Genomic DNA, 55,350 nt, shown 5'->3' with positions numbered 1-55,350 from the left:
CAGCACCCGCTGCCGGGCCGGGGCATGCGCCGCGAGTAGCTCCTGGACCAGTCGGCTCTTACCGATCCCGGCCTCGCCCTCGACCAGCACGACCACCGGCGGGTCGGACAACGCTGCTCTCAGAGCGGCGAGTTCGCGCTCGCGTCCGACCAAGCCGGGTGATGCGATCGCCAGTAGGCTGCGTGTGTCGGAATCGCTGGTAGACATGCGCCCCACTGTGGGAGACAGACGACGGCGTGCCCGAACCGTCGTCTTCCGTGAACAATATGACCAGAGGTTACAAGGCGGGGCGGCAGGGGGGTAGGCCATGTTTACGGGCGTGGTGTAAAAGACGATCACTGTGGAGTGCTGCTCTCCATCCGAGCCCACTCCGTATTGGACAGCTCACCCCGCCCCGAAGCGGCCACCGATCTCGGCAAGGCGGACTTCGTGAACGGCACCAGCACCGTGCACATCGAGGGGACGCTGACGCTCAATACCGTGAAGGTGAGATGCGTCACCGACACCGAACTGTCGTCGCTCAGCGGCAACGGGCACCTGGTGGTGCTCGAAGAAGCGATCAACCGGTAACTGCCTGCGCCTCGCAGCGCACACCGTGATGTCCCCGCCGTTTCGACGGAGGTGGGTCCGGGACCGGCGGGACGAGCGCACACGCGCTCGTCCCGCCGATCATTCCGCTTCGTAGCAGTGGGCCGGGCCGTTGCGCCATTCGATCCAGGTCGGATCGTCGAGGAGGTGCTCGGCGTCGTAGACCCCGGCCTGCCGGAGGAAACCGATCAGGTCGCCGTCACTGTGTGCGAGGCCGGCGAGACCACCGTTGATGGTGACCGCCCGGCCGCCCGTGCCCGGTGCCGGGCGGTGCACGACGATCGGAGCACCCATGCCCTCAGGGTGCGCCCGCTCGGGCGCCGACGCGCGCGGTGCGTCAGGCGCTCTCGTAGCGATGCGCTGCGGCGCCCTGCCACTGGACCGCGGAGGGGTTGTCGAGGATCAGCTCCTGGTTCGCCGGCCCGGCGTCGGCGAGGAACACGACGAGGTCCTGATCGCTGTCTGCCATGCCGAGCTTCTCGTCGTGGCTGTTGATGTGCACGGTCACTGGCCGGCCGCCGGACGGCGTCGGTGCGTGGATGGTGATCGGTGGTGTCGCCATGACTCAAAGGTGGCCTGCGGCGACTGCTCGCGCGACCGTGGGAACACGGACCCGGACGCGTCGGGGGCGCGCGTACGACGTCGCACCGTGCACGCCGACGATCCCGCTCCGTGCGAGGGCCGCCGCACGGCGGCGCACCCCGGGAAGGAGACGATGACAGTGGTGAATTCCGAATCGGTTTCCGAAGCGGTTTCCATACCTGTTGACGGATCGGCGATCGTCGGCGACCTGGTGATTCCCGAGCAGGCCGCGGGGGTGGTGCTCTTCGCCCACGGCAGCGGCAGCTCGCGCCACAGCCCGCGCAACAGGGCCGTGGCCGCGTCCCTGCGGGCGGCGGGGCTGGGCACGCTGCTGCTGGACCTGCTGACCGAGCAGGAGGAGCGGTTGGACGCCGTGTCGGGGCAGTACCGCTTCGACATCGGCCTGCTCGGGCGCCGTCTGGTGTCCGCGGTCGACTGGCTCGGCGGCCGGCCGGTCACGGCGGAGCTGCCTCTGGGGCTCTTCGGCGCGAGCACCGGGGCCGCCGCAGCCCTGGTGGCGGCGGCCGAGCGGCCCGGCCGTGTCCAGTCCGTCGTGTCCCGTGGCGGCCGCCCCGACCTGGCGGCCGAGGCGCTGAGCCGGGTGCGATCCCCTGTGCTGCTGATCGTGGGCGGCGACGACGGGCACGTACTGATGCTGAACCAGGAGGCGGCCGAGCAACTGCGTGTGCCGCACCGGCTCCATGTGATTCCCGGGGCCACGCACCTGTTCGAGGAGCCCGGTGCCTTGGAGGACGTCGCGGCAGCGGCGTGTCAGTGGTTCCTGCGTCCGGGACTGGAGGAAGGGCGGCCCTGAGGTCCATCCCGCCGGGACCGGCGCGCTCAGCCCGTCCGCCGGGCCGGTGCGAGGCCGTGGTCGGTGAGCGGGCCGACGGTCAGCCCGGCCGTCCGCAGCCCCTTGATCAGTTCCGGCAGCGCCGCGAGTACCGGCCGCCACTGGTACGACGCCGACTGATCGGCATCGTGCAGGAGGACCGTCCCGCCGCCGCGCAGCCCGCCGCGTACGGTCGTCAGAACCCCCTCGGCCGTCGCGTCCCGCGCCCATTCCCGCCCCCAGGCCGACCACAGCACCGGCCGCAGCCCGCACGCCAGGGCGGCGGCCCACCGGCCGCCGGTCAGGATTCCGTACGGCGGCCGATACCACGACGGCTGGACTCCCGAGACCCTTCGCACCGCCTCGGCGGCACGGGAGACCTCGCGCAGGTCCCGGCCGGGGGCGGGAAGCCACGGGCGGCTGTGTGTCCATCCGTGCACGGCGAGTTCATGGCCGCGGCGGGCGATGTCGCGGCCGAGTTCCGGATGGCGCAGCAGACTCTCTCCGAGCACGAAGAAGGTGGCGCGCGCGGACAACCGGTCCAGCGCGTCGAGGAAGAGCGGAGTGGAGCGGGGGTCCGGGCCGTCGTCGAAGGTCAGGGCGACATGCCTGGGGTGGCCGAGACCGGCCAGGGAGGGAAAGCAGGTCCGGCGCAGCCCCGGCAGCCAGGTGCCGGCCGGGGCGACATGAGCGCTCAGCACGAGCGCCGACACGGTCAGTGGGGCACGGAGCGCGATGGGGATCCTGCTGTGCCGGGGGTTCAACGGGCTTCGTTCCCTTCGTTGTCAGCGGGCGTCGGCAGTCGGTCGGGCCGGCCGTGCCGCTCGGTCGTTCTCGTGACATCCCAGTGACCCGCGACCGCCGGGGAGAGCGACAGGCCGACCGTGCCGACAGCCACCAGGCACGCACCCAGCGTGGCCGGCAGCAGATGATCACCCAGCGCGATCCGCTCGCCGAACAGTGCCTTCCCCAGCACCACGCTCACCAGCGCGTCCCCGAGCGTGAGCGCCGGCTGGGAAGCGGCCAGGGTCCCGGCACGCAGAGCGCTCTGCAACAGCAGCAGACTCAGCAGACCGGCGCCGCCCAGCGCGTACACGTACCCCGTCGTGAAGACCACGGCCGCTCCCTCCGGGATCCGGCCGGTGACCTCCTTGATCAGCGCGGCCGTGCAGGCGAACGAGATGGCCGTGGCACAGCCCAGCACCGCGGCACCGACGGCGCCGGTGAGCGTACGGGCCACCAGGATCAGCGCGAGCACCGCCGTCGCGGCAAGGATTCCGACAGGCAGCCAGGTACCGGCCTTTCCGGTGTCCTCCCCGGCCGACGGGCCGACGGCGGCCAGGAAGAGCGCCAGACCTGCGGCGAGCATCAGGAACGACAGCCACGTTCCGTCGCCCGGACGGTGATGGAAGATCACGGTGCCGAGCAGCAGCGTGAAGAGGAGTTCGCTCGCCAGCAGTGGCTGGACCACCGACAGGCTGCCGACGGCCGGCGCCCCCGCCTGCAGGACGGCGGACAGCCCGAGCGCCGTCGCACCGGCCAGCCAGAACGGACGGCGCACCAGTCGCGCCAGGCCACGCACCCCCTGCCACACCGCCGGCCCGCCGCCCACCGCCTCGGACTCCGCCTGCTCCATGGCTGCCCGCCGCTGCAGCACGGACGCCGCACCATTGGCGAGGGCCGCCCACAGCGCCAGCACCACGGACAGGACGTTCATGTCGCCGATCAGCCGAAGCGGGCCGCGAGCCGGTGATAGAGCCCGGGGGCCACGGAGCGCACACACCCCGGCAGGCGCAGCCAGCCGGGGACGTACACCTCCGCACGGTCCGCCGTGAAGGCCTCCCAGACCGCGTCGGCGACGCGTTCCGGCGCCATCGGCCGGGGCCACGAACGGGCGTACGGCATCCCTCGTCGTTCGAAGAACGGCGTGTCCACCACACCGGGGACCATGTGTGTGATGCGCACACCGGTTCCCTTCAATTCGTAGCGCAGAGCGTCCGCGAAGGCGGCGAGGGCGGCCTTCGCCGCGGAATAGACCGCCTCACCGCGGACGCCCGTGGACCCCGCCACCGATCCGATCAGCATGATGTGTCCGCGCCGCGCCGCGAGCATGTGCGGCAGCAGCAGCCGTACGAGATGGACGACGGACACCAGATCCACGGTGAGGACCCGGTCGGCCGCGGCCGCCGGCATCGCGTGGAAGGAGCCCGCCCAGCCGACCCCTGCCGCCGCGACGAGCAGGTCCACCCGGCCGGCGGTGTCCAGGGCTTCTTCGACCAGTTGCTCCGTACTGTCGAGCGACATCAGGTCCGCGTACAGCGGCGTCGAGCACGTCGTCGCCGCGACACCGTCGAGCCGCTGCCGGTCGCGCCCGCTCACCAGAAGCCGCCAGCCGCCCTCGGCCGCGATCCGCTGGGAGACCGCGGCACCGATACCCGAGGAGGCCCCCGTCACCAGGGCCACCCCGGCGCGGACGTCATGACCGTCCGACGCGTCGCCACCCGGCACGCCGCGGTGAGCGATGCACGGAACACGTGGCATGGCCTCTCCCTGTCTCAGTACTGTGCGTGCGGCACGGTGGCCCGCCACTCGGAGACCGCGGACGCGGGCATCGCGGTGTCGGATCGGGTTAGGGGTAGCCCGAGTGGGCTCCCGTAAAACCGTTGAAGCCCATACCTCACTGCACCGAACGCACCGACAGGACGCAAGTACCGGGTTCCGCGCCCGTCCCGACGGATACTCCGAAGGCTGCCGACCTCGGAGGTGATCACGTGCCTGCCGCTCGTCCGACCGAGCCACCGGACCCGTGCGGACCCCTCCGCCGCCCGGAGTGCTCCCGTTGCCACCGGTGCAGATCCCGTCGAAACGGCCCCGCGCCGGACGGCGGGCCTGGAGTCCCGGGAGCGTACGGTCGATGAACGCGGTGCCGGCCCGCTTCCTGATCCTGAGCGCCGGCATGGGCTCCGGCCACCACGTGGTGGCCGCCGAACTGGCCCGCCGACTGGAGGTCGGCGGAGGACGGACGAAGACGGTCGATGTCCTCGACCTGCTGCCCCCGGGAATCGGCGGCGGACTGCGCTCCTTCTACCGGACGGCCATCTGCCGCACGCCCGTGGTCTATTCCGCGCTGTACGCGGCCTTCTTCCGGACCGGCGGCGGCCCCCGGCCCGGCAGTTCCCCGTTGGCGGCCCTCGCACAGCAACGGCTGCTCGACCTCGTCGCACACCAACGGCCGGACGTCGTCGTCCCCGTCTTCCACCTCGCCGCCCAGCTCACCGGCGGACTCCGCGCCCGTGACGCGCTCACGATCCCGAGTGCCGTCGTCATCACCGACTTCGCCGTTCACCGCCAATGGCTGCACCCGGGCAACGATCTCCATCTGTGCCTCACGTCCGATCTCGCACATCAGGTACGGCGAGCGGTACGGCGTCCGACGGTCGTGTCCGGCGCGATGGTGGGACCCCGGTTCCACGCCCCGGCGCCGACGGCGGCGGACTGGCGGCGACGACTCGGCTCGCCGGACCGGCCGCCCGTGCTGATCTCGACGGGGGCCTGGGGGGCCGGATCGCGTGTGGCCGGGACCGCGCGCCTGGTGGCCGCGGCGGGATACGTGCCGGTCGTGCTCTGCGGTACGAACACCCGGTTGCGCCGGGAACTGTCACGCCTCGCACACGTACGTGCGGCGGGCTGGGTCGACGACATGCCGGGCCTCATGAGCGCATCCCGCGCGCTCATCGACAACGCGGCAGGCCAAACGGCACTCGAAGCCATGGCCGCCGGAGTTCCGGTGGTCGGCTACCGGGCCATTCCGGGCCACGGCAAGGAGGGCGTTCGACGGATGGCGGAGCACGGTCTCACCGACTACGCGTTGGACCCCCGGGCGCTGGTGCGCGCCCTGGACCGGCTGACCGCACCGGGACCGGCGCGCGAGCGGCGCGTCAGCGCGGCCCGCGGCCTGTTCTCCGGCGCGGGAGTGCTCCCCCTGCAGGCCCTGGCGCGACCGGCCTGAACCGATCGGCCCGCGACCTCGACGGACGCAGCCGTCGACGCCGACGGCTGCGTGCGGGTCGCGCTCTGGGACGGCGCTGCGCTGCGCCGCTACACCCCGCGGGGCGATCTGGACCGCACCGTCCGGCTTCCGGTCCGCCGGCCCACCGCCTGCGCCTTCGGCGGCCCCGGCCTGCGCGATCTCCACGTCACCACGGCCCGCACCGGCCCGGACCGGACGCACCCGCTATCGGGATCGCTCCTGGTCCTCCCGGACGCGGGCCGGGGAATGCCGAGCCCGGCCTTCGCGGGCTGACGCGCCGCCGGCCGGTCACCGGCCGGCGGCGCGAGCGCGGTCGACGTCGAAGGTGAGGCCCCGCACACCGTGTCTTTCGACGGCCGCAGGGTGGGGAAGACGTAAGTGTTCTCAGGTAGTTGTTCCGCAGCCATCATGAAGGAGCGCATTCATGCCGATCTCACTCGGTCTCGGACTCCCGCAGATGAAGCAGTACGACATCGGCCGCGACGTGGCCTCCGTGGCCCGCGCGGCGGAGGAGACCGGATACGCGAGCCTGTGGGTCTTCGAGCGAGTCCTGTTTCCCGTGCCGGCCACCCAGGGGCTGTACGGCGTACCGGGGCTGCCGTGGCCCGATCAGTACCGCAGCGTCGCCGACCCGCTGGTCACGCTCGCGCTGGCCGCCGCGGCCACCGGCCGGGCGCGGCTGGGCACCAGCGTCCTGGTCGCGCCGTTGCACGTGCCGTTCCAGCTGGCCCGGTCGCTCGCCTCGCTGGACGTCGCGAGCGGGGGACGTGTGATCGCGGGCCTCGGCACGGGCTGGTCCCTGGACGAGTACGCGGCCGCTTCCGTCGCGCCATTCGAGAAGCGCGGCGCGGTTCTGGACGAGCTGCTGGACGTGTGCGCCGCCGTCTGGGGCCCGGACCCCGTCTCGTATCAGGGCGAGCTGACCACCATTGCCCCGTCCGAGGTCGGCCCGAAGCCGGTGCGTCCCATCCCGGTCTACCTGCCCGCGAACAGCACCCGTGCCACCCGCCGACTGGTGGACCGGGCGGACGGCTGGATGCCGGTGGCCGTGGGCGCGGCCCAGCTGACCGAGCAGTGGCAGCGGGTACGGGACGTGGCCGCCGAGCGTGGCCGGGAGCGTCCGATCCACGTCTGCGCCCGCGCCAACGCGCGGTACACCGCCAAGCCGTTCGAGGGTGCGGACCGGCAGCCCTTCCACGGGAGCGTGGCGCAGATCGTCGAGGACCTGGTGGCCCACGCCGCAACGGGCGTACCGGAGATCATGCTGGACCTCCAGGGCACGACGCGCGACGCCGCGGAGCTGATCGACGTGGCGACCGAGGTGTACGAGACGGCGCGGGCCGCGGGCGTCTGACGAGGGCGCGACGGCAGCCCGGCCCACGCGGCGCACCCCGGCCGGGCCCGACGCGCCGGGCGCCCGGTCAGTGCCGGGCACCGCCTTCCTTGCCCCGCAGGATCCAGTGGGCCCGGCGCTGGTAGCGGGCGACGGGCGGGGTGGCCGGGGGAGTGGGCGACGGCCCGGGCTCTTCGACGGGCGCGGGCCCGGCGGCCGGGGGCGGGACGGGAGTGTCGCTGGGCGGGTGGAGCCCCTGCGCCGAGTACCGCGTCGTCGCGATGCTCTCCACGAGCTGCTCCTCCGTGAAGCTCTCCGAGCCGGGCACATGAGGTACGAAGCCGATGAGCACCCCGTCGCCGACGATCTCCGCGTCGAGACCGCAGGCCCCGTCGACGTCCCACAGCGCCTCGATTCCCTCGTCGAGGACGACTCGGATCCCGAACTCGTAGACACCCGCCTCCACGAGGTGGGCCATCACATTGCGGTCACGGAGCGCCGACACCAACCGGCGGGCACGATCCGAATCCATACCGGGCGGACCTCCTTCGCCTACGGACACGCCTACGAACACACCTACGACCTCCCAGGGGCGTATGCCTGTCCCACCGGCCCGCCGGGTGCGGCCTTCCCGGAGGCGCCGGATGCAGCGGTTGTACGTGTGGAACTCGCTCCGGAACGAACCCGGAAGGAGCCGCCACCGTACAGCCGCCGCCTCTCTCAGCTTTCGGTGTCCTCCGCTCGGCGCTCACCCTCGGCCTGCGACGGCTGGGTCCGCATCGTGGCGGGGTGCCGCTCCTCGGCCGGATTCATGTCCTCGTCCAGCCGTTCGCCCTCTGCCTGTGACGGCGTCGGGTACTCGTCGTACTCGCTCATGGCCGCCTCCGTGGTCGGAACGCGTGCCTACAAAATCGAGCGTATCGCGTCGTCCGGCCGGTGGCCCGGCCATGAACCAGGGGTGATTGCGGGCGTAGTCTGGCCGTAACGCCTGTGCACCGCGAGTCAGCGACGGAGGCGGCCATGACCGACCCCCACGGCTTCCTCAGGACCCCCCGCCGGCCCGTCCCCGCGCGCCCGGTCCAGGAACGGCTGAGCGACTGGAACGAGGTCTATGCGGGGCAGGCCCGGCTTCCGCTCGTGTCCCGGCAGGCGGGGCGGTGCATGGACTGCGGCATACCGTTCTGCCACAGCGGCTGCCCGCTGGGAAACCTCATCCCCGAGTGGAACGCGTTCGCGCGGAAGGGCGACTGGTGGGCGGCGGCCGAGCGGCTGCACGCGACGAACAACTTCCCCGAGTTCACCGGGCGGTTGTGCCCGGCGCCGTGCGAGGACGCCTGCGTGCTCACCATCAACGCCGATCCGGTGACGATCAAGAATGTCGAGCAGACGATCGCCGACGAGGCCTGGGCGCGCGGGTACACCGAACCGCAGCCGCCCGAGCGGCTCACCGGCAGGACCGTCGCCGTCATCGGTTCGGGCCCGGCGGGACTGGCGGCAGCGCAACAACTCACCCGCGCCGGACACACCGTCGCCGTCTACGAGCGCGCCGACCGTGTCGGCGGACTGCTGCGTTACGGCATCCCTGCTTTCAAGCTGGAGAAGTGCCACCTCGACCGCCGTGTCGAGCAGATGCGGGTGGAGGGCACCAAGTTCCGTACGGGCGTGGACGTCGGCGGCGATCTCGACGCCGCCGAGCTCGCGGACCGGTACGACGCGCTCGTCGTCGCCGTCGGAGCCACCGGGCGACGGGAGCTGCCCGTCCCGGGCCGCGAGCTGTACGGCATCCACCAGGCCATGGAGTACCTGACGCTGGCCAACCGGGTCGTGGAGGGCGACCGCGTCGTGTCGCCCGTCACCGCCGAGGGCAGACACGTGGTGATCATCGGCGGCGGGGACACCGGATCGGACTGTCTGGGCACCGTCCTGCGCCAGGGAGCGGCCTCCGCCGTACAGCTCGACATCAACCCGGAGCCCGGTGCCGCCCGACGGGACACCGAGCCCTGGCCGGTGTACCCGAAGGTCTATCGGATATCCCACGCGCACGAGGAGGCCCGGGGGCGGGACGGCGCGGATCCGAGACTGTTCTCCTGCGCCACCCTGCGCTTCGAGGGCGACCGGACCGGCCATGTGCGCGCGCTGCGCCTGGCCGAAGTGGAGCCCGAGGGCAGAAGGCCGCTGCTGGAGACGGAGCAGGTGCTTCCGGCAGATCTCGTCCTGCTCGCCCTCGGCTTCTTCGGGCCCGAACGCGACACCGGCCTCATGCGGCAGCTCGGACTCACACTGGACGGCCGGGGAAACTTCGCCCGGGATGCCACCTTCGCCGCTGAGACAGCGGAATCAGCCGAATCAGTCGAATCAACTGAATGGGCGGGCTCGGCGGGCTTCGAGGGCTCGGCCGCGCGGGCGGCCCGCGCCGGGAACGGCGGAGTCTTCATCGCCGGTGACGCGGGCCGCGGCCAGTCGCTCGTGGTGTGGGCCATCGCCGAGGGACGGTCCGTCGCCGCCGCGACGGACCGCTATCTGAGCGGCTCCACGGTGCTCCCGGCACCCATCGCCCCCTACGACCGGCCCTTCATTGCCTGAGCGCCTCCGGTACCGCGTCGCCCTGCGTGTTTCGCGGCGGGGCCGGGGCCACCGGCGGTGCGGCCGGGTCAGCCGTCGGCGGGCACGGTGGCGACGAGGCCGGAGAGGGCGTCCAGCAGGCGGTCGACGTCCTCCTCGTTGTTGTAGGGCGCCAGACCGATCCGCACTCCGCCCGCCTCCCCGAGTCCGAGCCGGCGGGAAGCCTCCAGCGCGTAGAAGGATCCGGCCGGGGCGTCGATGTCCCGCTCCGCCAAGTACCGCGAGGCGGCGGTGGCGCTGTGGCCGGCCAGGGTCAGCAGCAGGGTGGGGGTGCGGTGCGCGGCCCGCGAGTGCACGGTGATGCCACCGAGTCCCGCCAGCCCCTTTTCGATACGGGCCCGCAGGGCGTCCTCATGGGCCTCGATCGCCGCGAAGGCGGCGAGCAGCCGCTCCCGCCGGGTGCCGTCGACCGCGGGGGCCAGCGTCGCGAGGAAGTCCACCGCCGCAGTGGCCCCGGCCAGCAGTTCGTACGGCAGGGTGCCCAGTTCGAAGCGCTCGGGAACCGCGTCGGTGGACGGCAGCAGCTTGTCCGGCCGCAGCGTCTCCAGCAGCTCGGGACGGCTCGCCAGCACGCCCAGGTGGGGGCCGAGGAATTTGTACGGCGAGCAGACCAGGAAGTCGGCTCCGAGACCGCGCAGGTCGACGGCGGCGTGCGAGGCGTAGTGCACCGCGTCGACGTGCAACAGGGCCCCTGCCCGGTGCACCACGTCGGCGACGGCGGGAATGTCGGGGCGCGTACCGATCAGGTTGGACGCCGCGGTCACGGCGACCAGGCGGGTGCGCGGGGAGAGTACGGCGGCGATGTCATCGGCCGTCAGTTCACCGGTGGCCGGGTCGAACTCCGCCCGGCGGACCGTGGCGCCCACGGCCTCGGCCGCCTGGATCCAGGGGCGGATGTTGGAGTCGTGGTCGAGGCTGCTGACGACCACTTCGTCGCCGGGGCCCCAGTTCTTCGCCAGGGTGCGGGACAGGTCGTAGGCGAGCTGGGTGGAGCTGCGGCCGAACACGATCCCCCGCGGATCGGCGCCCAGCAGGTCGGCCAGCGCGCGGCGGGCGCGGATGACGACCGCCTCCGCGTTGCGCTCGCCCTCGGTGAAGTGTCCCCGGTTGGCGAGCGGGTTGGCCAGTGCCTCCACCATGGCGTCGATCACCGGTTGCGGTGTCTGGGTGCCGCCGGGGGCGTCGAACCGGGCGGAGCCCGCCTTGAGGGCGGGGATCTGAGCGCGGACAGCGTCGACGTCGAAGGTCATGCGTGCTCCTGGAGACGAGAGGACGAGGCGGGTGCCACCGTACGGCGGATCCCGCGGGCCCCGCCGGGCAGGGCGCGCGGGGCCGAGGACCGCGGGGCCGCTCCGTGGGGACGGAGCGTCAGTTGCTGCGGTCCTCCCCGGGAGGGGGCATGCAGGTGGTGCGGCTGGGCCGCATCCCGAGCCGTACCCGCGTCACTCCGTTGCTGCCAGGGCCGCGCCGTCACCGCCGGCCCCGGCGATGCTGAGTCCGATGGCGGACCATCGACGGCTGTACGGGCACCCGTCCCCGTGACACGGCCCGAACGTGAACGGGGCGATCGCATGCGACAACCACTCGGCCGACGCTCCCTGCTGCTGGGCACCGGTGGTCTGCTCGTGGGAACCGCGGGCTGCTCGGCAACATCCCGGACAGCGGCCGGACCGTCCACCTCCGCGTCCCCGCCGCCGTCCTCCCCGGCGCCGCTGCCCACGACCACGGCCTGGCGCCCCGACCGCGACGACGTGGACCCCGACGTGAAACTCCGCGCCGTACAGGTGGTGGAGGCGATCGGTGCGTGGCCCGCCGGGCAGGGGAGCGCGGCCGCGGCGAGGAGACGGGTGGCCGCGCTGGGGGCGGTACCGTCACTGGTGGACTCGGCGGGCCCGTTGCGGCCCGCCGCGGACGAGGCCGCGCTCCAGGTGATCGACGCGCAGTACGGCGGGATTCTGGCGGACACCGCCAGTGTGATGGTCGTCTGCCGCCAATGGACACCTGGGCACGCGGGCGGCACGACCGTCGACGTACGCCTGAGCCGGGCGCGGCCCCGCTGGGAGGTCACCGCACTCCACCCGGGCCGCCCCGGCGCCGCCGCCCCGTCGCTGCCCGCGGCGGCGCGGCAGGTGCTGGACGACCCGCGGATCGGCCTGCCGCCCGCGGCGGAGGCCGACATCCGCAGCGGGCACATCCACCCGACCGTCCTCCGGGCCCTGCTGCGACTGGCCGGTACGTACCGGATGGACATCACCGTGTTCCGCTCCGGGCATCCGTTGCACGTGTTCGGCACCGACCGGCCCAGCGACCACCCACCGGGCCGCGCCTTCGACGTAGGGCGGATCGACGGGCACGAGGTCGTCGATCCGGCCACCCCGCGTCGGCTGACCGAATCGTTCATGCGTGACGCGGCAGCGGCCGGCTCGTACAACGTCGGCGGACCGGTCCAGCTCTCCGGGGGTGCGACGGCGAATCAGTTCTTCACCGACGCCACCCATCACGACCACGTGCACGTGGGATTCGCGAGCTGACGCGCTGGAAAGAGGCGGAACGAGGCGGAAACTGGGGCTGTGGACAAGGGGCGCGCCTCCCTAGGCTCGGCCCATGCGGGTACTTTTCGCCTCGACCGGCGGCTCGGGCCACTTCCACCCACTGGTCCCCCTCATCGACGCGTGCACGGCACGGGGCGACGACGTCCTCGTCGTCGCGCCACCGGGACTCGAAGCGGCACTCGCCGCCCGGGAACAGCCGTACCGCATCGGAGCGCAGCCGCCGGACGACGAACTGACGCGTGTGATGACGCGCGTCCTGGAACTGCCCCCGGACGACGGGGTGTCCCTGATGACCAGGGAGGTGTTCGGCCGGCTGTGCGTCGACGCGATGCTGCCCACGCTGGAGACGGCCTGGCCGACGAGATGCGGGCCACCGCCACGTGCGGAGAGCTGCTCGACACCCTCGATCCGCGCCCCTGAACGCGACAGGCCCGGCAGCCGCGCACGTGGCGCATCCGACGCGAACGGGCACGCCCGTACGGTGGGGTTACGTGCGCCGATGCGGTGCGACGGCGTGCGGGCGGGCATGGGACAGAGATGCCAGCAGTATCCGTGTCCGAGCCCGTGATCAAGCTTGTCCGGCGCACGACCGAACCCGTCGGGGCGCAGACCCTGCGCTCCACGGCGGCCGCCGTGATCGCCTACGTCGTCGCGGTGTGGACCCTGCCGAATCCGGCACCCCTCACGGCACCGCTCACCGCGCTCCTCGTCGTACAGGTCACCCTCTACGCGACCCTCACCACCGGGATCCGCCGGGTCAACTCGGTCGTCGTCGGGGTGCTCATCGCCACCGCGCTCAGCGCCCTGGTCGGCCTCACCTGGTGGAGCCTCGGACTGACGATCTTCGCCTCGCTGATCATCGGGCGGCTGGTGCGGGTCGACGAGTTCGTCCCCGAGGTGGCGATCAGCGCGATGCTCGTCCTGGGCGTCTCGCAGGTCGCCTCCACCGCGTGGGACCGCGTGCTGGAGACCCTGATCGGCGCGGGCGTGGGACTGCTGTTCAACCTGCTCCTCGCGCCACCGGTCTGGGTACAGCCCGCGGGCGCCTCCATCGACAGCCTGGCCCGGGCGATGGGACACATGTTCCGCGCCATGGGGGACGACGTCACGGGTCACATCTCGGTCCAGCGGGCGGCCGGCCGGCTCCACGAGGCCCGCCGGCTGGACCACGACATCGTGGAGGTCGACGCCTCGCTCCGGCAGGCCGAGGAAGGACTCACGCTCAATCCGCGCGTCAGGCAGGGACTGCTGTACCGGGTCGTGCTGCGCACCGGTCTGGACACCCTGGAGATCTGCGCCGTGGTGCTGCGGGTGCTCTCCCGCACCCTGACCGACCTGGCGAAGGCCTGTACCGAGGAGACACTGTTCCCCGCCGACGTGGCCACACCCCTGAAGGAGCTGTTCGGGCAGTTGGCCGGAGCCATCGAGAGCTTCTCGGAGCTGATCACCACTCCGGTCGCCGAGAACGCCGAGGAGGCGGAGGAACGACTGGCCCGCGCACTCGCCGTCAGCCGCACCACCCGGGACCGGGTGGCGGACCTGCTCCTCGAGGCCGTTCAGGAACACCCCGGACAATGGCAGTTGCACGGAGCCCTGCTCGCCGAGGTGGACCGGATTCTGGACGAGCTCGACATCGACAAGCGCACGGAACGCCTGGGCAAGGAGCTCGACCGGCGTTCGGCGCTCGTGCACGAACACCACCCCTGGCTGCGCGCCGTGTCGCGCCGGCTGCGGGGCCGTCAGAACTGAGCACGGCGCGGACCGGCGGCCGTCACGCGGCGGCCGATCGCGCTCACCCCGGAGCCGGGAGCCGCTCGATGGCGACCAGTGCCGCGTCGTCGGCCAGACGGCCGCCGGCGTGCCGGACGAGGTCGGCGCAGAGCGACTCCAGCAGGCGCTCCGGGGTCTGGCCGCACCAGGACGCGGCCCGTTCCCGGAGCGGATAGAAGACCCCCGACCGGTTCCGGGACTCGATGACACCGTCCGTGTACAGAAGCAGGGTGTCTCCGACGCCGAAGGCGAACGTCTCCGTCATGTGCTCGGTGACCACCAGGTGCGCCAGACCGAGCGGCGGGGCGGGCACCCGCACATGGAGCGGGATTGCCTCGCCCGCCCGCAGTAGCAGCGGCGGCGGATGACCGCAGCTGACCAGGTGGAGCTCGGCGGCGGCATCGGGGATGTCGAGAACGGCCGCGGTGACGAAGGACTCCGCGAGATCCTCGTCCTCGTCCCCGTCCCCGTCCCCGCCGTCGTGGACGGCGAAGTCCTGCTCAGGGGCGACGCTCAGCTCCAGATGCGCCACCAGATCCGGCAACCGTGACTCCTGGCGGGACAGCGCGTGGAAGGCGCCCAGCACACTTGCTGCCTCACCGATCGCGGACAGCCCCTTGCCGCGCACATCACCGATGATCAGCCGGGTGCCGTCACTGGTGCGGGCGGCCGCGTAGAGATCGCCCCCGATCTGCGCCTCAGCCTCCGCGGCCAGATACACCGAGGCGATGCGCAGCGGACCACTTCGTACGGGCAGCGGCCGCAGTACCACATGCTGCGCCGCCTCGGCCACCGAACGCAGCTGCGTCACCGCCTGCTCGTTGCGTTCTCGCAGGTGGGCGAAGAAGGTGACGAAGGCGGAGATGAGGATGAGCGCGACGATCTGGTAGGTGTGGTTGAGGTCGCTGACTCCGGTGTGTCCGACGGCCACGAGGGACTGGGCCAGTACGGCGACGGCACCGACGAACGCCGTCAGGTGCGGCCCGGCGAACGAGGCGGCCAGCGCGGGTGCCGCCACCAGGAACGGGCCGAGATGGACATCTGACGGCGTGACGATGTCCACCACCGTGACGAGGGCGATCAGCGCGAACGGCATCGCCACGAGTGAGTTCCTGCGCCGTCCGGACTCGCGGAACGACTGCACGAATCGCCGGGAAGCCATGCTTCCGGAATACCTCACCCGGTCCGCCACCGCCCCTCGTGGGACGGTCACCACGGCGTACGAGGAGCGGCAGGACCCTCCCGCACCGTCACTCCGCGTCGCTCACTTCTCACCCGAACGTCGGCGGTCTTCACTCCCCTGCTCCTCGTGTCGCGCTGTTCCGGCCGGGCCTGGCGACGCTGAGCCCAACCAACCGTTCCACGACGAAGAGAGAACAGCATGACCGTCTCGACCTTCCTCGCCCCGCGGAGACGGATACGAGGGCGTCGCGCGCAGGCCCTCGCCGCAGCGCTCACCACGGCCGCCCTCGCCGCGGCCCCAGTTCCCGCCGCCGCAGCCGACGGCGGCGATCCGGCCGCCGCCAAGCCCACGGTGGTGCTGGTGCACGGCGCGTTCGCCGATGCCTCGGGCTGGAACGGCGTGGTGGAACGACTGAAACGTCATGGGTACCAGGTCACGGTCCCGGCCAATCCGCTGCGCGGGCTCGCCGGTGACTCCGCGCACCTTGCCGGTGTCCTGAAGACCATCAAGGGACCGATCGTGCTGGCCGGGCATTCCTACGGCGGTGCGTTGATCGGCAACGCCGCCGCCGGGAACCCGAACGTCAAGTCGCTGGTGTACGTGTCCGCGTTCATGCCGGACAAGGGAGAGGGACTGGCGGATCTGGGCACGAAGTTCGCGGGCAGCGAGCTGAACACGGCCCTGAAGCCGGTGCCGTCCGTGGGCTCCGACGGCAAGGAGGTCACCGACCTGTACATCCGGCCGGAGAAGTTCCACGACGTCTTCGCGGCGGACGTGCCCTCGGGCACCGCGGCCGCGCTGGCCGCCGCCCAACGCCCCATCAGCGGAGCCGCGTTCATGGACAAGGCGACCGCGGCGGCCTGGCGCACCATCCCGTCCTGGGCGCTGGTCGCCACCCGGGACAAGGCCATCGCCCCGGACCTCGAACGCTTCGAGGCCCGGCGCGCCAGATCGCACACCGTCGAGGTCGACTCCTCCCACGCCGTGATGATCTCGCACCCCGACGCCGTCGCCGACCTGATCCGGCAGGCCGCCGGAGACCGGACGGCGGCGGACTCGCCGATGGCCTCGACGGGTACCAGCACCCTGATCCTGGCCTCCCTGGGCGCACTCGCGGGCGTGAGCATCCTGACCGGCGCGGGCCTCTTGGCGGCGGCACGCAGGCGCCGCGCCACCGACAGCGGCACGGCTCTCTGAGGGGAGGGCTCCGGAGCAGTCCGGTCTCGGAGACCGGAACCGGACTGCCCTGGTCGTGCACCGCCTCCCGCCGATGCGGGAGGCGGTGCTACGTTCCCGCGACGGCTTTGGCCCTGACGGCGTTCGGCAAGGCGGCCGAGGACATGAAGTCGGGCATCGCCGCCCCCGGGCTGCGCTCCGGCGGCCCGCGCGCCTTCGCGCCCGCCGTGGTCAACGGGGTGAAGGCGGTGTGGGCTCGGCGACACCGAGCTCCTTGTCCGCCCGGCGGATCAGCCCCGGGAGGGCGTCCCAGTCGATCTTCTCCAGGTCCACGGACTTGGCACCCGGCGCGAGGGTGCCGCCGGCCCGTTCGCGGGTGGCCTCGCCGTCCCGGTACGCGTAGACGTCGTACAGGTTCTTGTTCTTTGCGACCGGGGCCTCGACGCGCGCGTGCTCCTCGAACAGCGTGAACGAGGTGATCCGGGTGCCGCCCATCACCGGCTTGAGCGCGGCGATGACGGACCGGGCCCCGGCGGGCGTCAGCAGATCCTTGGTCCGTGCCTCGTTCGCCTCCTTCGCCCCGTCGTTCCCGGCGGCCGAGGGACCGTTGGAGGCCTGGGCCGGGGCGGACGGGGTGCTGCCGGAAGTCTTCGTGTCCCGGTCGGGCACCAGCGACCACACCAGGACGCCGGTCAGGGCGGTCCCGGCGAGAGCGGTGGTGATCGCGAAGGCGCGGCCCCGCCGGATCCGGCGACGGATCTCCTGGGTGCCCAGTGTCGCGGGCTCCGGACGCGGGGGAGCGGGGACGGACCGGCTACCGGGCCCGGGTGCGCCGGCCGGGCGCCGGACGGGGGTGATGGGCAGGGTGGTGGTCGGGCCGGACGGTGGTCGGGCCGGACGGTATCGCGTCCCGCAGCGTGAGCGGCTCCGGGTGCGGCGGTGCGGCATCCCGCGGGAGCCGGGGGTCCTGCCGGGGCGGCGTCACGGCAGGCGCGCGCACCGCCGCCAGCATCCGGTCCAGTTCCTCGGGGTTGGGCCTGGCCGCCGTGTCCCGGGTCAGCAGCGCGGTCAGTACGGGAGCCGGCGGACCGGCCTGGCAGGGCGGCGGGATCTCTTCGTCGAGCACGGCCGCCAGCGTCGCCGGCGTCGTCGCCCTGCGCAGCGGATGCCGGCCCTCCACCGCGATGTACAGCATCATGCCGAGCGACCACAGGTCCGAGGAGGGGGCGCCCTCCTCACCGCGGATCCGCTCCGGCGCCATGTAGTCGGGGGAGCCGATGATGGAGCCGGTCGCCGTCAGGCTGGTGGACTCACGGATCGCGGCGATGCCGAAGTCGGTGAGCACCGGGCTGCCGTCGGCCCGCAGCAGTACGTTGGCGGGCTTGACGTCCCGGTGCACGATTCCCGAGGCGTGGGCGGCGCGCAGCGCGGACAGCACCCCGCAACGAGGCGGCCACGCCGTCGTGCGGCATGAGTGGTGACCGCCGTCGGCCGCTTCGCTGCAGCGAAGCGGCCGACGGCTGCCACTCACTCATGGAAGAGCGGCGAGACGTCGGCCGTTCGCGTGAGACAGGTACTACGTGAAGCGGGTGCTACTTGGGCGGCCGGATGTTCCCGGTGCCCATGTTGCCCTGCTGCTCGATCTGCTCCTGCAGCTTCCGGGCCTTCTCCTGGAGCCGCTGGCGCTGCTCAGGGTCGGTGGTGCGCTCAGCGGCCTCGTTCATCTGCCGGGCCTTGTCGCGCAGCTGCTGCGCACGGTCACCGGATTCACGTGCAACGCTCATCATCGCTCCTTGTGCGGTTGGGAAGAGCGGGCTCCATCAGAGAACCAGCGCCGCCGGTTCACCGCACCTCGAATCGTCACTCAACGTGACCGTGTGCCGAGGGGGTGGTGCGGCGCTGGCATGATCGAGGGCATGAACGAGAGCATCATCGCCGCGTGTGACGGGGCATCGAAGGGCAATCCGGGGCCTGCGGCCTGGGCATGGGTCGTGGCCGACGCGCAGGGGCGACCGGAGCGCTGGGAGGCGGGCCCGCTGGGGACGGCGACCAATAATGTCGCCGAACTCACGGCGTTGCAGGAACTGTTGGAGTCCACGGACCCGGCCGTGCCGGTCGAGGTGCGGATGGACTCGCAGTACGCGATGAACGCGGTGACGAAGTGGCTGCCGGGGTGGAAGCGTAACGGCTGGAAGACATCGGCGGGAAAGCCGGTGGCCAACCGTGACCTGGTGGCAGGCATCGACGCCCTGCTGACCGGCCGGACCGTGAAGTTCGTCTACGTCCCCGCGCACCAGGTGGACGGGGACCCGCTCAACGCCCTTGCCGATCAGGCCGCGAGCGAGGCCGCGGTGGCGCAGCGGCCGGCCGGTACCGCGCATGGTTCGCAGCTGCCGAAGCCCGCTCCAGCCCGCGCGACGGAGGGGCGGAGTAAGAACGCTCCGGCGAAGAAGGCGGGGGGTGCGGCGCGTTCCGGTGCAACCATCCGGGCGCGGTTCGCCGGCCGCTGCCAGTGTGGAAAGCCCTACGCGGCCCAGGAGATGATCGCCAAGAACCCGAACGGCTGGGGCCACCCGGAGTGCCGCACCGCGTCCGCCTGAGGCGCGGTTGCGCCGGGCCCACGCACCCGGTGCGGGCCCGGCGGACGCCGAGCGGCGACGGGAGTGGGCGAGTGGCCACGCGCGACACCGGCCGCGTGCCATGATGCGGCTTTGACGGCGGCAACCGCTGCGCACCACCGATGTCCTGCAGGTGCCGCCGGGGGCAACCGCGAAGCGCTGGGGGGCGTATGGGAAGCACGGGCACGGTTCTGCGCGAGTTGCGCGGTGCGCAGAAGACGGCCAAGGGGGTGTCGCTGTACTCGCGGTACGTGAACCGGCCGGCCGGCCGGGTGTTCGCCGCCGCCGCGTACCGCATCCGGCTGACACCCAATCAAGTCACCTTGATCAGTGCGGTGTTCACCTTCGCCGCCATCGCCGCGGTGGCGCTCGCCCGGCCGTCCTGGGGGCTCGCGGCTGCGGTGTACGCGGGCCTCGCCGTCGGCTTCGCCCTCGATTCGGCCGACGGACAGCTGGCCAGGCTGACCGGGCGGGGAGGGCCGGACGGCGAGTGGCTGGACCATGTCGTGGACTGCGCCAAGATGATCCTCGTACACACCGCCGTCCTGATTTCGTTCCAGCGGTTCTTCGAACTGCCGTCCCAGGGCTGGCTACTGCTGCCGCTGGGCTTCCTGTTCACCGCCGTACTGACCTTCTGCGCCGGGCTGTTGCGTGAGCAGCTGGGCAAGGCGGCCGTCCGGCCCGCGACGGGTGGCAGCGTCCCGGCCCCGGTGTCCCGGGTGCGGGCCGTGGCGCTGCTGCCCGCCGACTACGGGGTGTTCTGCCTGGTGTTCCTGCTGCTCGGCGACCGGACCGCGTTCCGCTTCGGATACGCGGTGCTCGCCGTCGTGCACGCGCTGTTCCTGGTGGCGTTCCTCGCCAAGTGGTTCAGGGAGCTGAAAGCGCTCCGGAGTGCGGACTGACGAGCGTGTCCAGCGCCCGGCGCAGCTGGGTGCTGGACGTGTGCACGGTGTACGGGAAGTAGACCACCTCCACGCCGACCTCGGCGAAGTCGCGCTCCAGCCGCTTGCCCTTCTCCGTGTCCCGCCAGTCGTCCCCCTTGAAGATGACGTCGAACCTGACCTGCTGCCAGGTCTCGACCTTGTCGGGCACCGTCTCCACGAACGCCGCGTCCACGTACCGGACGCTGCGTACGATCTCCAGCCGTTCCGGCAGCGGAATCACCGGCTTGTGGCCCTTGGCGAGCGCGGCCATCTCGTCCGAGACGACGCCCGCGACGAGGTAGTCGCACTGGCTGCGGGCATGCCGCAGGATGTTCAGGTGCCCTACGTGGAACAGGTCGTAGACCCCCGGCGCGTAGCCGACCCTGTGCACCATCCGTTCTCTCCCCCCACGGTGAACGTGATGTCCGTGTCCCGCGGCAGTTGTCCGGACATGGCGTCCGGTGGAGCGGGATATCGGTATCGCTGTTGATGGTGGAACGACCTTACTGTGAAGACCACTTGCGCATCACGTGAACGGATAAGCTCACTTTTGGGGCTGTTCCTTGGGGGGAACACAGATGTTCCGGGGGGAAAGGCGAGCGTCCATGTCCGATGCCGACCGTTACACACCGTTCGAGGGTCGTACGCTGCTGGTCGTCTCGACGAACTACGCGCCGGAGCTGACGGGCATCGGCCCGTACGCCGCGCAGCTCGCCGAGCACTGGGCCGCGTCCGGGGCCGAGACCCACGTACTGACCGGCATGCCGCACTATCCGTCCTGGCGGACCGAGGCCGGGTACCGCGGCGTGTGGCGGGTCACCGAGCAGCGGGCCGGGGTCACCGTCCACCGGCGCAGACACTATGTGCCGACCCGGCAGAGCGCCCTGCGCAGAGCCGTGTTCGAGGCGACGGTGCTCGGGCACGGACTGCTGTCGCCGCCTCTTCCGCGCCCGCCGGACGCGGTGATCTCCCAGCTGCCCAGCCTCGCGGGCGGCGTCCTGGGGGCCCGGCTGGCCCGCCGCCTGCACGTCCCGTACATACCGGTCGTGCAGGATCTGATGGGCGCCGCCGCCGCGCAGAGCGGAATCCGGGGCGGCGGCCGGGCGGCGGCCCTCGCCTCGGCGGCAGAACGTTACGCGCTGCGCGGCGCCGCCCTCGTCGGCGTCATCCACGAGACGTTCGTCCCGCGCGTCACCGCGTACGGCGTGGACCCCGGACGCATCCGTCTCGTCCCCAACTGGTCGCATGTGCAGGCGCCTTCGGCCGACCGAGCCCGGACGCGGGCGAGACTCGGCTGGAGCGAGGGCGCCCCCGTGGTCCTGCACTCCGGGAACATGGGGCTCAAGCAGGGCCTGGAAGTCCTCGTCGACGCGGCCCGGCTGGCACCGGGGATCCACTTCGTGCTGATGGGGGACGGGAACCAGCGCGCGGCGCTGCTGGGGCGCGCGGCGGGCCTGCGCAACCTCGATTTCCTGCCGCCCGCCGCCTCCGAGGAGTTCACCGACATCCTCGCCGCCGCCGATGTGCTCGCGGTGACCCAGCGGGCGTCCGTGCTCGACATGAGCGTCCCGTCCAAACTCACCTCGTACTTCGTCTCGGGCCGCCCCGTCGTCGCCTCGGTCGTCGACGGCGGCGGCAGCGCCCAGGAGATCCACCGGTCCGGCGCCGGGATCCTCGTCGCACCGGAGGACCCCGCCGCGCTGCTGTCGGCCGTACGCAAGCTCGTCGAGGCACCGGCCGAGGCGGACCGGCTCGGCGCCAACGGGCCGCGGTACGTCGCACGACACCTGAGCCGGGAGGCGGGCCTCGCCCGCTTCGACGCACTGCTCACCGAGGTCCTCGCGGACGCACAAGGGAGACCACGCCGATGACCCAGCCGATCCGCGCACTGGAGGACCAGGACGAACCCGCGCTGCTGCGGGACCAGTTCCGTCAGCTCCTGCGCTACCGCGCCCTGCTCGCCTCCGGCGTGGTCCTCGGACTGCTCGGCGGCGGCTGGCTCGCCCTCAGCGGCGAGGAGAGCTACACGTCGACGGGCGAGGTCGTCGTACGGTCCGCCGCCTCCGACCCCTTCGCCGCGGGCGCCTCCGCCGACAAGGGCATCAACATCGGCTCCGAGCGGCAGACCGCCGTCAGCGACACCGTCGGCACCCTGGCCGTCGGGTCTCTGGCCAGGAACGGCGACCGGGTGGAGGTCGGCACCCTGCTGTCCGGTCTCCAGGTCACCAACCCGCCCAACACCCTCGTGCTCCGCTTCTCGTACACCGGCCGCACCCCCGCCCTCGCGAGAGCGCGGGCCCAGGCGCTCGCCGACGCCTATCTGGAGATCCGCCGACAACGCACCGAGGACAGCATCGCCAACATGGTCGACGGCTACCGCGGCCAGCTGAAGCCCCTCACCGAACAGCGCGACCAACTCGCCGAGCAGGCCGGCGCAAGCAACGACGTGACCAGCGCCCGAGCCAACCTCGTCGTGTCGATCTCCGAACTGAGCCGGAAGATCTCCGAGTTGCGCGCCCTGGACACCACCCCCGGCTACCTCACGAAGAAGCCCGTCGCACCCACCGCACCCACCGGCGCCGGACTTCCCCTGCTACTGGGGCTCGGCGGCGTCGTCGGCCTCGCGCTCGGACTGCTGCTGTCCTGGGTACGGCTCGTCTTCGACCCGGCCGTGCGCTCCACCCGGGAGCTGGTCCGCTCGCTCGGCGCCCCGCTGCTCGGCACCCTGCCCAGGGAGCGGGCGGCGGCGGGCGCGCTGCTCGCCATCGGGCGGAGCGGGAGCCGGCTCGCCGAGGAGTACCGGGCGGTCGCCTTCCGGCTTGCCTACGACCCGTTGTTCGCCCAGCGCCGCAGACTCCTGGTCACGTCCCCGCGCGGGGCCGGCGACGCACCGGCCGCCGCCGCCGTCAACCTGGCCGCCGCCTTCGCCGAGATGGGACGGGACGTACTCCTGATCGAGGCCGATCTGCGTACCCCGTCCCTGGCCCGGGCCCTCGGCCCGGCCGTGCAGGGCGCCCGGCCGAGCTGGGCGACGGAGGGCGAACGGGCCTGGCCGTCGGAGAGCCGGATGAACGTGGACGTCCCCGGATCGGGCGCCTTCACCCTGATAGCGGGCCGGCGCACGGACAACGTGCCCCGGGCCCTGACCTCCGCGCCCGTCGGACGGATCGTCGCCGAGGGCGACCGGCCGGGCGCCGTCGTCATCGTGCTGGCCCCGCCCGTGCTGTCGTACGCCGACGCCGTCGCGCTGATCGACCGGGTGGAGGGTGTCATGGTGGTCTGCGACCCCCGCGAGGTGCACCGCAGCGACCTGGAACGGATCCGCGAGATCATCGGAGCGGCCGGCGGCACCGTGCTCGGCGCCCTGCTGCACCCCGGCCGGAGCCGCCAGGAACGCCGGGCCCGCAAGAAGTCCGGCAAGCGCCGCGCGGGCGGCGACCGGCCCGGCCGGGCCGAGGACGGCCACGGCCCCGAGCGCGCCGGCGACCCCGCCGAGACCCTCGGCCTGCGCACCTTCGACTCCACCGCGGGACACAGATGAGGGCACGGACCGCGATCCTCTGCTCGGTCGCGGACCAGGGCGTCGCGGCGCTCACCAACATCCTGGTGCTGGTGGCCGCCGCCCGGCTCTCCACCGTGGCCGACTTCGCCCGCTTCTCGGCCGTCTACCTCGTCTTCACAGTGCTGCTGGGCGTCTTTGGTGCCTACACCGGGCAGCCGCTCGTCCTGCGGCGCGGCGAGCGCGACGAGGTGGGCGGCGCGTGCCGGTCCGCGGTCACCTTCACCCTGCTCGCCGCGGCCGGGCTCGGCGCCCTGCTCGCCGCCGTCTGCCTGCCGCTGCCGGGCGCCACCGCGCGTGCCCTGATGATGCTGGGACTGGTCCTGCCGGTGGTTCTGGGGCAGGACACCATGCGGTACGCCTTCTCCACCCTGCACCTGCCGCACCTGGCCCTGGCGGGGGACGCGCTCAGACTGGCCTGTGTGCTGGGCGCGCTGGCCATGCAGCCCCACGGCGCCCCGGCATCGCGGCTCGTCACCGTCTGGGGACTGTCCGCACTGCCGGCCCTGCTGCTGTCGGCCGCCCTGCTGCACCGCAGAGTGGCCGGAACACCGCTGCGGCTCACGGCCCTGCTGCGGCGAGGGCATCTGGGGCGGCGCTTCGTGGTGGAGTTCGGCGTGGGCAACGCCACCAGTCAGCTCTCCGTACTCGGACTCGGCACGGTCGGCAACCCGCTGGTGGTCGGCGCCCTGCGCGGCGCGACCACCCTCTTCGGACCGCTGAACGTACTGTTCACCTCGGCCACCGGCTTCGGCCCGCCCCTGCTCGGACGGCTCTCCTCCCAACGGCGCAGGGTACGCGCCACGGCGACGCTCGCCGCCGTCCTGGCCGCCACGGCCGCCGCCTGGGCCACCGCACTCGCCCTGCTGCCCGACGGAATCGGCCGTCATCTGCTCGGCGACACCTGGCCCACGGCGGCCGCCCTGCTCCCCGCGACCGGCAGCCAGTACGCGGCGATGGCCGTCGGCACCTGCGGACTGCTGGCCCTGCGGATGCTCGACCCCCGTACCACCCTCTCCATCCAGGTGGTCTTCTCACTCGCCGCCGTGGCCTTCCTCACCGGCGGCTATGTGCTCGGCGGGGTGCCGGGCGCGGCCTGGGGCCTGTGCCTGGGATCCGTCTGCAAGGCGGCGGCCACCTGGACCCGGGTGGCCCGGCTGAGCCGCCGCGCCCCGGCCGACCAGGCGCCCGTCAGCGCGCGCGCCATCCGTTCCGGCTCCTGAAACTGGTGACCAGCAGCAGACACAGGGCCGCGATCGCCAGCTTCCCGACGGACTGCAACAGCGGCCCGCGCAACAGGATGAAGGTGTACCCGGCGATCAGCGGAGCGGCGATCGCCAGAACACTGCCTGGGCCCGGACCGTCGCGGGAGACGGCGCGCGCGTAACGCCGGTCGGTGCGTGCCGCGGCGTACCCGATCAGTGCGAACGCACCGACCATGCCCGGAGCGCCGAAGTCGACCCAGAGCTCGGTCCACAGCGGCGCCGACAGATTGGTCATGTTCATCCCCATCCACTGGCCGACGCGCACCCCGGTGTCGTCCGGCTTGCCGCTCCACACCGACCGGGGCACGAAGAACAGTGCGGAGCCCGCCAGTTGACGCCCATAGGTGTGGCCTCGGGTGTCGACCCAGGAGACGGTGTTGGCGAACATCACCGCCTGGTCGTAGTCCTTGGTGGCCAGCGGCTCGAAGACCGACGACGAATCCACCGGCCGGTACCCGGAGCTGTCGTAGCGGAACCGGTCCGCGTACGGGAACAGCACCAACGCCCCGACCACCCCCGTGGCCAGCACCGAGCGGTACATTGCCGCGCTGCTCGGGAACGCGGTGAACAGGAGCGAGACCAGTACGGTCACGAACCAGTAACGAGCATTGGAAATCGGGTTGTTGACGATGACGTTGAGGACCAGCAACGCACACCAGACAAGCACCGTCGAGGGGGAACGCCGGGCCCGGCGCGAGGTCACCAGCCGACGGGTCCAGAAGAGCAGCCCGAGCAGCGCGGGTACCGTACCGAAGCCCTTGAGGAAGGCCGACCCCACATGGGACTCGTCCGACACCACCCCGCTGGCCGCGACCGAGGCGCTAATCTCCTGGCGACTGGTGAAGAAGATGGCGGGCCCGCCGAGCTTCACGATGTAATAGCCGCTCGCCGCGAAGGCCAGCACCACCAGCAGCCTGAGCCGGCCCCGGTGCGCCGTAGCCGGACCGCTCCCGGAGCGTGCGGTGGCCCGGCGGCGCAGCGGGCGCCGGGACGCCAGCAGCGCCCCGAGATCGAACGCCGCACACCCCACCAGGACCAGCGCGATGGCCGTCACCAGATCCGACCGCGGCCCGACCATCGGGGTGGGGGTCTGCCCGATGACCACCTGCGCGAACGGCGCCACCCCCATCGCGATGTACACGAACATCCAGAAGACGCCCTGCAACAGGCGGCGCCGGGTGGACAGGATCATCGTGGCGAGCCGGGCCCCCGCATAGCAGGTCAGCACGAGCTGCAGCCAGTACGCGCTGTCCCGGACTCCGGTGCCTGGCTGCGCGGCGATCACCGCGGGCAGGAAGCAGACCAGGCCGAGGATGAGCGGCACGGCGAAGGCGCGCGACAGCATGGCCCACGACAGGGGCTTCGCCGGCGGCCGGACCGGGTCCTGCGGGCCGTGCTCCGGTACGGGGGCGGACGGCGCCGCCTCGTGCACAGACGTCATCTGCCCCCCCGTTCAGTGGATCTGTGAACACTCTAACGAATCAACCCACTTGGGGGGTTTGGATGACTAGTCTGTAAAAGACCGGCCGAGACTGAGGGGAACTCTGGTGAAGATTCTGCACGTCGTCACACTGCACACTCCGGACCACGCGTTCGGCGGTCCGACAAGGGTGGCGCTCAACCTGGCGAAGGTCCAGCGGGCCGGCGGCGACGACGCCCGCATCATGGCACTGGGCGACGGCTTCGAGGGGCGGCTGCCGCGGGAGGTCGAGGGAGTCCCGGTCCTTCTCTTCCGCGCTCGTCATCTGCTTCCCATGTTCGAGGTCAGCGGAATCACCTCCGGCGCTCTCCTGCTCGCCGCCCGGCGCATGATGCGCGGCGCCGATCTCGTCCATGTCCATCTGATGCGCGACCTGGTGACGCTCCCCGCCGCGCTGCTCGCGCTGGCCTCCCGCACGCCCCTCGTTGTCCAGACCCACGGCATGGTGGACCCGACCGAGAAGCGGGTCGCCCAGCTGACCGATCTGCTGGGCGTACGCAAGGTGCTGCGCGAAGCCGACGCCGTGCTGCATCTGACCGAGATGGAACGCCTCGATGTGAACGCCGTTGCCGCGCCGGTGCCGTTGACCCGCACCGTACGGCTGGTCAACGGTGTACGGCCGCAGAAGCCGAAGCCCGCCCGCGCGCCGGGGCGGCCGCCGACGGTCCTCTTCCTGGGCCGGATCCAGGAGCGCAAGCGTCCGCAGGACTTCGTCGCCGCGATTCCGACGGTCCTGGCCGAGCACCCGGACGCCCGGTTCGTGCTCGCCGGACCCGACACCGGAGCGCTGTCGGCGACTCTCGAACTCGCCCGCGAACTGGGGGTGATGGGCTCCCTCCACCACAGGGGACCGCTCGGCCACGAAGAGGTTCTGGCCGCGGACCGGCAGGCCGATGTGTACGTACTGCCGTCGATCGAGGAACCCCTGGCCGTCTCCGTCCTCGAAGCGATGTCCGTCGGCACCCCCGTGGTCATCACCCGCACCAGTGGCCTCGCGGACGATGTCGCGCGGGCCGGGGCCGGCCGGGTGATCGACAGCCGGGTCGGCGAGGACGGGAAGAACGCGCTCAAGGTGGCCGGGGCGATTCTGGAACTCCTCGAACCCGCAGCCAACGACCTTGCGGGGAAGGCGGCTTGGGACTTGGTCAACAAGGACTTCACCATCGAGGCCGTGACCCGGACCCTCCGGCGGACCTACGAGGACGTGGTCCGCCGGAAGGCGCGCTGAGTCAAACGGGCTTCCGCTCACGGGACTTGAGCGCGATCTGCCAGCGGTAGAAGCTCATCGCCAGCGCGAAGTCGAACCCCGCCCGCCCGTCGAGAAAGCCCCGCCGGTACAGATACATGTACGCGAACGACACCAGGGGCTTGAAGGGCGCCTTGTGGAACAGCTGCCCCTGGCGCGACTTCACCCGCCGCACCTGCTCCTTGACCTCGGGGTGATGCTCCAGCCACGCCTCCCAGTCCGAGTACCGGTTGTGCCGCTCGAACCAGGCCGTGACCGGGTCGAGATCCTGGTGCTCGATCGGATTGCGCAGCGGGGCCGCCGACTCGGCGACCGGCTGGTAGTGCCCCTCGACCTCGCCGATGCCCGGCGCGTCGAGATCGCCGACCTCCGGGTACCGGCAGCGGGTCCGGTCGGTCAGTGACCGCTTGCGGATGGTGTAGCCGTGCCGCAGCCGCTTCCCGGAGAACCAGTAGCCCAGCGGTATGTCGTACGCGGCCGGTCTCCGCGCGCCGGGATCGGCGAAGATCCGGCGCAGTTCGGCCAGCAGCCCGGGGCTCAGCCGCTCGTCCCCGTCGAGCAGCAGAATCCAGTCCAGATCCGTGCGGACATGGTCCAGGCACCACTGCTTCTTGCGCGGATGACCGCCGTCCCAGGTGTACGTGATCACCTCGGCCCCGCACTCCTCGGCGATCTTCGCCGTGTCATCCGTACTGTGCGAGTCGACGACGACGACCGCCTCGAAGTGGCCGAGCACCGACTTCACCGCCTCGGCGATGTTGAGCCCCTCGTTCTTCGTGGGGATCGCCACTGCTATCGGCAGCTTGTTCATCCGTGCTCTCCTTCGGGCAGCCAGGCGTAGCAGCCTGTGGAGGTGAAGGTGCGGGCCGCGTCCGGGAGGGTGATCCCGGCCCGTTTCCCGGCGGCGGCGGAGCCCGAGCCCAGGTTCCTGCCGTTCACCCCGGTGATCTGCCAGGTGCAGTTCCCGGTGGGGGAGACGTTGTGGTAGCGGCCCGGCCGGAGCTGCTTGTCCCGGTACGTGCCGTCCGCGTACCCCCGGGCGGCCTCTCGCACCAACTCCCGGTGCTGGGTGCAGAGATGCTCGACGGCGGGCTTCGCGTCGGCGAGCTCGCCCGTCACGATCGCGGCGACCGCCACCTCCCGGTCGGCCTTCACCAGGTACGTCAGCCTGTCGCAGGTCTCCTGGCCCGTCTGGAGTACGGCCGCCGGGTCCATGCCCTTGGGCACCCGGTCGACCAGATACTCCTTCTGCTTCTTGTTGAACGAGCCCGTGGCCGGGGTGAGTTCATCGGTGGGCTTCGGTGGTTCGCTCGCCTGCGGAGCCGCAGATTCGCTGGACGCGGTGGCTCCGGGACCGTTCGACGGGGAAACGGCAGGGGGCCGGGTGGCCGATGCCCCGGCGCCGCCCGCGTTCCGGTGGCCGTCGGAGGACGAGCCGCAGGCGGCCAGCGCCACCGTCAGTACGACGACGGCGGCGCCGGCCCGGAACGGGTACCTCATCCACCCGTCCTCAGGGAGTAGTGGGCACTGACCTGCGCGCTGCTCAACGCGGTCGGGTAGACGGCGGTCTCGTCGATCTGCCCGGCGAAGAAGCTGCTCGTCGGCTGGTTGGGCCAGCTGTTCAGGTTGTCCCCGCCGACCCGCCAGTAGCCGCTGTAGTTCTCGTTGCCGGTGTACAGGACGTTCGAGGCACGCAGCTGCCCGTCCACGTACAGCGCCATGCCGCCGGTGCCCTGCGTGGCGACGACATGGTGCCAGGTACCGTCGTTGTAGGCAGCGGGCGTTGTGATGGTCTTGGTTCCGCCGCTGTAGACCCCGAAGATCAGCCGCCCGTCATTGCTCATGTACACATGCTTGTCGTACTGGTTGCTGTTCTGCATGGTCACATTGCCGAAGCCGACGATCTTTCCTCCCCTGGTGGTCGTCGTCTTGATCCAGGTCTCCACCGAGAACCTGGTGGGCTGCGGATGACGCTTGTTGCTGTACGCGTACTGGTTCGATCCGTTGAAGCCGATCGCGGTCGAGGGACCCGCGACCGCGGCCGGAGTCTGCCGGTAGGCGGGGGAGTTGCGCAGGAATCCGTTGTCCAGCCCGCTGCCGGTGTCTGCGGCGAAGGTCGACGTACCCTCGTCGTACCGCCAGTACAGTGAAGCGCCGTCGGCCAGCACCCTGGCGGGATACTCCTCGGCGGCGGACACCACCGTGGCGGTCACGGCGACGGACTTGGCGCTGGTGTTGGTGCCGTCGCTCGCACTGATCCGGTACGAGTGGGTCTCACCCGCGGCCACGTCCGTATCGGTCCACCTCAGCTGCGGCCGGTCCCAGAACAGCGAGTAGCCCGTCGTGGTGTGCACCGGGGTGCTCGCACCGTCCTTGTAGATCCGGTAGGTGAGCTCACCGTCGTCGGCGTCGAAGCTCGTCTGCCAGTTGACCTCCACCTTGCCCGGGGCGACGGTCGACACACTGACGTTCGGCACCCACGGCGCCCCGGTGTCGGGGCCGTCGGCGAACCGGGTGAGGCCCTGCTGTGCGGACCCGTTGACGGTGGTGAACTCGCCGCCCACCCACAGATAGTGACGGCCGCCCTTGTCGGTCTGTGCCATCACCCGTGGTCCGACCGGCTCCCCGATGCCGTCGTTGGTGTCCGGGAACCAGGGGAGCAGCTTCGGGTCGTCGACGGACTGGGCCAGCAGATGCTTGCGTGGCTGGTCCGGGAACTCGCCCATGCTGGCGCAGTCGTGCGCGTGACTCCCGCTGTACAGAACGCCGTTGTGTACGAGAACGGCCTGGGTGGCGCCCAGGCAGGTGTCCCGCCAGCGCTGTTCGAAATTGCTGAGGTTCAGCGCGATCCGGCCGTCGAAGACGCCGCCCCCGGTGCCCTCGTTGGCGGTGTAGAAGCCGGTGGCGTCGGTGGTGATGTCCTGCACCGTGGACGTGTTCGGGATGAAGCCCGCCGGATAGCTCTTGGTCACGGCCCCGGTCGTGGCGTCCACCACGGCCAGCGCGTGCGAGGTGGTGCCGTTGACGGCGAAGAAGTTTCCGCCGAGCAGTACGTGTTCGCCGTCGGGCGTCAGCTCCACGGCCCGGCCGATCTCGTCCGCGTTGGCCGTCCAAGGCTTCAGTGCGGCGCCGGTGGTGACCGCGGCGAACTTGTTCCGGGTCTGTCCCGCCACGGTGTTGAAGTCACCGCCCAGGTAGACGGTGTCCGCGGTGACGGCCAGGGCCCGTACGGTCGCGGAGACGGAGACCTTGAAGTCCTGGCGCGGGGTGCAGGTCGCGGTGTCGATCGCGGCGACATTGCTCACCCCGACCCCGCTCACCGCCCCGAACTGCCCGCCGACGTACAGGGTCTTCTGGTCGGGCGAAAGTGCCAGGGTCCGTACGGTCGCCGTGCCCGACGAGAGCGTGAACGACAGCGTGCACCCCGTCGGCGCACCGGTCGCCGCGTCGAAGGCGGCGAAGTTCACCGCGGGCTGTTCGGAGGTGCCGGCGGGCGCGCCCGGTGGCCGGACGGTGGAGAAGGTGCCGCCGGCGTAGACGACACCGGCGTCCGAGGCGGCCATCGACCAGACGATGCCGTTGGTCTGCCAGGTGGTGAGATTGTCCGCGGTCAGCGAGACCGGCGGGGTGAGGGCCGCGGCCGGGGAACCCCCGGACGCGGCGGCGGTCAGTGTTGCGGCGAGCAGGCAGAGCGCAGCGGCCGCAGCCCGTGCCCTCCCGCGTCCGGCGGGTCTACGCCCCGTACTTCCGTTCATCATTCAGCTCCGAAGGTGAGAACGAGCTGCGGCCCTGGGACCGCGGTTTCTGCCTCGTCCGGCCGGCGGCGGAGACGGTCCGGTCCGCTGCCGGCCGGGACGAGTGGGCGGTCCGGGCCTCAGGCCCGGACCGGTGCGGACGCGCGCGGGACCACCGGGTGGCCGGTGGGGGCGGAGATCGCGCCCGGGTCGGTCCCCGGCGGGGCCGCCGGAAGCGGCTGCCGGGTGTTGTGGGTGACCGCCGGACCGGCCGGTGTGCCGGCCCGGCCGTCGGGCAGGTACGGATGTCTCATCGGTCCACCCGCACGGCCGCTCCGGCGAGTTGGTCGGCGAGCTGGCGGATGTCCGCCTCGACCATGATCCTGGCGAGCTCCTGCGATCTCACCGCCGGTTTCCAGCCGAGCAGTTCCTCGGCCTTGGCGGCGTCGCCGATCAGCGCGTCGACCTCGCTGGGGCGCTCGTACTTGGCGTCGTAGCGGACGTGCTCGCGCCAGTCCAGGCCCGCGTGGTCGAAGGCGTACTCCAGGAACTGCCGGACGCTGACGCCCTCGCCGGTGGCCACCACGTAGTCGTCCGGGCTGTCGAGCTGCAGCATCCGCCACATCGCGTCGACGTACTCGGGGGCGTACCCCCAGTCGCGCACGGCGTCGAGATTGCCCAGATGGAGATGGGTCTGCAGACCCGCCTTGATCCTGGCCACCCCACGGGTGATCTTCCGGGTCACGAAGGTCTCGCCGCGGCGCGGGGACTCATGGTTGAAGAGAATCCCGTTCACCGCGAACATCCCGTACGCCTCACGGTAGTTGACGGTCGCCCAGTACGAATACACCTTGGCGACGCTGTACGGGCTCCGCGGATGGAACGGCGTCTTCTCGTTCTGCGGCGGCGGTGTCGCGCCGAACATCTCCGACGACGACGCCTGATAGATCCGGGTGTCGATACCGCTCGCGCGGACGGCCTCCAGCAGCCGGATGGTGCCGAGACCGGTGATGTCACCGGTGTACAGCGGGGCGTCGAACGAGACGCGGACGTGCGACTGCGCACCCAGGTTGTAGACCTCGTCCGGCTGGATGTCGCGCAGCAGGTTCACCAGCGCGACCCCGTCGGCGAGGTCGGCGTGGTGCAGGACGAACGAACGGTCGTCCTCCTCCGGTCCCTGGTAGATGTGGTCGATCCGCTCGGTGTTGAAGCTCGACGAGCGGCGTATCAGTCCATGGACCGTGTACCCCTTGTCGAGCAGCAACTCGGACAGGTACGAACCGTCCTGTCCGGTCACGCCGGTGATGAGCGCGGTCTTCGCCACGACTACCCCCTCTGTGTTCGCCTGAAAGACTGTTGGTTCACACCGAAATTGCTTCGCACTGAAATTTCGCAATTGAGCGATCTATGGCAAAACGTCACCGTGGTCCACGGCTGCTGACACAATCCGAGCTATGACGACTGAACTCCCCGGCCCTCCCCAGGAACCCGTCCGCCCCCTCCTACGGCCCGGTGCCCGCATATTCGTCGCGGGCCACCGGGGCCTGGTCGGCTCGGCGGTGGTACGCCGCCTCACCGCCGCCGGACACGAGGTGATCACCCGCGATCGCGACCACCTCGATCTGCGCGACGCCACGCGGACCGAGGCATTCCTCCGGGAGGCCCGTCCGGACGCCGTGGTGCTGGCCGCCGCCAAGGTCGGCGGAATCATGGCCAACAGCACGTATCCGGTGCAGTTCCTGGAGGACAATCTGCGCATCCAGCTGAGCGTCGTCGCCGGAGCGCACTGTGCCGGGGTCGAGCGGCTGCTCTTCCTCGGCTCGTCCTGCATCTACCCCCGGCATGCCCCGCAGCCGATCCCCGAAAGCGCCCTGCTCGCCGGCCCGTTGGAGCCGACCAACGAGGCGTACGCGCTGGCCAAGATCGCCGGGATCGTGCAGATCCGGTCCTACCGGCGGCAGTTCGGCGCCGCGTACATCAGCGCCATGCCCACCAACCTCTACGGTCCGGGCGACAACTTCGACCTGGAGACCTCGCACGTACTGCCCGCGCTGATCCGCCGCTTCCACGAGGCGCGGCGGGACGGCTCGCCCACGGTCACGCTCTGGGGCTCCGGCAGCCCGCGCCGCGAATTCCTGCACGTCGACGATCTGGCCGACGCGTGCCTCCTGCTGCTGGAGCGCTACGACGGTGAAGAACCCGTCAACATCGGCTGCGGTCAGGACCTGACGATCAGCGAACTCGCCGAAACCGTAAAAGAGGTGACGGGATATCAGGGATCCATCGCATGGGACACGTCGAAGCCCGACGGCACCCCGCGCAAGCTGCTCGACGTCTCCCGGCTCACCACCCTCGGCTTCGCACCGCGCATCCCGCTGCGCGACGGGATCGCCCGCACGTACGCGTGGTGGCTGGAGCGGCTGACCGCACAGGTCTGAGCGGAGCCGACCGGTCCACCGGCACGGGCCGGCCGCCGCAACGCGACGGCCGCCCGTCCCACCGGCCCCGAACTGCCGGTTGTCCCGCACTTCTCGCATCGACCGCCGCCGCTCTCAGTACGCCCCGCGGCCGTCGGTGACGGCGCGCAGCGTACGGGCCATGAGTCCCATGTCCGTGGCCACCGACCAGTTGTCGACGTACCACAGGTCGAGCGAGACGGTCTCCTGCCAGGACAGGTCCGAACGCCCGCTGACCTGCCACAGGCCGGTCAGCCCCGGCCTGACGGCGAGCCGCCTCAGCTCCCGTTCGTCGTAGCGGGACACCTCCTCCGGCAGGGGCGGCCGTGGACCGACCAGCGACATGTCGCCCCGGAGCACATTGAGCAGTTGCGGCAGCTCGTCCAGAGACGTCCGGCGCAGCAGCCGGCCGATTCCGGTCACCCGGGGGTCGCGGCGCATCTTGAACATCGGACCGTCGTTCTCGTTCGCCGTAATCAATTGCTGCTTGCGGCTCTCGGCGTCCACCACCATCGTCCGGAACTTCCACATCGTGAACGGCCGGTTGTGCTGCCCGTGCCGGATCTGACGGTGCAGCGCCGGCCCGTCGGAGCCGAGCCGCACCGCCGCCCCGATCAGGAGCAGCAGGGGCGCCAGGACCAGCAGACCGAGTGCGGCGCCGATGCGGTCCACCGCGGCCTTCAGGAGCATCTGTGGTCCCCGGCGCACCGGCGGTGCGACGTGCAGCAGGGTCAGCCCGGCGGCGGCGGACGGCCGTATCCGGCCGGCCGCTATGCCCGAGAGCTCCGACAGTACGGAGAGCGGAAGCCCCCCGTCGTGCAGTCCCCAGGAGAGCCGGCGCAGCCGCTCCTCGGAGAGCTGCGGCCCGGGCACCACCAGAGCCAGGTCGGCATCATGGGCGAAGGCGCCGCCCAGCACCGTCGACGCGTCGTCGTCGGCCGGTGCCGGTGCGAGCCGCCCCGGCACCTGGACCTCGCACTCCAGCGGCGCGGCCCCCACCGGTATGGCGGCCACGACCCGGTAGGGATGGTCCGCACGGGAACCCAGCAGCCGCACCGCGCGTTCCACCCTCGAAGCCTCACCGACCACGAGTACCCGCCTGACCGTCCGCTGTCGCCGCAACCGCCGTACCCCCCACGCTGCCAGGCCCGCCGGCAGGCCGGGCAGCAGTGCCACGACCGCCGTCGCGGGATCGACCGCGTCACCGGTCATGGTCCGCAGCACGGCGAGTACGCCGATGAGCAGCAGCCAGTCGCCGGCCGTGGTCAGCACTCCCGGCGGATCGTCCGGCGACCGGCCCGCGTACCGGCCGCGTGCGGCCCGTACACCCGACCAGGCCAGCGCGGCCACCGCCGCGGCGACGCCGGGCCGCGGCTGGCCGCCCGCCCACAGGACGAGCCATGCCGGTATCCCCAGGCCGAGCAGTTCGGCGCCGATGACGACCGGCAGGCGCCGGCCCGTCCGTCTCTTGGCCGTGGCCGGTCCCGAACGTTCGCATTGTCCGGCAGGCACCCTCCATAAATCGTCAAGTTCTTTGCTGCGAGGCCGATTTGAAGCAGTCCGTGGACGCGGCGCCCCCGCCAGCCCCACGGGTCCTGATCTGTCCGAATCGGGTAGCTCGACATGCCCCATGAACCCCCCAGTCACAGTTGCATTGCCACAAACGGGACGCATCCGTCGATCCCATGGACTGACGGATGCGCCCGCGCTCGGTGCACGATATCCACACACGTGCCATTTTGCTGGAGTTCCAGTGAAGTTCAGACATGCGTACTGACTCTGAACTCATGCCGTTCCGCGCCGGATCACTTGGTCTGTGGGTGACTGTTCGCATTTGGAGGGTGCCGGAATCGCACGGTGTGCGGACATGCAGGTCAGCAGTTGCATGGTTTCACCAACAGGCTCGTCCCGGGAGATGCACCGTCGGGATCAGGACACCCGGCCGGGAACGGGAGCGGGGACGTGCGGTGACTCCCGTGGAGACGAACCGGGCCGTCACCGTCGTCGTGGGACTGCGCCTCGGGGTTTCGCCGGCGTACTGCGCGAGAACGGGTGCGCCCTGCACAAGTTGGGTTCGCTGCCGCACATTTCGGCTGCCGGGACCTGCGCCACGGGAACGCACGGCCGGGAGGTCGGTAACAGTTACATAGCGGGCGCCGTCCGGGGGACCGAGGTCACAGGCCGCCGTCGGGTTCGTCGTCGGGCCGGGACGGCCAGCCGCTCGGGGTCCGTCCCGGCGCCAGCCGCTCCACCACCTCGGCCAGCTCCTCGCAGGCACGCTGGATCCTGAGGCGGATGTTGCTCTGCTCGGTGACGACGGCCGCGAGCAGCAGCGCGGTCAGGGCCACCGAACCGTTGAACACGGCGAGATTCACCATCACATGAAGGATGCTGTGGCCCTCGAACGGCCCCACTCGCTGCGTTCCCGCGACGACCGCCAGGACCGACACCAGAAAGGCGCACGGCGCGCTCCCCGCCAGCCGGAAACGCAGGGCCGCCCAGATGATCAGCGGGAACACCAGGTAGATCATCGCCAGCGAGGTCCTGGTCGCCACCAGCGAGACCGCCACGGACACCACCGCCAGCGCGCTCGCCTCGATCCACCGGTCCGCGGCCCGCGGCATCCGCACCCTGCGCACCACGAGCAGCAGCGGGGTGACGACGAGCACGCCCGTCGCGTCCCCCGACCACCATGCCGTCCAGACCGGCCAGAAGCCGCTCAGCGGCAGATTGTCGTCCACCACGAGCATGCACGTGCCCACGGTCGCGCTGATGACCATGCCTGCCAGTGCACCGAGGAAGACCAGCGTGAAGCCGTCGCGCAGCCGGTCCAGCTCCCTGCGGAATCCGGCCCGGCGCAGTATCAGGTACGAGCAGACGGGAGCCAGGGTGTTGCCTGCCACGACGACGACGGTCAGCAGTGAGACCGAGCCGCTGAGTGTGGCGATGACGGACAGGGAGCCCAGCGCGACACCGGGCCAGGCGCGCAGTCCCAGGAGGAGCAGGGCACCCAGCGCGATGCCCGTGGGCGGCCAGAGCGGGGTGACGACCGTGCCGTGGACGGAAACCCCGCGGATCAGGCCGAGCCCACCGGCCAGGTAGTAGGCGGCGGCGACGGCCAGGACGCGCAGTACGGACGAGGCCGCGCCTATCGTTCTCTCGCTGCTTGACACGTTGCTGCGGATCACACATCTCATCAGACACCCGCCCGGACGGGTGGCGGCTGTCTGACACGCTCACCCCGGATCCGGGCGTCAGTTCCCGCGGGGAGTCGCCCCGTGGCGCAGGACGAGAACGGCGGCGTCGTCCTGGTGCCCGGTCCGCTCCGCCGCGCGCAGCACCGCGTCGGCCAGCTCGTCGGCGTCGGCCGTCACCCGGGAGACCACCAGCCGCGTCACCGCGTCCAGCCCCTCGCCGATCGGGAACGAAGGACCCTCGATCACGCCGTCGGTGACCAGGACGAACGCACCGGGGCTCGTCAGGCGCCGCCGGGTGACCGGATAGCGCTCGCCCGCCCGGATCCCCAGGGGCAGGCCGCCCTCGTCGTCGGTGACACCCGAGCGCCCGTCGGCGGTGGCCCAGACAGCGGCGACATGCCCGGCGCGGGCACTGCGGAGCTCCCGGGTGACCGGGTCGAGGCGGGCAAAGGTACAGGTCGCGAAGAGGCCCGAGTCCACCGAGAGCAGCAGATCGTTGGTCCGGCCCACGACCTCGCCGGGATCCGTGGCGGTGGCGGCTATCGCCCGCATGGCGATGCGGATCTGACCCATGAAAGCGGCCGCCTCGACGTCATGGCCCTGTACGTCGCCGATGGCGAACGCCAGCGCGCCGTCGGGCAGCACGAACCCGTCGTACCAGTCACCACCGATGTCCAGTCCGCTGCGGGCCGGTGTGTACCGGGCAGCTGTCTGCAGCCCCGGCAGGGCGGGCAGCGTCGCAGGGAGCATCTCGCGCTGCAGCGCCTCGGCCAGTTCCACCCGCGCCCGGTGCAGCTCCACCTCCTGGCGCGCCCGCGAGGTGAGCTGCTGCAGAGTGGTGAGCAGTTCGCCGGCGCTCGCCGCACGGGGAGGACGACGCCGGTTCATGGGCGGCTCCGCACTCGGTGGAAGTGACTCCCGCATCCTATTTCGGCGCTGCGAGCTCCGCAGGACGAGAAGCGGCGCGGTGATCCCGGCCGGACGGTCCGGAACGCGCGGCCGGGCCCGGCCGGGGGGATCCTGGTGGCAGGACCGCGTCGTGGCGGTGCACCGAGTCCGCGCGCGGTCGCAGGAGGTGCGCGATGGCTCGTTCGCTGGAATGGAAGGTCCGGGTAGGGCTGTCCGAGGAGGACGGTACGACCAGGGCGGAGGCGGTGCTGGACACCGGCTCGGAAAAGCTCGTGGGACACGGGGTCGCCCGCTGCAACCCGCAGGACGTGGACGTCCCCGCCATCGGCGACGAGCTCGCGGCGAGCCGCGCCATGAAGGACATCGCCGCGCAGCTGATGAAGGCCGCCGACCAGGAACTGGAATCGGTCGGGGCCGGACCCGCGACCGGGCCCGTCGCACCGCCGTACGCGTGGTCCGACACCACGGCCTGAGCCGCGCACCGCACCGGCCGCCGGGCCGTGAGGGCGCGGCGGGCGCGGGCCGGACCGCACACGTCCCGGACCTGGCGGAGGTGGCCGATGCGTGAGATTCTTCCGGCGCTCAGCCGCTGGTACGCCGCCGGGGAGCCGTTCGGGCTCGCCACCGTCGTCGCGGTCAGCCGCAGCGCGCCGCGCGGCCCGGGGGCGGCGATGGCCGTGGGCCCGGACGACGAGGTCGTCGGCAGCGTCTCCGGCGGCTGCGTCGAGGGCGCCGTCTTCGAACTGGCCAAGGAGGTCAGGGAGACCGGCGATGCCCAGCTCCGTACCTTCGGCTACAGCGACGAGGACGCCTTCGCCGTCGGTCTCACCTGCGGCGGCGAGATCACCCTCCTCGTACGGCCCGTGACGGCCGCGTACGACGTCTCCTTCGGCGAACTCGCCGCATCGGTCGCCGCTCACCGCCCGGTGGTGGCCGCCGTCGTGACCGACGGCCCCGCCCCGCGCGGCGCTGCCCTCACCGTACGGCCGGACACCGTCTCCGGCTCGCTGGGCGCGAGCGGACTCGACGCCGCCGTCACCGCCGACGCGCGCGGAGAACTCGCCCGGGGCGCAACCGGCTTGCGGCACTACGGCCCCGACGGCGAACGGCGCGAGGACGATGTCACCGTGTTCCTCCAGTCGTTCGCCCCGCCGCCCCGGATGCTGGTCTTCGGCGCGATCGACTTCGCCGCGGCGGTGGCCCGGATCGGGGCGTTCCTCGGCTACCGCGTCACCGTCTGCGACGCCCGCCCCGCCTTCGCCGACCCCCGCCGCTTCCCGGACGGTGCGGAGGTGGTCGTCGACTGGCCGCATCGGTATCTGCGCGACACGGAGACCGACGCACGGACCGTGATGTGCGTACTCACCCACGACCCGAAATTCGACGTCCCGCTGCTGGAGGTGGCCCTGCGCGCCCCGGCCGCGTACATCGGGGTGATGGGCAGCCGGCGGACCCACGAGGACCGCCTGGCCCGGTTGCGCGAGGCCGGTCTCCGCGAGGCGGAACTGGCCCGACTGCGCTCGCCCATCGGCCTCGACCTCGGCGCACGCACCCCCGAGGAGGTGGCCGTATCGATCGCGGCGGAGATCGTCGCACTGCGCTGGGGCGGCACCGGCAGCCCGCTCACGGAAACGTCCGGGGCGATCCACCGGTGAGCGGCGAACTCGGCGGCCGGTCCGCCGACGGCTCCTCGCCAGGGCTGCGGGCTCACGGAAGAGCCGTCTGCGGCGGCGCCGGCTGCTGGTGCCTCTCGCCGCCGGAGTCGCGACAGCCGTCCCGCTCGCGTACGGGCCGGCGCCTCGTCCCGTGACCGCCGAGATTCGCGGGCACACCCTCGGCCACGCACTTGGCCTTTCCGGCTGCGGACTGCTCGTCGGCGGCCGGCCCGCACTCCCCGTGCCGCGCACCAGGGAGCTTCGCCGGTGGCCGTCTCAGCAGGCCCGGCCGAAGTGCCGCTCCACGATCGCCGCGGCGTCGGTGCCGCGCGGCAGGATGCCGTACTGGTGGCCGCGCTCCTCGCCGAGCCGGGCGGCGACGAACGCCTCGGCGGCCGCCGCCGGGGCATGACGCAGCATCAGCGAGGACTGCAGAGCCAGCGCCATGCCCTCGACCGTCGCCCGGGCCCGGGTCTGCGCGGCGAGCGGGTCGCGCAGGTCCTCGGCCAGCTCCCGGCGCACCCGGCGGACGTGCGCGTCCAGCACGGAAATCGCCCCGGACGTGGTCTCCAGCTCGGCCCAGAAGGCGTCCAGCGACTGCGGGGTCCTGGCGATGCCCCGCAGCACATCGAGGGCGATGACATTGCCGGAGCCCTCCCACACCGCCATCACCGGCTGCTCGCGGTAGCGCCGGGCCAGCGGCCAGTCCTCGGTGTAGCCGTTGCCGCCCAGGCACTCCAGCGCCTCGTAGGCGTGGTGCGGACCGCGCTTGCAGATCCAGTACTTGGCCACGGCGGTGGCCAGCCGCCGGAACATCGCCTCGGACTCGCCGCTGTCGGCCTCGTACGCGTGGGCCAGGCGAAGCGAGGTCCAGGTCGCGGCCTCCGTCTCCAGTGCCAGATCGGCGAGGACCGCCGTCATGGCCGGCTGGTCGACCAGCCGGGCACCGAACGCGCTGCGGTGGTGCGCGTGCCAGATCGCCTCGGACACCGACTGGCGCATGCCCGCGGTGGTGCCGAGCACACAGTCGAGCCGGGTGTGGTTGACCATCTCGATGATGGTGGGGACACCACGGCCGGGCTCGCCGACCCGTACCGCCCAGGTGCCGTCGAACTCCACCTCGCAGGACGCGTTCGACTTGTTGCCGAGCTTGTTCTTCAGCCGCTGGATACGGACGGTGTTACGAGTGTCGTCGGCCAGCACACGCGGCACGAGGAAGCAGGTGAGCCCGGCCTCGGCCTGGGCCAGCACCAGGAACGCGTCCGACTGCGGGGCCGAGAAGAACCACTTGTGCCCGGTCAGCAGATGGGCCCGGCCCTCGGGGTCGGAGGCCAGCGGGACGGCCCGCGTGGTGTTGGCGCGGACGTCGGAGCCGCCCTGCTTCTCCGTCATCCCCATGCCGAACGTCAGCCCGGACTTGCGGCCCGGGGCGACCAGTCGGGGGTCGTACGAGCGGCTGAGCAGGCCCGGCAGCCAGTCCCGCCCCACGTCCGGATCGCGTTGCAGGACCGGGACCACGGCATGCGACATGGACATCGGGCAGGCGTGGCCGGGTTCGATCTGGGCGAACAGCATGAAGGAGGCCGCCCGCGCCACCGCCGCTCCGGGCTTCGGGTCGGCCCAGCCCGCGGTGTGCGTGCCGTGGTGCACCGCCGCGCCGATGACCTCGTGGTACGCGGGATGGAAGTCGATCTCGTCGACGCGGTTGCCGTAACGGTCATGGGTGCGCAGGACGGGAGGGGAGGTGTGCGCGAGCTCCGCGTCGATCTGGAACCGCTCGGAACCGACGAGGGTGCCGATCTCGTGCAGCTCCTCCTCGTGCCAGGCCGCCCCGAACGCCCGGACGGCCTGCGCGAGCGGCAGATTGGTGCCGTACTCGTCGAGATCCTTCCTGGGCGGGGCCTGGTTGGTGACCTCGTGGGTGGGGTGCGGTGCGGGGGCGTCGGGCCGGAGGCCGGTCCGGTGCGGGGTGAGGGTCATCGCGGGTTCCTGTCCTGGGGAGGCGGGCGGGGCGGCTGGGAAGCGGGGGAGCGGGTGCGGCGCGCGATCAGGTGCCGTGGGCTCCGACCGCTCTCAGGCACAGCGCGGTGATGCCTGCCACGACCGGTTCCGGGTCGGTCCGCCCGCCGACCGGTGACAGCGGACCGAGCAGTGCCTCGCCGACCGCCCCGATCACGGCGGCGGCCGACAATCGAGCGTTCTGCGCGGGCAGTTCACCCGAAGCGATCCCTGCGGCGACGGCCGACTCGGCGAGGGCGTGATAGCCGCGCCGGTACGCCAGCCGCTCCTGCTCGACGAGCGGATCGACCGGTTCGGCCAGCAACGCCCAGGCTGTACGCGGATTGCGCAGCGCACGGTACGCGAAGACCTCGACCAGCGCGCGCAACTGCTCGGCGGCACCGCTCCGCGCCCGCACCGCCTCCCGCACCGTGTCGAGTTCATGGCCCGCGACATGGCGGAAGACCGCCGCCAGCAGTTCCTGCTTGGAGGCGAAGTGGTTGTAGACGCTGCCGGTGGCGACGCCGGCCCGGTCGGCGATCGCGGAGATGCCGGCCGCCGCGTACCCGCCCTCGGCCAGCAGCTGCCGTGCGGCTTCCAGCAACCGCTCGCGGTGTGCGAGCCGGGTCGCCTCCGTGCGGGCGGTGGGGCGGTAGGCCATGATGTTCTGAACCTCGATTCATATCTTTCTCTTTCACTGAACCACTGTTGTTCGCACCGCGCAACGGCCCTGACGTAGAACGGTCGTTCTCGTTTCCGCGGGTAAGGGAACGTGGGTTCAAAGCTGCGTGGTCGGCGGCTGTTACGGAATTCCCGGGGGCTCGCGCGGGGTGTGCGCGGTCGTGCGCCCCGCGCTCGGGGGCACCGCCGACTGCGCCGGTGCGGTGTCGGCCGGGTGGATGTAGCGGGCAGTGGTTGACAGGTACTCGCGCGGCCGGCATGCGTGCCCGGTGCAGACGTGTGTGACGGAAATGTCCGCACTTCGTGACATGTGTCAGGGCGCCTTCCCCGGCTCGGGTCACCGGGCCACAGTGTGCGTTCCCGGCAACAGGCCGGGACCGAACAACGCTCGGGCCGCAGGGGTCCGGGCCCGTACCCGAGGGGTATTCATGTCCCGTTCCGCACGGCGGTTCACCGCCGCTGTTCTCGCTTCCGGCGCTCTGGTGGCCGTCGCCGCACTCCCGGCGACCGCAGCGGATCACGACCACGGGCACGGTCGTGACCGCGGCCACGGTCACGGCCGGACCCACGAGCGTTCGGCGGTGGTCCTGGGCGAGATCCAGTACAACAGCCCCGGTCGTGACAACGGCTCCAACCGCAGCCTCAACAGAGAATGGGTCACCGTCACCAACACCGGCCGCCACTCGGTCAGCCTCCGCGGCTGGACCCTGAGCGACGAGAGCCACCGCACCTACCGCTTCGACCTGCGCCTGGCCGGCCGCTCCTCCGTGCGCGTGCACACCGGAATCGGCCGCGACACCGACCGCGACGTCTACCAGGACCTCCGCAGGCAGGTCTGGGACGCCCGCGACACGGCGACACTGCGGGACGCGAACGGCCGCAGAGTCGACTCGAAGTCCTGGGGCCGCGACCGCGACCGCGACGACCGGGACGACCGCGACGGCCGCGACGACCGCGACGGACGTAACGGTCACCAGGGCCGGGATCACGGACGTGGCGACGACCGCGACGGCCGTAGTGGTCACCAGGGCCGGGATCACGGACGTGGCGACGACCGCGACGGCCGCGACGACCGCGACGGACGTAGTGGTCACCAGGGCCGGGATCACGGACGCAGCGACGACCGCGACGGCCGTAACCACTACGACGACGGTCGCGACTGACCCCACCGGCGCCCGCTCCCCGTCCCCGTCCCCGGAACGGCCGCCACCACCCTGATCGCGGCGCCCCGCGGCCCACCCGGCCGCGGGGCGCCGCACGTGTCGCAGACCGTCGGACGCCCCGCGCAGCGGTGCCGCACACCGAGGTCAGGAATCGTCTGCCACGGACGGGTCGACCGTGACGGGCGGGAGCTCCTGTTCGGTCCACAGGGCCTTGCCGTCGCTGCTGTAGCGGGTGCCCCAGTGGGTGGCGAGCCGGGAGACGATGTACAGTCCGCGGCCGCCCTCGTCGACGGTGCGCGCATGGCGCAGATGGGGCGACACCCGGCTGCTGTCGTGTACTTCGCAGGTGAGCGTGCGGTCCAGGATCAGTCGCAGCTGCAGCGGAGGGGTGCCGTAGCGGACCGCGTTGGTGATCAGTTCGCTCACGATGAGTTCGGTCGCGTCGGTCGTCGCCTCGTCCACGCCCCAGCCGTCGAGCCGGTCGCGCACGAGCGTACGGGAGATGGCGGGAGTGGTCCGGTCATGGGCCAGTTCCCAGGTCGCGACCCGGTCGGAGGGAACGACGCCGGTACGGGCGAGGAGGAGCGCGGCGCCCTCCGGGTAGGCCTCGGCCGGCAGGTTGTAGACCACGTCGTCGCACAGGTCCTGCAGATTCCGGCCGGGCCGCGCGAGTGCCTCCCGTACCTGATCCGTGGACTCCCCGTCGGCTAGGAGGGTTCCGGTGAAGAACGCCAGAACGCTGTCTGCGTCGAGCTCGAAGGCAGCGGTGGCGAACGGCGAAGTGTCGTTGGAGAACAGCGAGGGCCCGTCGGGGACATCGAGGGTGGTCGTGGTGCCGTCCGGGGTGACGAGGACGGGCGACGGATGACCCGACCGGGCCACGGTGCAGGTGCGGGAGAACGGGTCGTAGACGGCGTACACGCAGGTCGCCGTGGATGGTTGCCTGTGCAGCCAGTCGCCGGGCGGCAGCGCGGCCCGCTCGTCGGCCAGCCGGCCGGCGGTGTCGGCCAGCCTGGCCAGCACCTCGTCCGGCTCCAGATCGAGACCGGCCAGCGCGTGGATGACGGTCCGCAACTGCCCCATGGTGATGGCTGCCTGGAGGCCGGGCGCCTCGACATTGCCGACGATCAGGGCGGTGCGCGCGCCCGAGAGGCCGATGGTGTCGAACCAGCAGCCGCTGTTGCGCCCGGGCAGCAGGACATGTGCCGTCTCCACGGAAATGCCGCCGCCGTTGTCCTGAGGAAGGAGCCGGCGCTGCACCGTCGACGCGATCGCGTGGTCGCGAGCGTAGCGCCGCGCGTTGTCGATGCTCAGGGCGACGTGAGCGGCCGCTGTCAGCGCCAGCGGGAGATCGTTCTCCTCGTAGGGTTCCGTCCCCCGGCACCGGAAGAGACTCACCAGACCGAGGACCGTGCCGTGCAGCTTCAGCGGCACCACGATCAAGGAGTGCGCCCGGGTCGCTTCGATCAGCCGGGCGCTCTCGGGGTCCGCTTCGAGCCACGGCGTCCGGGCGTCGATCCGGACGAGACGGGGCTTCAGGTCCGATGCCGCCAGGGAGTACGGCGTACGGTCGGGCAACCGGCGCGTCTCTCCGACGAGGTCGCTCCGGTACCCGTCCACGCCGAGACCTCGAACGGCCGCGCGACGCAGGGGGACATCGGGCTTCAGCGGCCCCGGCGTCGGATCCGAGCCGCGCAGGACGTCATCCACCACCTCGACCACGGCGAGGTCGGCGAACGCCGGAACGACGGCCTCGACGAGTCCCTCGCAGGTGGCCTCCACATCGAGCGACCTGCCCACCCGCGTGCGCACCGCGGTGAGGCAGGCCGCCCGGGCGCGCGTCTTCTCCTGCTCATCGACGTCGACGACGGCGGCGAGCAGCCCCAGGGCGCGACCGTCCGCATCGTTCAGCCGGTAGACGGACACCATGAGGCTGCGGCTTCGGCCGGTGGAGTCGACGGGCCGGCCGCGGATCACCTGATCGTGCACGGCGACGCCGCTGTCCAGCACGTGGCGCAGGACGCGCTCCGCCTCGTCCGGTCTTTCGACGTGGTACGCCTCGGTGAAGTGACGCCCCACGAGGCGCTCGTCGGGGACGGCGCCGGACAGGGTGTTCGCCCGCACCACCCGCAGCCGGGTGTCCAGCACGTGCAGGCCCACCGCCGACTGGGCGAACAGGGTGTCGAGGACCGCTGCTCCCATGCCCTCGACCGCCTGCGACGCGGGGTCCGGTGCACCGGCGTCCGACACGGATTCACCCCCATCAGGCTGCGCCCGCCTGCTGGAGCGGCGGGTAGCAGCAAGCGTCGACGCACCCCGCGCGCCGCGCCACCGGTCGGTGGCAGACGGGCGAACCGTCACCGGCCACGCCGAACGGCCGGAGCCTCCCGACCCCGCCATCGATCCCTGTCGTGGACCACGCTCGGGGTGGCTCCGGCCGGACTCAGGCGTCGAGGGCCGCGGAGACGACGGCCCTGGCCTCCTCCTGCACCCGGCCGAGATGGTCGCTGCCGAGGAACGACTCGGCGTAGATCTTGTAGACGTCCTCCGTGCCCGAGGGGCGGGCCGCGAACCAGGCGTTCTCGGTGGTCACCTTGATGCCGCCGATGGGTGCGCCGTTGCCGGGTGCCTCCGTCAGCACGGCCGTGACCGGTTCGCCGGCCAGGGTGTCGGCCGTGACCTGCTCGGGGGACAGGCGCCCGAGCACCGCCTTCTGCTCCCGGTCGGCGGGGGCGTCGATCCGGGCGTACGCCGGTTCGCCGAACCGGGCGGTGAGCACCGCGTAGTGCTCCGACGGCGACTTGCCCGTCACCGCGAGGATCTCCGAGGCGAGCAGCGCCATGATGATGCCGTCCTTGTCGGTCGTCCACACCGATCCGTCGCGGCGCAGGAACGAAGCCCCGGCCGACTCCTCGCCGCCGAACCCGAGCGATCCGCCGACCAGGCCGTCGACGAACCACTTGAAGCCGACCGGCACCTCGACGAGTTCACGGCCGAGACCGGCGGCGACCCGGTCGATCATTCCCGAGGAGACCAGCGTCTTGCCGATGCCCGCGGTGGCCGGCCACTGCTCGCGGTGGGCGAACAGGTAGTCGATGGCGACGGCGAGGTAGTGGTTCGGGTTCATCAGCCCGGCGTCGGGGGTCACGATGCCGTGCCGGTCGGCGTCCGCGTCGTTCCCGGTCGCGATCTGGTACCGGTCGCGCCGGTCGATCAGCGAGGCCATGGCGTACGGCGAGGAGCAGTCCATCCGGATCTTTCCGTCCCAGTCCAGCGTCATGAACCGCCAGGTGGGGTCGGTCAGGGGATTGACCACGGTCAGATCGATCCGGTGCTGTTCCGCGATCCGGCCCCAGTACGCGACCGACGCGCCGCCCAGCGGATCGGCACCGATCCGCACCCCGGCCGAGCGGATCGCGTCCAGGTCGAGCACGGACGGCAGATCGCCGACGTAGCCGCTGAGGAAGTCGTACGTCCCGGTGGTCGACGCCGCCCGTGCGCGGGCGTAGGGCAGCCGGCGGACGTCCTTCAGGCCGGCCGCGATGATCTCGTTGGCCCGTTCCTGGATCCAGCCGGTGGCCTCGGACCCGGCCGGGCCGCCGTTGGGCGGGTTGTACTTGAACCCGCCGTCGCCGGGTGGGTTGTGGGACGGCGTGACCACCACACCGTCGGCGAGCCGCGAGGTCCGGCCCCGGTTGTGGGTGAGGACGGCGAGCGACACCGCCGGGGTCGGGGTGTAGCCGTCGGCCGGATCGATGAGCACGGTCACGTCATTGGCGGCGAACACCTCGATGGCGGTGATCCTGGCGGGTTCCGACAGGGCGTGGGTGTCGGCGCCGAGGAAGAGCGGCCCGTCCGTGCCCTGCCGCGCCCGGTACTCGCTGATCGCCTGGCTGGTGGCGGCGATGTGATCCTCGTTGAACGCGGCGGCCGTGGACGACCCGCGGTGGCCGGAGGTACCGAACGCCACCCGCTGGTCCGGCACGGACGGATCCGGATGCAGCGAGTAATACGCGGTCACCAGCCGGGCCACATCGGTGAGATCCTCCGGCTGCGCCGGCTGTCCAGCTCGTTCGTGCGGCATCTGCCACTCCTCCGTATCGGTCGGTCGTTGAGATCTGCCCCGCGCCATTTTCGCGGGTGGCCCGCACCGGTCCGCGACTGCCCCGCCGTCGGCACGGAAGGCCGGGCCCGGAGGTGCAGCGCAATTCCTGTTGAGGCACCGCGCGGCCCCGGCATAGGTTCGTCCACGACGACGAGCGGTCCACCGCCCGACGGCGACACGTGGCGGGACCGGGACGAACGGGGTTCCGGACGAACCGCCGGGTTTCGGACGAAATGCAGGAAGAGAGGAGACGAGCGATGGCACCGAACGAGTCCGCACCCGCGGGCCGCGTCCTGTTGCGCGAGGCCACCGCCGAGGACGCGGGGCCGCTCACCCGGCTCTTCCTCGACTCCCGCGCCGCGTCCATGCCGTACCTCCCGAAGGTGCACAGCGACGAGGACACGCTCGCCTGGATGACCCATGTCGTCCTGCTCGGAACAACGGTGTGGATCGCCGAGACGGGGACCGGGGAGGTGCTGGGTTTCGCCTCCCTCGACGGAACCGAGCTGGAACACCTGTATCTGCGACCCGAGGTACGTCGTCGGGGCATCGGCTCCCTGCTCCTGGCCAAGGCGCGCGAGACCGCTCCCGACGGGCTCACCCTGTACGTCTTCCAGCGCAACACCGCCGCCCGTGCCTTCTACGAGCGATACGGATTCACCGCGGTCGAGTTCGACGACGGCAGCCGCAACGAGGAGAAGGAACCGGATGTGAGATACCGGTGGACGGCGGACGGGCCTCCGGCAGGATCGCGGGGGCGCGGGGGCTGCGGCACAGTGGGCATATGGACGATCTGAATGCCCTCGCCGACGAGCATCTGGCCGCGGCCCGCGCCTCCGCGCACGGCCGCAGCGCCCACCGCCTGCTGCATCAGGAACCCCTGCGCCAGACCGTCATCGCCCTCGCCTCGGGCTTCGCCCTCGACGAGCACAACGCACCCGCCGCGGCCTCCCTCCAGGTGCTCCGCGGCAGGGTGCGCGTCACGGCGGCCTCGGGCGATGTGGAGCTGAGCGCCGGAGCGCTCCAGCCGGTTCCGCAGGAGCGGCACGGACTGCTGGCGCTGGAGGACGCCGTGGTGCTGCTGACAGCCGTCAACGAGTGACGGAGACGGTCCCGCGACGTGTGGCGGAGGCCGCCATCCGGACGCGCTCCAGAACCCACAGGACGAGGCTTCCGGCGGCCAGCGAACCACCCAGAAGGCAGATGCCGCTCCAGCCCGCCCGCGACCAGACCACCGAGGCCAGGGCGGCGCCGGCCGCACCGCCGAGGAAGAACAGCGTCATGAATCCGGAGTTGATCCGGTTGCGGGCCTCCGGGCGGAGCGCGTAGATCACGGTCTGACCGCTGTTGAGCCCCGCCTGCTGGGCGATGTTCAGCGAGATCACCCCGACCGCCAGCCACAGCAGCGAGGACTCGCCGGCCAGCAGCGGCAGCCACGAGAGCGTGAGGAGCGCGGCCGCCGTGCCCGATACCGGCTGCACCCGGCCGCGGTCGCTCAGCCGCGCCGCGATGTTCATGCCCACGACACCGATGACGCCCACCAGCCCGAACAGTCCGATGGCCGCCGCGTTCCAGTGGAAGGGGGACCGGGTCAGCAGGAACGTCAGCGCGGTCAACTGCACGCTGTACGAGGCCATGGAGAAGGCGCCGATGGCCGCCCGCCACCGCAGCAGGGGTTCCTGCCGCAGCAGGGCCAGCGTGGAGCGCAGCAGTCCGGTGTACGGCATCGGCGCAGCGTCGCGCGGCCGGGGCAACCGGGGGAGCCGGTTGTGCAGGAGTATCGCCATGACGGCCATGAGTAGCGCGTTCACCCAGTACGCCGTCCGCCAGCCACCGAGCTCGGACAGCGCACCGGAGGCCAGTCGTCCAAACAGCCCGCCGAGCAGGACACCGGACATGACGACGCCGACGATCCTGCCGCGTTCGGCCGGAGCTGCGAGGGCCGCCGCGAACGGCACCACAACCTGTGCCCCGACAGAGGTCAGCGCGGTGAGCAGGGTTCCGGCGATCAGCAGGGGACCGGTGGGGGCCGCGGCCGTCACCAGGAGGAAGAAGGCGGTGAGCGCGAACAGGAACACCGCGAGCCGCCGGCGGTCCATGACGTCCCCGAGGGGAACGAGCAGGATCAGGCCCAGCGCGTACCCGGCCTGGGCGGCGGTCACGATCAGCCCCGCCGCGGTGACACCGATGTGCAGATTCAGCTCGATGACGTCGAGCAGCGGCTGCGCGAAGTAGTTTCCGGCGGCCGAGAGCCCGGCGGAAAGGGCCATCAGCAGGACCAGGCCGCGACCGGGCGCGGGTGGATCGGGGAGCGTGCGCGGGACGGCCCGGCCGCGCGTCCCGTGGGTGGAATGAGCCATGTCCCTCAGCGTCTGGGATCCGCCATCGATGAGTCCAACACATGTTTTTCATTTCATCGATCGTGGTTCACGATGAATGGATGGAACTTCAGCAGATGCGGTACGTCGTCGCGGTGGCAGAACTGGGCAGCTTCACCCGCGCCGCGAAGAGGTGCCTGGTCGTCCAGTCCGCGCTGAGCCATCAGATCGCCCGGCTGGAGAAGGAGTTGGGCGCCCGGCTCTTCGACCGCACCAGCCGTCAGGTGCGGCTCACCGCGGCGGGCGAGGCGTTCCTGCCGGAGGCCAGGCAGGCGCTGGACGCGGCGGAGCGGGCCCGGGCCGAGGTCGCCGCCACGACGGGGGAGGTCCACGGCCGCCTCGCGGTCGGAGCCATCCCGACCGTTTCCGCGGTCGACATCCCGGCCGCGCTGCGCGCGTTCCACCTCCGCTGCCCGAAGGTGCACATCGTCCTGCGGGACGGGGCGAGCAAGGACCTGGTCCAGGAGGTACGGGACGGCACGCTCGACGTGGCGTTCCTGGGCGTGCTGCCGAGCTACCGGCCGAAGGGCGTGAGCGATCACGAGCTCGCCACGGGCGAACTCGTCGCAGTCGTCGCCCCCACCCACCCCCTGGCGGGGAAGGCGGAAGTGGGGCTGGAACGGCTGGCGAAGGAGATGTTCGTCGACTACCCCGACGGCACGGCGGCCCGGGCACAGTCGGAGGAGGCGTTCGCGGCGATGGGGCTCACCCGCGAGGTGGCGTTCGAGGTCAGCGGCACCGACTTCATCGTGCGGCTGGTCCGCAGCGGACTCGGCATCGCCATGCTGCCGGCCGCCTTCGCGGCGGAACTGCCCGGCGTACATGTGCTGCCCGTCCGTGATGCGCCCGCCCGCACGGAACGGCTGGTCTGGAGCCGCTTCCGCCCCGCCCCGGCCGCCGCGGCGTTCCTGACCGGGCTCGGTGTCGATACCGGCTGAGGATTCCGTTCAGTCCTCCGGCAGCGCCCGGAGGCGATGCCGCAGGAAGTCCTGCTCGGCCGTGTTCTGCGTACGGTCGACGGCGGCCTCGTACACCGACGCGGCGTCCGAGGTTACGAAGAAATTCTCCCCGAGCCTTGTGGGAGCGCTCCCGGGCTCGGCAGGATGAGGCGATGACCCAGCCCGCCGGCCCACGGGCCTACCACCCCGACGGCCGCGCGGCCCTCGCGGACATCTGCGTCCGGACGGCCGACAACGGCTGCGACTCCCGGCATCTGTACCCGGATCCGGAGCTGATGCCGTCAATCTTCGCCGCGCCGTACGTGTACCTCGAACCCGATCTGGCTTTCGTGATCGACGACGGTACGGGCCGGGCGGTCGGCCACATCGTTGGGGACCGCCGACACGGCGCGCTTCGTGACGGAGTTCCGCAAGCGGTGGCTGCCCCTCGTAGCGGACCGATTCCCGGAACCGGACGGCCCGCCGCGCACCCCCAGCGAGGAAATGACCGTCCTTCTGCACGCCCCGGAGCGGTGATCGTTCCCGAACTGGCCGCCCATCCCGCCCACTTGCACATCGATCTGCTGCCCGCGTGGCAGCGGAAGGGGTTGTGAGCTGCTGTCGGTTTGCTGAGCTGAAGTGAGTTTTAGTGAGCAGGAGTGGGTCCTGTCGGCGGCTTCATGGGGTGGGAACGGGGGTTCTGGGGCCGTATGGGTGACCTTGGCGGCTGGTGCTCGTTGGGCTGGGTAGCGGGTGTCCGGTCTCGTGGGAGGGGGTGTTGTGGTGGGTGGTGTACGGGAGTTGGCGGCGCCGTTCGTGGTGTCCGGGCCTTGCGGGGTGGCGGTCCGGGACCGTCTCAAGCACCTCATGCCCCAGGACGAGAAGGTTCTGCGTGCGGTCGGTGAGCATCAGGGGCGTCTGGCTTCCCGCGACCTCAGGGCCCGTTGTGCGGATGGGCTGGAGCACGGCGCGGAGACCTGGGCTTCGCGCAAGCGGGACCTGACCGCACAGTCGTCGTCGCGGATCGCCGGTGCGATCACCAAAGCCACACACGATCAGTGGGCGCTCGCCCGGCGCTGTCAGGCGGCGCACATCCGGAATCTGGAAGCCGGGATCAGGACACTGCGGTACCGCCTGTCCCTCCCGATCGGGCAGAAGGGCACGAAGCAGGCCGCGGGCGGTTACCGCTCCCAGGGTGAGTGGTTCCACAAGTCCCGCCGTCTCGCGGCGTTGGAAGCGCGGCATGCTACCGCGGTCCGTGACCGGCAGGCCGGACGCGTCCGGGTCGTGCGGGGCGGTAAACGCCTCCTCAACACCCGCCACCACCTCACCCAGGCCCGGCTGACCGAGGAGCAGTGGCGGGAACGCTGGGAGGCGGAGCGCTGGTTCATCGCCGCCGACGGCGAGTCGGGGAAGCGGTTCGGGAACGAAACAATCCGTGTCACCCCGGACGGCGAGGTCAGCATCAAACTGCCCGCCCCGCTCGCGCACCTGGCCAACGCCAAGCACGGCCGGTACACCCTCACCTCGACCGTGGCGTTCGCGCACCGCGGCGTGGAGTGGGCCGACCGCATCACCGCGAACCGGTCCGTCGCCTACCGCATCCACCGCGCCGTGGACCGTGGCCGCTGGTACCTCACCGCGTCCTGGCAACGCCCCGTCGTGAAGACCATCCCGCTGGAGACGGCCCGGGCCCGGGGCTTGGTCGGCGTCGACACCAACGCCGACCACTTCGCCGCCTACCACCTTGACCCACACGGCAACCCCATCGGCAACCCGCACCACTTCCCCTACGACCTCTCCGGCACCACCGCTCACCGCGACGCCCAGATCCGCCACGCCCTGACCCGCCTGCTCCACTGGGCCAAGCAGGCCGGTGTTACCGCGATCGCCATCGAAGACCTCGACTTCACGACCGAGAAGACTCGCGAGAAGCACGGCCGCAGGAAACGGTTCCGGCAGCTCATCTCCGGCATTCCGACCGGGAAGCTCAAGGCCCGGCTGGTCTCCATGGCCGCCGAACACGGCCTGAGTATCGTCGCGGTCGACCCCGCCTACACCTCGATGTGGGGTGCCCAGCACTGGCAGAAACCACTGGCCACCCCGCACCGCAGAATGTCCCGTCACGATGCCGCCGGCATCGCGATCGGACGACGCGCCCTCGGACACCCGGTCCGGCGTCGGACGGCACCGCCCCCACACGACCGGAGTGATCGTGCGGGGCATCGGACCGCCCAGGCCAGACCAGGTATCCGAGGGCGTGACGGAACCCGCCCACCCGCAACGGACCACGCCCCTGGAGGCGTGCCGCCGAACGGGACGCGAAAGCGGGGACCGAGTGCATCTAACACCGTTCGGGATGCGCCCAGTACACATCAGTGGGTCCAGGACCCACTCATGCGCACTGGCTAGGAACGGTACGGCAAGGCGCTGATGCGCAGGTTCCTGGCCGTCCTGCGGGCCAAGGGAGTGGAGGCCGTGCACCTGTCCATGCTCACGGCCAACACCCCTGCCAGGACCTTCTACGACCGGCTCGGTTTCGTTGAGCTCCAGGTACCGGACCCCGAGCCGCTCACCTACCTGGGGCACACGACCGAAGCGGACCTGTAGCGGACCGTTGCCATCGGCGGGGAGAGGCCCCGTGTCCCGGCCATGCGCGGAAGTCTTCGCGTCACATGCGTCGGACGGGCCGCGCAGGGGGGTGCCGCGAGGGTTCGCTGGGCAGGTACTGGTGTGCGGCCCGGAAGACGGGGCGCAGTGGCCGCCGGCGAGGTACGTGTGACGTGAGGGAGCAGACCGTGTGGCAGTTCTCCGACGATCGTGGACAGTTGTCGACCGCTGGGCGGCGCCCGACGCGGGTGCTCGCCTATGTCCAGGCCGGAGCGACCCTGTGGGACCACGGGATACGCCCGAGCGCGATATTCGGCTCCGATCATGACGATCGCACCGTGCCGGACCCGGCGAAGACCGGATCGTTGTCGTTGACCGAGGTCCGCTACCTCGGCGCGGGCAGCACCCTGGACGTGGACACGCTGCTGGGCGGTGACCCGGATCTTGTGGTGGCCGTCAGCTACGGCGGCGGGCAGGTCTACGGGCTCGCCCCGGAGACCGCCAAGCATCTGGAGGAGCACGTCCCGGTCGTCGCCATCGACGTCGGCCAGGCACGTACCCTCGCGGAGATCGGCGACCGGTTCGCACAACTGGCCCGATCGCTCGGCGCCGGGCGAGCCACGACGGCGACCAGGGACCTGGACGCCGCCCGGGAGCGGCTGCGCATGCTCTCCGCCGGACCCGACCGGCCCCGGGTGGTCGCCCTCTCCCCGGCCGGGGACGACCGGACGCATCTCGCCCGCCCCCGCATGTGGCCCGAACTGCGCGTGCTGGCCGAACTCGGCGTCGACCTCGTGGAACCGGCGGACGGGCCCGGCGCGAACTGGTCCACGGTCGGCTGGGCGGAGGCCGCGGTGCTGCGCCCCGCCGTCGTGCTCGCCGACATCCGGTCCAACGCCACCCCCCTCGACGAACTCCGGAGATACGCGGAGTGGGCGGCGATCGAGCGCGCCGCCCACGTACTGCCCTGGAACCCGGAGCCGGTCTGCAGCCCGCAGGCCCACGCACGATTCCTGACACTCGTGGCCGACGCGCTGGAGGCCGCCGCCCACCCGCGATGAGGTGCGCGGCCCCAGGGCGTCGCCGCTCTCGCCCGCCCGCGTGTGCCGATGCCCCGTACGGACGTCAGCGATCGCGCCGGGCGTCCCGGTTCGCGAGGCTGGCCAGGAGCGCCCCGAGCCGACCCCGCACGTCCCCAGGAGCAGGCATGCAGCAGGACAAGCACCCGCCCTACCGTCCCGTGGTCTTCCGCGACCGTTCGGCGGGCTACGCCTTTCTGACCCGGTCCACCGCGTCGAGCGAGCAGACGATCGACTGGGACGACGGGAACAGCTACCCCGTCATCGACGTGGAGATCTCCGCGGAGAGCCACCCGTTCTTCACCGGGAAGGCCCGTGTGGTCGACTCCGAAGGACAGGTGGCCAAGTTCGAGCGGCGGTACGGGGAGGAGGGGCGCAAGGACGCCTCCTGATCCGCGTACGGACCCGAACCCGACCCGCGTACGGAGTTGAACCCGATCGCGTACGGAGTTGAACCCGGCCCCGTACGGACGAAGTCCCCCGGCCCCCCCACAGGGCCGGGGGACTTCGTCCGTCACGCCCTTGATACCGTCCGGCCGTCGTGACCTGCCCACAACATCCGGGCCCGGGACCAGGACACCCTCGTCACCGCACTCCAGGAGACCCCACCCTCATGCTCGACAGACTCGACCTGCTGGTCATCGGCGAATGCGTCGCCGACATCGTCCGGCTGCCGGGTGCGGCCGAT

At 71.6% G+C, this 55,350-nt stretch carries 54 protein-coding genes and 4 pseudogenes (2 of these 58 only partly in view); 30 read left to right on the top strand and 28 right to left on the bottom strand.

Annotated elements, in window-relative coordinates; genetic code table 11:
- On the bottom strand, positions 1-339 hold the 5' end (the start) of the coding sequence (locus OH735_RS02645; protein ID WP_406379104.1) for an AAA family ATPase. The gene continues 2,739 nt to the left of window position 1, outside the view; the window shows 339 of its 3,078 coding nt (coding positions 1-339); the start codon lies at positions 337-339; the stop codon falls past the left edge of the window.
- Positions 340-345: 6 nt separating this feature from the next.
- On the opposite strand from OH735_RS02645, the gene OH735_RS02640 reads away from it, so the two are divergent.
- The gene (locus OH735_RS02640; RefSeq protein ID WP_406379102.1) at positions 346-570 is read left to right on the top strand and encodes a hypothetical protein; all 225 of its coding nucleotides are present in this window, start codon (positions 346-348) and stop codon (positions 568-570) included.
- A gap of 99 nt (positions 571-669) precedes the next feature.
- Here OH735_RS02640 and OH735_RS02635 read toward each other — a convergent pair whose 3' ends face one another.
- The gene (locus tag OH735_RS02635) at positions 670-882 is read right to left on the bottom strand and encodes a hypothetical protein (protein WP_406379100.1); all 213 of its coding nucleotides are present in this window, start codon (positions 880-882) and stop codon (positions 670-672) included.
- Between the two features lie 43 nt (positions 883-925).
- Positions 926-1,150: a hypothetical protein gene (locus OH735_RS02630; protein ID WP_406379098.1), complete on the bottom strand. Its 225-nt coding sequence runs from the start codon at positions 1,148-1,150 to the stop codon at positions 926-928.
- Between the two features lie 153 nt (positions 1,151-1,303).
- Here OH735_RS02630 and OH735_RS02625 point away from each other — a divergent pair, with 153 nt between their 5' ends.
- On the top strand, positions 1,304-1,984 hold the full coding sequence (locus OH735_RS02625) for a dienelactone hydrolase family protein (protein ID WP_406379096.1): 681 nt from the start codon (positions 1,304-1,306) through the stop codon (positions 1,982-1,984).
- A 26-nt stretch (positions 1,985-2,010) separates the two neighbouring features.
- Here the strand turns inward: OH735_RS02625 and OH735_RS02620 are convergent, their stop codons facing one another.
- From OH735_RS02620 to OH735_RS02610, 3 genes are read right to left on the bottom strand one after another with little or no spacing between them, the layout of a single operon-like run.
- Positions 2,011-2,766: a polysaccharide deacetylase family protein gene (locus OH735_RS02620; RefSeq protein ID WP_406379094.1), complete on the bottom strand. Its 756-nt coding sequence runs from the start codon at positions 2,764-2,766 to the stop codon at positions 2,011-2,013.
- Complete coding sequence (locus OH735_RS02615; RefSeq protein WP_406379092.1) at positions 2,763-3,719, bottom strand: DMT family transporter; 957 nt, start codon at positions 3,717-3,719, stop codon at positions 2,763-2,765. Before OH735_RS02615 ends, OH735_RS02620 begins: the two co-directional genes overlap by 4 nt.
- 8 nt (positions 3,720-3,727) lie before the next feature.
- Complete coding sequence (locus OH735_RS02610) at positions 3,728-4,543, bottom strand: SDR family NAD(P)-dependent oxidoreductase (RefSeq protein WP_406379090.1); 816 nt, start codon at positions 4,541-4,543, stop codon at positions 3,728-3,730.
- A 373-nt stretch (positions 4,544-4,916) separates the two neighbouring features.
- Between OH735_RS02610 and OH735_RS02605 the strand changes: the two genes are divergently transcribed.
- The 3 genes and pseudogenes from OH735_RS02605 to OH735_RS02595 all read left to right on the top strand — a co-directional run bounded on the left by OH735_RS02605 (position 4,917) and on the right by OH735_RS02595 (position 7,386).
- Positions 4,917-6,011 carry an MGDG synthase family glycosyltransferase gene (locus OH735_RS02605; RefSeq protein ID WP_406379088.1) on the top strand — a complete coding sequence of 365 codons (1,095 nt, stop codon included), beginning with the start codon at positions 4,917-4,919 and terminating at the stop codon, positions 6,009-6,011.
- Between the two features lie 33 nt (positions 6,012-6,044).
- A pseudogene (locus OH735_RS02600) lies at positions 6,045-6,305 on the top strand (SMP-30/gluconolactonase/LRE family protein); the annotation flags it as partial.
- 151 nt (positions 6,306-6,456) lie between these two features.
- Positions 6,457-7,386 carry a TIGR03619 family F420-dependent LLM class oxidoreductase gene (locus tag OH735_RS02595; RefSeq protein ID WP_406379086.1) on the top strand — a complete coding sequence of 310 codons (930 nt, stop codon included), beginning with the start codon at positions 6,457-6,459 and terminating at the stop codon, positions 7,384-7,386.
- Between the two features lie 67 nt (positions 7,387-7,453).
- Here the strand turns inward: OH735_RS02595 and OH735_RS02590 are convergent, their stop codons facing one another.
- Together OH735_RS02590 and OH735_RS02585 are read right to left on the bottom strand one after the other, a co-directional pair.
- Positions 7,454-7,897: a hypothetical protein gene (locus OH735_RS02590; protein WP_406379084.1), complete on the bottom strand. Its 444-nt coding sequence runs from the start codon at positions 7,895-7,897 to the stop codon at positions 7,454-7,456.
- 188 nt (positions 7,898-8,085) lie between these two features.
- Positions 8,086-8,241, bottom strand: coding sequence for a hypothetical protein (locus tag OH735_RS02585; RefSeq protein ID WP_384458082.1), 156 nt, complete (start codon positions 8,239-8,241; stop codon positions 8,086-8,088).
- A gap of 144 nt (positions 8,242-8,385) precedes the next feature.
- On the opposite strand from OH735_RS02585, the gene OH735_RS02580 reads away from it, so the two are divergent.
- Positions 8,386-9,948 carry a glutamate synthase subunit beta gene (locus OH735_RS02580; RefSeq protein WP_406379082.1) on the top strand — a complete coding sequence of 521 codons (1,563 nt, stop codon included), beginning with the start codon at positions 8,386-8,388 and terminating at the stop codon, positions 9,946-9,948.
- Between the two features lie 68 nt (positions 9,949-10,016).
- Here the strand turns inward: OH735_RS02580 and OH735_RS02575 are convergent, their stop codons facing one another.
- Positions 10,017-11,237 (bottom strand): cysteine desulfurase-like protein, encoded by a 1,221-nt coding sequence (locus OH735_RS02575; RefSeq protein WP_406379080.1) that lies wholly within the window; start codon positions 11,235-11,237, stop codon positions 10,017-10,019.
- Positions 11,238-11,558: 321 nt separating this feature from the next.
- On the opposite strand from OH735_RS02575, the gene OH735_RS02570 reads away from it, so the two are divergent.
- The 3 genes from OH735_RS02570 (at position 11,559) to OH735_RS02560 (ending at position 14,288) form a co-directional block, all read left to right on the top strand.
- A complete protein-coding gene (locus OH735_RS02570) occupies positions 11,559-12,518 on the top strand; it encodes a hypothetical protein (RefSeq protein ID WP_406379078.1) in 960 nt (319 codons plus the stop codon).
- A 73-nt stretch (positions 12,519-12,591) separates the two neighbouring features.
- A complete protein-coding gene (locus tag OH735_RS02565) occupies positions 12,592-13,107 on the top strand; it encodes a hypothetical protein (protein WP_406379076.1) in 516 nt (171 codons plus the stop codon).
- Positions 13,077-14,288: an FUSC family protein gene (locus tag OH735_RS02560; RefSeq protein ID WP_406379074.1), complete on the top strand. Its 1,212-nt coding sequence runs from the start codon at positions 13,077-13,079 to the stop codon at positions 14,286-14,288. The genes OH735_RS02565 and OH735_RS02560 overlap by 31 nt, the downstream gene beginning before the upstream one ends.
- Positions 14,289-14,331: 43 nt before the next feature.
- Here the strand turns inward: OH735_RS02560 and OH735_RS02555 are convergent, their stop codons facing one another.
- Complete coding sequence (locus OH735_RS02555) at positions 14,332-15,471, bottom strand: PP2C family protein-serine/threonine phosphatase (protein WP_406379071.1); 1,140 nt, start codon at positions 15,469-15,471, stop codon at positions 14,332-14,334.
- A gap of 219 nt (positions 15,472-15,690) precedes the next feature.
- On the opposite strand from OH735_RS02555, the gene OH735_RS02550 reads away from it, so the two are divergent.
- Positions 15,691-16,689 (top strand): alpha/beta fold hydrolase, encoded by a 999-nt coding sequence (locus OH735_RS02550; RefSeq protein ID WP_406379069.1) that lies wholly within the window; start codon positions 15,691-15,693, stop codon positions 16,687-16,689.
- Positions 16,690-16,899: 210 nt separating this feature from the next.
- Here the strand turns inward: OH735_RS02550 and OH735_RS02545 are convergent, their stop codons facing one another.
- The 3 genes from OH735_RS02545 to OH735_RS02535 all read right to left on the bottom strand — a co-directional run bounded on the left by OH735_RS02545 (position 16,900) and on the right by OH735_RS02535 (position 18,452).
- Positions 16,900-17,337: a hypothetical protein gene (locus tag OH735_RS02545; protein ID WP_406379067.1), complete on the bottom strand. Its 438-nt coding sequence runs from the start codon at positions 17,335-17,337 to the stop codon at positions 16,900-16,902.
- Positions 17,338-17,482: 145 nt separating this feature from the next.
- Positions 17,483-18,106, bottom strand: coding sequence for a serine/threonine-protein kinase (locus tag OH735_RS02540; protein ID WP_406379065.1), 624 nt, complete (start codon positions 18,104-18,106; stop codon positions 17,483-17,485).
- Positions 18,107-18,260: 154 nt separating this feature from the next.
- Positions 18,261-18,452 carry a DUF6381 family protein gene (locus tag OH735_RS02535; RefSeq protein WP_406379063.1) on the bottom strand — a complete coding sequence of 64 codons (192 nt, stop codon included), beginning with the start codon at positions 18,450-18,452 and terminating at the stop codon, positions 18,261-18,263.
- A gap of 132 nt (positions 18,453-18,584) precedes the next feature.
- Here OH735_RS02535 and OH735_RS02530 point away from each other — a divergent pair, with 132 nt between their 5' ends.
- Both OH735_RS02530 and OH735_RS02525 read left to right on the top strand, forming a co-directional pair.
- Entirely contained in the window at positions 18,585-19,268 is a 684-nt protein-coding gene (locus OH735_RS02530; protein ID WP_406379061.1) for a ribonuclease H, read from the top strand.
- Positions 19,269-19,456: 188 nt separating this feature from the next.
- Positions 19,457-20,188, top strand: coding sequence for a CDP-alcohol phosphatidyltransferase family protein (locus tag OH735_RS02525; RefSeq protein WP_406379059.1), 732 nt, complete (start codon positions 19,457-19,459; stop codon positions 20,186-20,188).
- Here OH735_RS02525 and OH735_RS02520 read toward each other — a convergent pair.
- A complete protein-coding gene (locus tag OH735_RS02520) occupies positions 20,154-20,603 on the bottom strand; it encodes an adenylyltransferase/cytidyltransferase family protein (protein WP_406379057.1) in 450 nt (149 codons plus the stop codon). The genes OH735_RS02525 and OH735_RS02520 overlap by 35 nt on opposite strands.
- Positions 20,604-20,814: 211 nt before the next feature.
- Here OH735_RS02520 and OH735_RS02515 point away from each other — a divergent pair, with 211 nt between their 5' ends.
- Genes OH735_RS02515 through OH735_RS02505 form a run of 3 tightly spaced genes read left to right on the top strand, consistent with a single transcriptional unit; the run spans position 20,815 to position 24,991 of the window.
- Positions 20,815-22,080 (top strand): glycosyltransferase, encoded by a 1,266-nt coding sequence (locus OH735_RS02515; RefSeq protein ID WP_406379055.1) that lies wholly within the window; start codon positions 20,815-20,817, stop codon positions 22,078-22,080.
- A complete protein-coding gene (locus tag OH735_RS02510; protein ID WP_406379053.1) occupies positions 22,077-23,750 on the top strand; it encodes a lipopolysaccharide biosynthesis protein in 1,674 nt (557 codons plus the stop codon). The genes OH735_RS02515 and OH735_RS02510 overlap by 4 nt, the downstream gene beginning before the upstream one ends.
- On the top strand, positions 23,747-24,991 hold the full coding sequence (locus tag OH735_RS02505; RefSeq protein WP_406379051.1) for a hypothetical protein: 1,245 nt from the start codon (positions 23,747-23,749) through the stop codon (positions 24,989-24,991). The genes OH735_RS02510 and OH735_RS02505 overlap by 4 nt, the downstream gene beginning before the upstream one ends.
- On the opposite strand, the gene OH735_RS02500 is transcribed toward OH735_RS02505, so the two are convergent.
- Positions 24,960-26,474, bottom strand: coding sequence for a hypothetical protein (locus OH735_RS02500; RefSeq protein ID WP_406379049.1), 1,515 nt, complete (start codon positions 26,472-26,474; stop codon positions 24,960-24,962). The two genes, OH735_RS02505 and OH735_RS02500, sit on opposite strands and share 32 nt — an antisense overlap.
- Positions 26,475-26,580: 106 nt before the next feature.
- Between OH735_RS02500 and OH735_RS02495 the strand changes: the two genes are divergently transcribed.
- The gene (locus OH735_RS02495) at positions 26,581-27,741 is read left to right on the top strand and encodes a glycosyltransferase (protein ID WP_406379047.1); all 1,161 of its coding nucleotides are present in this window, start codon (positions 26,581-26,583) and stop codon (positions 27,739-27,741) included.
- A 1-nt stretch (position 27,742) separates the two neighbouring features.
- Here the strand turns inward: OH735_RS02495 and OH735_RS02490 are convergent, their stop codons facing one another.
- The 5 genes from OH735_RS02490 to gmd form a co-directional block, all read right to left on the bottom strand.
- A complete protein-coding gene (locus OH735_RS02490) occupies positions 27,743-28,570 on the bottom strand; it encodes a glycosyltransferase family 2 protein (protein WP_406379045.1) in 828 nt (275 codons plus the stop codon).
- A complete protein-coding gene (locus tag OH735_RS02485) occupies positions 28,567-29,259 on the bottom strand; it encodes a hypothetical protein (protein WP_406379043.1) in 693 nt (230 codons plus the stop codon). The genes OH735_RS02490 and OH735_RS02485 overlap by 4 nt, the downstream gene beginning before the upstream one ends.
- Positions 29,256-31,517, bottom strand: coding sequence for a LamG-like jellyroll fold domain-containing protein (locus OH735_RS02480; protein WP_406379041.1), 2,262 nt, complete (start codon positions 31,515-31,517; stop codon positions 29,256-29,258). The genes OH735_RS02485 and OH735_RS02480 overlap by 4 nt, the downstream gene beginning before the upstream one ends.
- 116 nt (positions 31,518-31,633) lie before the next feature.
- The gene (locus tag OH735_RS02475) at positions 31,634-31,807 is read right to left on the bottom strand and encodes a hypothetical protein (protein ID WP_406379039.1); all 174 of its coding nucleotides are present in this window, start codon (positions 31,805-31,807) and stop codon (positions 31,634-31,636) included.
- Complete coding sequence (gene gmd / locus OH735_RS02470; protein WP_406379037.1) at positions 31,804-32,817, bottom strand: GDP-mannose 4,6-dehydratase; 1,014 nt, start codon at positions 32,815-32,817, stop codon at positions 31,804-31,806. The genes OH735_RS02475 and gmd overlap by 4 nt, the downstream gene beginning before the upstream one ends.
- A gap of 130 nt (positions 32,818-32,947) precedes the next feature.
- Here gmd and OH735_RS02465 point away from each other — a divergent pair, with 130 nt between their 5' ends.
- Positions 32,948-33,931: a GDP-L-fucose synthase family protein gene (locus tag OH735_RS02465; RefSeq protein ID WP_406379035.1), complete on the top strand. Its 984-nt coding sequence runs from the start codon at positions 32,948-32,950 to the stop codon at positions 33,929-33,931.
- A gap of 114 nt (positions 33,932-34,045) precedes the next feature.
- On the opposite strand, the gene OH735_RS02460 is transcribed toward OH735_RS02465, so the two are convergent.
- The 3 genes from OH735_RS02460 to OH735_RS02450 form a co-directional block, all read right to left on the bottom strand.
- Positions 34,046-35,581, bottom strand: coding sequence for an exopolysaccharide biosynthesis polyprenyl glycosylphosphotransferase (locus OH735_RS02460; protein ID WP_406379033.1), 1,536 nt, complete (start codon positions 35,579-35,581; stop codon positions 34,046-34,048).
- A 542-nt stretch (positions 35,582-36,123) separates the two neighbouring features.
- Positions 36,124-37,122 carry an MASE1 domain-containing protein gene (locus OH735_RS02455; protein WP_406379031.1) on the bottom strand — a complete coding sequence of 333 codons (999 nt, stop codon included), beginning with the start codon at positions 37,120-37,122 and terminating at the stop codon, positions 36,124-36,126.
- A gap of 81 nt (positions 37,123-37,203) precedes the next feature.
- Complete coding sequence (locus OH735_RS02450; protein ID WP_406379029.1) at positions 37,204-38,034, bottom strand: PP2C family protein-serine/threonine phosphatase; 831 nt, start codon at positions 38,032-38,034, stop codon at positions 37,204-37,206.
- Positions 38,035-38,228: 194 nt separating this feature from the next.
- On the opposite strand from OH735_RS02450, the gene OH735_RS02445 reads away from it, so the two are divergent.
- The 3 genes and pseudogenes from OH735_RS02445 to OH735_RS02435 form a co-directional block, all read left to right on the top strand.
- Positions 38,229-38,528, top strand: a complete 300-nt coding sequence (locus OH735_RS02445; protein ID WP_406379027.1) for a DUF1876 domain-containing protein — start codon at positions 38,229-38,231, stop codon at positions 38,526-38,528.
- A gap of 87 nt (positions 38,529-38,615) precedes the next feature.
- Complete coding sequence (locus tag OH735_RS02440) at positions 38,616-39,710, top strand: XdhC family protein (protein ID WP_406379025.1); 1,095 nt, start codon at positions 38,616-38,618, stop codon at positions 39,708-39,710.
- Positions 39,711-39,777: 67 nt separating this feature from the next.
- Positions 39,778-39,924 (top strand): annotated as a pseudogene (locus OH735_RS02435) (DUF6629 family protein); the annotation flags it as partial.
- 62 nt (positions 39,925-39,986) lie between these two features.
- Here the strand turns inward: OH735_RS02435 and OH735_RS02430 are convergent.
- Both OH735_RS02430 and OH735_RS02425 read right to left on the bottom strand, forming a co-directional pair.
- Complete coding sequence (locus OH735_RS02430; RefSeq protein ID WP_406379023.1) at positions 39,987-41,690, bottom strand: acyl-CoA dehydrogenase family protein; 1,704 nt, start codon at positions 41,688-41,690, stop codon at positions 39,987-39,989.
- A 67-nt stretch (positions 41,691-41,757) separates the two neighbouring features.
- Entirely contained in the window at positions 41,758-42,369 is a 612-nt protein-coding gene (locus OH735_RS02425; protein WP_406379021.1) for a TetR/AcrR family transcriptional regulator, read from the bottom strand.
- A gap of 448 nt (positions 42,370-42,817) precedes the next feature.
- Between OH735_RS02425 and OH735_RS02420 the strand changes: the two genes are divergently transcribed.
- Positions 42,818-43,552: a lamin tail domain-containing protein gene (locus OH735_RS02420; RefSeq protein ID WP_406379019.1), complete on the top strand. Its 735-nt coding sequence runs from the start codon at positions 42,818-42,820 to the stop codon at positions 43,550-43,552.
- A 144-nt stretch (positions 43,553-43,696) separates the two neighbouring features.
- On the opposite strand, the gene OH735_RS02415 is transcribed toward OH735_RS02420, so the two are convergent.
- Positions 43,697-45,802, bottom strand: coding sequence for a SpoIIE family protein phosphatase (locus tag OH735_RS02415; protein WP_406379017.1), 2,106 nt, complete (start codon positions 45,800-45,802; stop codon positions 43,697-43,699).
- Between the two features lie 193 nt (positions 45,803-45,995).
- The gene (gene pgm, locus OH735_RS02410) at positions 45,996-47,636 is read right to left on the bottom strand and encodes a phosphoglucomutase (alpha-D-glucose-1,6-bisphosphate-dependent) (protein WP_406379015.1); all 1,641 of its coding nucleotides are present in this window, start codon (positions 47,634-47,636) and stop codon (positions 45,996-45,998) included.
- A 278-nt stretch (positions 47,637-47,914) separates the two neighbouring features.
- Here pgm and OH735_RS02405 point away from each other — a divergent pair, with 278 nt between their 5' ends.
- Both OH735_RS02405 and OH735_RS02400 read left to right on the top strand, forming a co-directional pair.
- Complete coding sequence (locus OH735_RS02405) at positions 47,915-48,454, top strand: GNAT family N-acetyltransferase (RefSeq protein ID WP_406379013.1); 540 nt, start codon at positions 47,915-47,917, stop codon at positions 48,452-48,454.
- Positions 48,442-48,759, top strand: a complete 318-nt coding sequence (locus OH735_RS02400; protein ID WP_406379011.1) for a cupin — start codon at positions 48,442-48,444, stop codon at positions 48,757-48,759. Before OH735_RS02405 ends, OH735_RS02400 begins: the two co-directional genes overlap by 13 nt.
- On the opposite strand, the gene OH735_RS02395 is transcribed toward OH735_RS02400, so the two are convergent.
- Positions 48,749-50,017, bottom strand: coding sequence for an MFS transporter (locus OH735_RS02395; protein WP_406379010.1), 1,269 nt, complete (start codon positions 50,015-50,017; stop codon positions 48,749-48,751). The two genes, OH735_RS02400 and OH735_RS02395, sit on opposite strands and share 11 nt — an antisense overlap.
- Before the next feature lie 80 nt (positions 50,018-50,097).
- Between OH735_RS02395 and OH735_RS02390 the strand changes: the two genes are divergently transcribed.
- The 7 genes and pseudogenes from OH735_RS02390 to OH735_RS02360 all read left to right on the top strand — a co-directional run.
- A complete protein-coding gene (locus OH735_RS02390) occupies positions 50,098-50,973 on the top strand; it encodes a LysR family transcriptional regulator (RefSeq protein WP_406379008.1) in 876 nt (291 codons plus the stop codon).
- A 173-nt stretch (positions 50,974-51,146) separates the two neighbouring features.
- Positions 51,147-51,581: pseudogene (locus OH735_RS02385) on the top strand (GNAT family N-acetyltransferase); the annotation flags it as partial.
- Positions 51,582-51,756: 175 nt separating this feature from the next.
- On the top strand, positions 51,757-53,385 hold the full coding sequence (locus OH735_RS02380) for an IS200/IS605 family accessory protein TnpB-related protein (protein WP_406379006.1): 1,629 nt from the start codon (positions 51,757-51,759) through the stop codon (positions 53,383-53,385).
- A gap of 6 nt (positions 53,386-53,391) precedes the next feature.
- A pseudogene (locus OH735_RS02375) lies at positions 53,392-53,583 on the top strand (GNAT family N-acetyltransferase); the annotation flags it as partial.
- Between the two features lie 173 nt (positions 53,584-53,756).
- Positions 53,757-54,644, top strand: coding sequence for an ABC transporter substrate-binding protein (locus OH735_RS02370; RefSeq protein ID WP_406379004.1), 888 nt, complete (start codon positions 53,757-53,759; stop codon positions 54,642-54,644).
- 146 nt (positions 54,645-54,790) lie between these two features.
- Positions 54,791-55,054, top strand: a complete 264-nt coding sequence (locus OH735_RS02365; RefSeq protein WP_266744486.1) for a type B 50S ribosomal protein L31 — start codon at positions 54,791-54,793, stop codon at positions 55,052-55,054.
- A 221-nt stretch (positions 55,055-55,275) separates the two neighbouring features.
- A protein-coding gene (locus tag OH735_RS02360; protein ID WP_406379002.1) for a carbohydrate kinase crosses the window boundary here: on the top strand, positions 55,276-55,350 show its 5' end (the start). It continues 858 nt past the right edge of the window; the window shows 75 of its 933 coding nt (coding positions 1-75); the start codon lies at positions 55,276-55,278; its stop codon lies beyond the right edge, outside the window.

The sequence above is a fragment of the Streptomyces sp. NBC_01618 genome, assembly GCF_045209435.1.
In the GTDB taxonomy this organism is placed as follows: domain Bacteria; phylum Actinomycetota; class Actinomycetes; order Streptomycetales; family Streptomycetaceae; genus Streptomyces.
The sequence above is the reverse complement of the archived record's forward strand: the minus strand, read 5'-3'. Positions and strand labels throughout refer to the sequence as shown.

Bases quoted from the DNA above. Each gene is read 5' to 3' on its own strand.
- OH735_RS02610 (WP_406379090.1), bottom strand. From the start codon at position 4,543: ATGCCACGTGTTCCGTGCATCGCTCACCGCGGCGTGCCGGGTGGCGAC.
- OH735_RS02420 (WP_406379019.1), top strand. From the start codon at position 42,818: ATGTCCCGTTCCGCACGGCGGTTCACCGCCGCTGTTCTCGCTTCCGGC.
- OH735_RS02615 (WP_406379092.1), bottom strand. From the start codon at position 3,719: ATGAACGTCCTGTCCGTGGTGCTGGCGCTGTGGGCGGCCCTCGCCAAT.
- OH735_RS02585 (WP_384458082.1), bottom strand. From the start codon at position 8,241: ATGAGCGAGTACGACGAGTACCCGACGCCGTCACAGGCAGAGGGCGAA.
- OH735_RS02525 (WP_406379059.1), top strand. From the start codon at position 19,457: ATGGGAAGCACGGGCACGGTTCTGCGCGAGTTGCGCGGTGCGCAGAAG.
- OH735_RS02560 (WP_406379074.1), top strand. From the start codon at position 13,077: ATGCCAGCAGTATCCGTGTCCGAGCCCGTGATCAAGCTTGTCCGGCGC.
- OH735_RS02475 (WP_406379039.1), bottom strand. From the start codon at position 31,807: ATGAGACATCCGTACCTGCCCGACGGCCGGGCCGGCACACCGGCCGGT.
- OH735_RS02490 (WP_406379045.1), bottom strand. From the start codon at position 28,570: ATGAACAAGCTGCCGATAGCAGTGGCGATCCCCACGAAGAACGAGGGG.
- OH735_RS02400 (WP_406379011.1), top strand. From the start codon at position 48,442: ATGGACGATCTGAATGCCCTCGCCGACGAGCATCTGGCCGCGGCCCGC.
- OH735_RS02510 (WP_406379053.1), top strand. From the start codon at position 22,077: ATGACCCAGCCGATCCGCGCACTGGAGGACCAGGACGAACCCGCGCTG.
- OH735_RS02465 (WP_406379035.1), top strand. From the start codon at position 32,948: ATGACGACTGAACTCCCCGGCCCTCCCCAGGAACCCGTCCGCCCCCTC.
- OH735_RS02500 (WP_406379049.1), bottom strand. From the start codon at position 26,474: ATGACGTCTGTGCACGAGGCGGCGCCGTCCGCCCCCGTACCGGAGCAC.
- OH735_RS02430 (WP_406379023.1), bottom strand. From the start codon at position 41,690: ATGACCCTCACCCCGCACCGGACCGGCCTCCGGCCCGACGCCCCCGCA.
- OH735_RS02605 (WP_406379088.1), top strand. From the start codon at position 4,917: ATGAACGCGGTGCCGGCCCGCTTCCTGATCCTGAGCGCCGGCATGGGC.
- OH735_RS02405 (WP_406379013.1), top strand. From the start codon at position 47,915: ATGGCACCGAACGAGTCCGCACCCGCGGGCCGCGTCCTGTTGCGCGAG.
- OH735_RS02575 (WP_406379080.1), bottom strand. From the start codon at position 11,237: ATGACCTTCGACGTCGACGCTGTCCGCGCTCAGATCCCCGCCCTCAAG.
- OH735_RS02485 (WP_406379043.1), bottom strand. From the start codon at position 29,259: ATGAGGTACCCGTTCCGGGCCGGCGCCGCCGTCGTCGTACTGACGGTG.
- pgm (WP_406379015.1), bottom strand. From the start codon at position 47,636: ATGCCGCACGAACGAGCTGGACAGCCGGCGCAGCCGGAGGATCTCACC.
- OH735_RS02480 (WP_406379041.1), bottom strand. From the start codon at position 31,517: ATGATGAACGGAAGTACGGGGCGTAGACCCGCCGGACGCGGGAGGGCA.
- OH735_RS02635 (WP_406379100.1), bottom strand. From the start codon at position 882: ATGGGTGCTCCGATCGTCGTGCACCGCCCGGCACCGGGCACGGGCGGC.
- OH735_RS02550 (WP_406379069.1), top strand. From the start codon at position 15,691: ATGACCGTCTCGACCTTCCTCGCCCCGCGGAGACGGATACGAGGGCGT.
- OH735_RS02530 (WP_406379061.1), top strand. From the start codon at position 18,585: ATGAACGAGAGCATCATCGCCGCGTGTGACGGGGCATCGAAGGGCAAT.
- OH735_RS02450 (WP_406379029.1), bottom strand. From the start codon at position 38,034: ATGAACCGGCGTCGTCCTCCCCGTGCGGCGAGCGCCGGCGAACTGCTC.
- OH735_RS02425 (WP_406379021.1), bottom strand. From the start codon at position 42,369: ATGGCCTACCGCCCCACCGCCCGCACGGAGGCGACCCGGCTCGCACAC.
- OH735_RS02630 (WP_406379098.1), bottom strand. From the start codon at position 1,150: ATGGCGACACCACCGATCACCATCCACGCACCGACGCCGTCCGGCGGC.
- OH735_RS02395 (WP_406379010.1), bottom strand. From the start codon at position 50,017: ATGGCTCATTCCACCCACGGGACGCGCGGCCGGGCCGTCCCGCGCACG.
- OH735_RS02570 (WP_406379078.1), top strand. From the start codon at position 11,559: ATGCGACAACCACTCGGCCGACGCTCCCTGCTGCTGGGCACCGGTGGT.
- OH735_RS02390 (WP_406379008.1), top strand. From the start codon at position 50,098: ATGGAACTTCAGCAGATGCGGTACGTCGTCGCGGTGGCAGAACTGGGC.
- OH735_RS02555 (WP_406379071.1), bottom strand. From the start codon at position 15,471: ATGGCTTCCCGGCGATTCGTGCAGTCGTTCCGCGAGTCCGGACGGCGC.
- OH735_RS02460 (WP_406379033.1), bottom strand. From the start codon at position 35,581: ATGGGGCATGTCGAGCTACCCGATTCGGACAGATCAGGACCCGTGGGG.
- OH735_RS02440 (WP_406379025.1), top strand. From the start codon at position 38,616: ATGCGTGAGATTCTTCCGGCGCTCAGCCGCTGGTACGCCGCCGGGGAG.
- OH735_RS02595 (WP_406379086.1), top strand. From the start codon at position 6,457: ATGCCGATCTCACTCGGTCTCGGACTCCCGCAGATGAAGCAGTACGAC.
- OH735_RS02445 (WP_406379027.1), top strand. From the start codon at position 38,229: ATGGCTCGTTCGCTGGAATGGAAGGTCCGGGTAGGGCTGTCCGAGGAG.
- OH735_RS02590 (WP_406379084.1), bottom strand. From the start codon at position 7,897: ATGGATTCGGATCGTGCCCGCCGGTTGGTGTCGGCGCTCCGTGACCGC.
- OH735_RS02580 (WP_406379082.1), top strand. From the start codon at position 8,386: ATGACCGACCCCCACGGCTTCCTCAGGACCCCCCGCCGGCCCGTCCCC.
- OH735_RS02535 (WP_406379063.1), bottom strand. From the start codon at position 18,452: ATGAGCGTTGCACGTGAATCCGGTGACCGTGCGCAGCAGCTGCGCGAC.
- OH735_RS02565 (WP_406379076.1), top strand. From the start codon at position 12,592: ATGCGGGTACTTTTCGCCTCGACCGGCGGCTCGGGCCACTTCCACCCA.
- OH735_RS02365 (WP_266744486.1), top strand. From the start codon at position 54,791: ATGCAGCAGGACAAGCACCCGCCCTACCGTCCCGTGGTCTTCCGCGAC.
- OH735_RS02625 (WP_406379096.1), top strand. From the start codon at position 1,304: ATGACAGTGGTGAATTCCGAATCGGTTTCCGAAGCGGTTTCCATACCT.
- OH735_RS02515 (WP_406379055.1), top strand. From the start codon at position 20,815: ATGTCCGATGCCGACCGTTACACACCGTTCGAGGGTCGTACGCTGCTG.
- OH735_RS02505 (WP_406379051.1), top strand. From the start codon at position 23,747: ATGAGGGCACGGACCGCGATCCTCTGCTCGGTCGCGGACCAGGGCGTC.
- OH735_RS02520 (WP_406379057.1), bottom strand. From the start codon at position 20,603: ATGGTGCACAGGGTCGGCTACGCGCCGGGGGTCTACGACCTGTTCCAC.